The 57,671-nt window shown below is 43.2% G+C and carries 42 protein-coding genes (2 of these 42 cut by a window edge); 9 read left to right on the forward strand and 33 right to left on the reverse strand.

The window, feature by feature from the left end; all coding sequences use genetic code 11:
* The 11 genes from A3CY_RS0116865 to A3CY_RS0116915 form a co-directional block, all read right to left on the reverse strand.
* Window positions 1-404 carry the 5' portion of a TlpA family protein disulfide reductase gene (locus tag A3CY_RS0116865; protein WP_018339119.1) on the reverse strand. The gene continues 109 nt to the left of window position 1, outside the view, so the window shows 404 of its 513 coding nt (coding positions 1-404); the start codon lies at window positions 402-404; its stop codon lies off the left edge, out of view.
* A gap of 155 nt (window positions 405-559) precedes the next feature.
* The gene (locus A3CY_RS22280) at window positions 560-1,648 is read right to left on the reverse strand and encodes a thioredoxin family protein (RefSeq protein WP_051082754.1); all 1,089 of its coding nucleotides are present in this window, start codon (window positions 1,646-1,648) and stop codon (window positions 560-562) included.
* A 170-nt stretch (window positions 1,649-1,818) separates the two neighbouring features.
* The gene (locus A3CY_RS0116875) at window positions 1,819-2,388 is read right to left on the reverse strand and encodes a hypothetical protein (RefSeq protein WP_018339121.1); all 570 of its coding nucleotides are present in this window, start codon (window positions 2,386-2,388) and stop codon (window positions 1,819-1,821) included.
* A gap of 8 nt (window positions 2,389-2,396) precedes the next feature.
* Window positions 2,397-3,875, reverse strand: a complete 1,479-nt coding sequence (locus A3CY_RS0116880) for a RagB/SusD family nutrient uptake outer membrane protein (RefSeq protein ID WP_081619496.1) — start codon at window positions 3,873-3,875, stop codon at window positions 2,397-2,399.
* Window positions 3,876-3,885: 10 nt separating this feature from the next.
* Window positions 3,886-7,245: a SusC/RagA family TonB-linked outer membrane protein gene (locus tag A3CY_RS0116885; RefSeq protein WP_169503698.1), complete on the reverse strand. Its 3,360-nt coding sequence runs from the start codon at window positions 7,243-7,245 to the stop codon at window positions 3,886-3,888.
* A gap of 105 nt (window positions 7,246-7,350) precedes the next feature.
* Window positions 7,351-8,520: a FecR family protein gene (locus A3CY_RS22285; protein WP_018339124.1), complete on the reverse strand. Its 1,170-nt coding sequence runs from the start codon at window positions 8,518-8,520 to the stop codon at window positions 7,351-7,353.
* Between the two features lie 71 nt (window positions 8,521-8,591).
* On the reverse strand, window positions 8,592-9,134 hold the full coding sequence (locus tag A3CY_RS0116895; RefSeq protein ID WP_018339125.1) for an RNA polymerase sigma factor: 543 nt from the start codon (window positions 9,132-9,134) through the stop codon (window positions 8,592-8,594).
* Between the two features lie 22 nt (window positions 9,135-9,156).
* Window positions 9,157-10,737, reverse strand: coding sequence for a lytic transglycosylase domain-containing protein (locus A3CY_RS0116900; protein WP_018339126.1), 1,581 nt, complete (start codon window positions 10,735-10,737; stop codon window positions 9,157-9,159).
* 10 nt (window positions 10,738-10,747) lie between these two features.
* Window positions 10,748-11,461 carry a DUF5683 domain-containing protein gene (locus A3CY_RS0116905; RefSeq protein ID WP_231932446.1) on the reverse strand — a complete coding sequence of 238 codons (714 nt, stop codon included), beginning with the start codon at window positions 11,459-11,461 and terminating at the stop codon, window positions 10,748-10,750.
* A gap of 8 nt (window positions 11,462-11,469) precedes the next feature.
* Window positions 11,470-12,363 carry a ParB/RepB/Spo0J family partition protein gene (locus tag A3CY_RS0116910; RefSeq protein ID WP_018339128.1) on the reverse strand — a complete coding sequence of 298 codons (894 nt, stop codon included), beginning with the start codon at window positions 12,361-12,363 and terminating at the stop codon, window positions 11,470-11,472.
* Window positions 12,364-12,461: 98 nt separating this feature from the next.
* On the reverse strand, window positions 12,462-13,232 hold the full coding sequence (locus A3CY_RS0116915; protein ID WP_018339129.1) for a ParA family protein: 771 nt from the start codon (window positions 13,230-13,232) through the stop codon (window positions 12,462-12,464).
* A 144-nt stretch (window positions 13,233-13,376) separates the two neighbouring features.
* Between A3CY_RS0116915 and A3CY_RS0116920 the strand changes: the two genes are divergently transcribed.
* Window positions 13,377-14,090: a DNA alkylation repair protein gene (locus tag A3CY_RS0116920; protein ID WP_018339130.1), complete on the forward strand. Its 714-nt coding sequence runs from the start codon at window positions 13,377-13,379 to the stop codon at window positions 14,088-14,090.
* A gap of 56 nt (window positions 14,091-14,146) precedes the next feature.
* Window positions 14,147-16,015: an ABC transporter ATP-binding protein gene (locus tag A3CY_RS0116925; RefSeq protein ID WP_018339131.1), complete on the forward strand. Its 1,869-nt coding sequence runs from the start codon at window positions 14,147-14,149 to the stop codon at window positions 16,013-16,015.
* A gap of 69 nt (window positions 16,016-16,084) precedes the next feature.
* Here the strand turns inward: A3CY_RS0116925 and A3CY_RS0116930 are convergent, their stop codons facing one another.
* The 9 genes from A3CY_RS0116930 to A3CY_RS0116970 form a co-directional block, all read right to left on the reverse strand.
* A complete protein-coding gene (locus A3CY_RS0116930; RefSeq protein ID WP_018339132.1) occupies window positions 16,085-16,327 on the reverse strand; it encodes a hypothetical protein in 243 nt (80 codons plus the stop codon).
* Window positions 16,328-16,386: 59 nt separating this feature from the next.
* Complete coding sequence (locus A3CY_RS0116935) at window positions 16,387-17,547, reverse strand: 6-bladed beta-propeller (protein WP_040371991.1); 1,161 nt, start codon at window positions 17,545-17,547, stop codon at window positions 16,387-16,389.
* 227 nt (window positions 17,548-17,774) lie between these two features.
* Window positions 17,775-20,438 (reverse strand): zinc-dependent metalloprotease, encoded by a 2,664-nt coding sequence (locus A3CY_RS0116940; protein ID WP_040372007.1) that lies wholly within the window; start codon window positions 20,436-20,438, stop codon window positions 17,775-17,777.
* A 60-nt stretch (window positions 20,439-20,498) separates the two neighbouring features.
* Window positions 20,499-21,617 (reverse strand): TlpA disulfide reductase family protein, encoded by a 1,119-nt coding sequence (locus tag A3CY_RS0116945; protein WP_040371992.1) that lies wholly within the window; start codon window positions 21,615-21,617, stop codon window positions 20,499-20,501.
* A gap of 1 nt (window position 21,618) precedes the next feature.
* Window positions 21,619-22,548, reverse strand: a complete 930-nt coding sequence (locus A3CY_RS0116950; protein WP_155828440.1) for a hypothetical protein — start codon at window positions 22,546-22,548, stop codon at window positions 21,619-21,621.
* A 24-nt stretch (window positions 22,549-22,572) separates the two neighbouring features.
* Window positions 22,573-24,063: a RagB/SusD family nutrient uptake outer membrane protein gene (locus tag A3CY_RS0116955; protein ID WP_018339137.1), complete on the reverse strand. Its 1,491-nt coding sequence runs from the start codon at window positions 24,061-24,063 to the stop codon at window positions 22,573-22,575.
* A gap of 10 nt (window positions 24,064-24,073) precedes the next feature.
* Window positions 24,074-27,793, reverse strand: coding sequence for a SusC/RagA family TonB-linked outer membrane protein (locus A3CY_RS0116960; protein WP_026207798.1), 3,720 nt, complete (start codon window positions 27,791-27,793; stop codon window positions 24,074-24,076).
* 106 nt (window positions 27,794-27,899) lie between these two features.
* Window positions 27,900-29,066, reverse strand: coding sequence for a FecR family protein (locus A3CY_RS21495; RefSeq protein ID WP_018339139.1), 1,167 nt, complete (start codon window positions 29,064-29,066; stop codon window positions 27,900-27,902).
* Between the two features lie 119 nt (window positions 29,067-29,185).
* Window positions 29,186-29,749, reverse strand: coding sequence for an RNA polymerase sigma-70 factor (locus A3CY_RS0116970; protein ID WP_018339140.1), 564 nt, complete (start codon window positions 29,747-29,749; stop codon window positions 29,186-29,188).
* A gap of 201 nt (window positions 29,750-29,950) precedes the next feature.
* Here A3CY_RS0116970 and A3CY_RS0116975 point away from each other — a divergent pair, with 201 nt between their 5' ends.
* Window positions 29,951-30,355: a type II toxin-antitoxin system HicB family antitoxin gene (locus A3CY_RS0116975; RefSeq protein WP_018339141.1), complete on the forward strand. Its 405-nt coding sequence runs from the start codon at window positions 29,951-29,953 to the stop codon at window positions 30,353-30,355.
* Between the two features lie 92 nt (window positions 30,356-30,447).
* Here A3CY_RS0116975 and A3CY_RS0116980 read toward each other — a convergent pair whose 3' ends face one another.
* From A3CY_RS0116980 to A3CY_RS0117005, 6 genes are all read right to left on the reverse strand, one after another.
* Entirely contained in the window at window positions 30,448-32,745 is a 2,298-nt protein-coding gene (locus tag A3CY_RS0116980) for a Gldg family protein (RefSeq protein ID WP_018339142.1), read from the reverse strand.
* 26 nt (window positions 32,746-32,771) lie between these two features.
* A complete protein-coding gene (locus A3CY_RS0116985) occupies window positions 32,772-33,695 on the reverse strand; it encodes an ABC transporter ATP-binding protein (RefSeq protein ID WP_026207799.1) in 924 nt (307 codons plus the stop codon).
* Window positions 33,696-33,857: 162 nt separating this feature from the next.
* Window positions 33,858-34,757, reverse strand: coding sequence for a zinc-binding metallopeptidase (locus A3CY_RS0116990; protein WP_018339144.1), 900 nt, complete (start codon window positions 34,755-34,757; stop codon window positions 33,858-33,860).
* Between the two features lie 20 nt (window positions 34,758-34,777).
* Window positions 34,778-36,202, reverse strand: a complete 1,425-nt coding sequence (locus A3CY_RS0116995; protein ID WP_018339145.1) for a RagB/SusD family nutrient uptake outer membrane protein — start codon at window positions 36,200-36,202, stop codon at window positions 34,778-34,780.
* A gap of 26 nt (window positions 36,203-36,228) precedes the next feature.
* Window positions 36,229-39,825, reverse strand: coding sequence for a SusC/RagA family TonB-linked outer membrane protein (locus tag A3CY_RS0117000; RefSeq protein ID WP_018339146.1), 3,597 nt, complete (start codon window positions 39,823-39,825; stop codon window positions 36,229-36,231).
* Window positions 39,826-39,904: 79 nt separating this feature from the next.
* A complete protein-coding gene (locus A3CY_RS0117005; RefSeq protein WP_018339147.1) occupies window positions 39,905-41,131 on the reverse strand; it encodes a FecR family protein in 1,227 nt (408 codons plus the stop codon).
* A gap of 133 nt (window positions 41,132-41,264) precedes the next feature.
* Between A3CY_RS0117005 and A3CY_RS0117010 the strand changes: the two genes are divergently transcribed.
* On the forward strand, window positions 41,265-41,762 hold the full coding sequence (locus tag A3CY_RS0117010; protein ID WP_018339148.1) for an RNA polymerase sigma factor: 498 nt from the start codon (window positions 41,265-41,267) through the stop codon (window positions 41,760-41,762).
* Here A3CY_RS0117010 and A3CY_RS0117015 read toward each other — a convergent pair.
* Genes A3CY_RS0117015 through A3CY_RS0117025 form a run of 3 tightly spaced genes read right to left on the reverse strand, consistent with a single transcriptional unit; the run spans window position 41,759 to window position 45,659 of the window.
* On the reverse strand, window positions 41,759-43,030 hold the full coding sequence (locus A3CY_RS0117015; RefSeq protein ID WP_018339149.1) for a TlpA disulfide reductase family protein: 1,272 nt from the start codon (window positions 43,028-43,030) through the stop codon (window positions 41,759-41,761). The two genes, A3CY_RS0117010 and A3CY_RS0117015, sit on opposite strands and share 4 nt — an antisense overlap.
* A 46-nt stretch (window positions 43,031-43,076) precedes the next feature.
* Window positions 43,077-43,466 (reverse strand): hypothetical protein, encoded by a 390-nt coding sequence (locus A3CY_RS0117020; protein WP_018339150.1) that lies wholly within the window; start codon window positions 43,464-43,466, stop codon window positions 43,077-43,079.
* Window positions 43,467-43,517: 51 nt separating this feature from the next.
* Entirely contained in the window at window positions 43,518-45,659 is a 2,142-nt protein-coding gene (locus A3CY_RS0117025; protein WP_018339151.1) for a Tex family protein, read from the reverse strand.
* A gap of 394 nt (window positions 45,660-46,053) precedes the next feature.
* Here A3CY_RS0117025 and A3CY_RS0117030 point away from each other — a divergent pair, with 394 nt between their 5' ends.
* From A3CY_RS0117030 to A3CY_RS0117045, 4 genes are all read left to right on the forward strand, one after another.
* Window positions 46,054-46,701 (forward strand): ABC transporter ATP-binding protein, encoded by a 648-nt coding sequence (locus A3CY_RS0117030; protein ID WP_018339152.1) that lies wholly within the window; start codon window positions 46,054-46,056, stop codon window positions 46,699-46,701.
* A 69-nt stretch (window positions 46,702-46,770) separates the two neighbouring features.
* Window positions 46,771-47,373 (forward strand): FKBP-type peptidyl-prolyl cis-trans isomerase, encoded by a 603-nt coding sequence (locus A3CY_RS0117035; RefSeq protein WP_018339153.1) that lies wholly within the window; start codon window positions 46,771-46,773, stop codon window positions 47,371-47,373.
* A gap of 17 nt (window positions 47,374-47,390) precedes the next feature.
* Window positions 47,391-48,092 carry an FKBP-type peptidyl-prolyl cis-trans isomerase gene (locus A3CY_RS0117040; RefSeq protein ID WP_026207801.1) on the forward strand — a complete coding sequence of 234 codons (702 nt, stop codon included), beginning with the start codon at window positions 47,391-47,393 and terminating at the stop codon, window positions 48,090-48,092.
* Between the two features lie 69 nt (window positions 48,093-48,161).
* Window positions 48,162-48,539, forward strand: coding sequence for a DUF3127 domain-containing protein (locus tag A3CY_RS0117045; protein ID WP_018339155.1), 378 nt, complete (start codon window positions 48,162-48,164; stop codon window positions 48,537-48,539).
* Between the two features lie 58 nt (window positions 48,540-48,597).
* Here A3CY_RS0117045 and A3CY_RS0117050 read toward each other — a convergent pair whose 3' ends face one another.
* The 4 genes from A3CY_RS0117050 to A3CY_RS0117070 form a co-directional block, all read right to left on the reverse strand.
* The gene (locus A3CY_RS0117050; RefSeq protein WP_155828441.1) at window positions 48,598-48,933 is read right to left on the reverse strand and encodes a hypothetical protein; all 336 of its coding nucleotides are present in this window, start codon (window positions 48,931-48,933) and stop codon (window positions 48,598-48,600) included.
* Between the two features lie 357 nt (window positions 48,934-49,290).
* Window positions 49,291-49,749, reverse strand: coding sequence for a hypothetical protein (locus A3CY_RS0117060; protein WP_018339157.1), 459 nt, complete (start codon window positions 49,747-49,749; stop codon window positions 49,291-49,293).
* A 3-nt stretch (window positions 49,750-49,752) separates the two neighbouring features.
* Complete coding sequence (locus A3CY_RS21500; protein WP_018339158.1) at window positions 49,753-52,962, reverse strand: DUF6443 domain-containing protein; 3,210 nt, start codon at window positions 52,960-52,962, stop codon at window positions 49,753-49,755.
* A gap of 39 nt (window positions 52,963-53,001) precedes the next feature.
* Window positions 53,002-57,042, reverse strand: a complete 4,041-nt coding sequence (locus A3CY_RS0117070; protein ID WP_018339159.1) for a hypothetical protein — start codon at window positions 57,040-57,042, stop codon at window positions 53,002-53,004.
* 377 nt (window positions 57,043-57,419) lie between these two features.
* Between A3CY_RS0117070 and A3CY_RS0117075 the strand changes: the two genes are divergently transcribed.
* Window positions 57,420-57,671 carry the 5' portion of a response regulator transcription factor gene (locus tag A3CY_RS0117075; RefSeq protein WP_018339160.1) on the forward strand. Its footprint extends 456 nt past the window's final position, so the window shows 252 of its 708 coding nt (coding positions 1-252); it begins with the start codon at window positions 57,420-57,422; its stop codon lies off the right edge, out of view.

A 57,671-nucleotide genomic window follows, 5' to 3' on the forward strand; every position in this document is an offset into this window, starting at 1 on the left:
ATCGCCACAACTTGAAACGCTTTCATGAAATCGCCATTCCCCGCCCACCATTGTTTGACAAGTTTCGTCTGCAAGAAACCAAGTTCATTTTGCCATCTCCTTTCCGATTGGTCACAGGATACACTCACGAATACAATATCCTTTCCCTCGTATTTTTTCTCCAACTTCTTCAAATTCGGGAATTCCCGCTTGCATGGATAACACCACGAAGCCCACACGTCCACGACCACATACTTCCCTTTGAACTGTTCCAAAGTCACCTCTCGCCCCTCCACATCCTTAAAAACAAAGGCAGGGCACCGGTCACCTTTTTTCAAAACCTTTGTATCGTCCACCTCCTGGCTCCATCCCCCGAAAGGGAGCAACAACCCTACTCCAAGTATTAATAACAATCTCTTTAACATACTACATCTCTTATCATTAAAATTTCAAATTCCGATTTGGAATCACACAGCTTGCGGTCTCGATTATTTTCAACCATCGTCACGTTCCCTTCCCTCGCGATAAATTAGAGGAGCCCACGAACTTACATTTCATGGACTCCACGAAACTCATAAAACTATAAATTCGGAATCATGGCATTGGCAAAATTCACCAACCCGTCCTTCAATACTACATTCTTTACCCGCTTAGACAAATCTCTCGACATTTTATCCAATTCCTTCTTGTGCGCATCACTCCATTTCCCCTTCAACGTCAATATCGGGTGAAAATACAGATACGCCAACTTCTCGTCAGACATCGAGGTAAACAATTTTTTACACACGGGTAAAGCCTGTCCGGCATCCTTCGTGATCATAGCTTTCGCCAAAGTCACGTAATCCGACAAATCCTCCCGTCCCGGCAAGTTACACGCCTCCAACCGTTGTTTAAGCTTCTCCACATCAGCCAATGAGGCATTTTTATTCCGCCCGCGAAGAATATCTTCCAATTGCGTTTCCAACAATGCGGCCAACTTGGCATTCACGTTTTTTTCTCCCACTCCTTTCCGGAAATTATCCGCATGATCCAACAAATAATTCACGTTCTCCGAACCGATCGGCGAAATATTAATATCCTCGTAAATAAACCAATAGGTACCAAAAGACTTTTGACTATCATTCATTGTTTTCAACAACTCGCTTGAAACTGCCCGAGCTTTGTCAAATTGCTCCGTAGCCTGCAACGCCTTCAAATACGACAACACGAAGCGGGTCATTCGATGACCGTTAGCGTATAACGAATCCATCTTCACCGTCGAAATATCTCCCAAAGCTAATTTCACCTTGTAAACGAACTCCTCGCCCGTCGTGGTCATTCCGACAAGCGGCTGAATCAAAGTCCCATCCGCTTTTAACAACAAAAATGTAGGATAAGCCTCCACGCCATACTTTTTCGCGATTTCAGGACCTTCGCCTTTTTCCATGTCATATTTCACACACACGAATCGCTCGTTCAAGAAATCTCCCACTTCCTTCAACGGCAATATTTTTGAAGCCATCATTTTACACGGACCACACCACGAGGTGTAACAATCTACCAGCACCATTTTACCCTCACCTTTTGCTTTCTCCAAAGCTCCGGCTAAATCCAATTCTTGAAAATTCGTCTGGGCAAACAAGAACGACATTAAAAACATACAGAAAAATAACAATACTAACTTTTTCATATCACCATTTTTTTATCATAATACACTTTACCAAGACCCATATATCACACCTTATGGATCTCAGATATTTATAAACTTTATTAAAGAATTTCTTGTTTCAAAAACATCCCTTACAAGGGAGTTCTATTCAAGTTTCAGGGTTAGTAAAATTAACCCTGAAACTTTCTATCTTACCAACTCCATTGAGTAAACGTCAATTTCGCTCTATAAAAACGAGGATCTAAAATTTTCAATTCATCCGTAGGCACAATCTCAAAATGCAAGCAATATTGCATCGAGAACTTAGAACTTCCAACAAAAGCTTCCGGATCCCGCATCATAATCACCGGAACATCCACATAAGAAACAGCAGGAGGAATCACGTAATATTTCTGCATCTCAGGATCGTCAAACGCTATATAATTCACTCCCGGAACAGCCACTTTTACTCCTCCCGTGTAATACGAAGAAGAATCTATTGCCGAAAGCGTACTCTGCTTCAATGAAAAACTACGTTCTTTATCACTTAGGTTTCCCATCACCAGAATCCTAAACCATAATGTATCTCTCGGGCTTGAATTTGACAAGGAACCCGACTGAACGGAACTTCCTCCCGGGTACGGATCCGCATCGTAAGGCCCAACCTGGTCATAATAGAAATTAATTCCATCCGGTCCCGTGTAAATAGAAGGCACCACTTCTTCCGTGCAAGCACTCCACAAGCACACGCTGCACAATATCGTAATCCATGCGTTTTTCATCTCATTCACTATTTTTCTGTTATAAATTCAGCTTCCGGTATAGGTACAATATATTGTTCCTCGGTACAATCCGTTATTGCCCCCACCATACGTCTCACGTTATTCCGTTTATACATCCCAAAATTCTGCCCTTCTCCCACGTATTCACGTACGCTTTCCAAAATCACCCGATCTTGTCTGTCATTCTCTGTCAGAGGTATATAAGAAATATTTCGGGCAGCACAATACTCCTCGTAAACCGCATTGGCTTCCTCCAGCGTACCACATTCCATGATAATAAAATACATCTCGGGCAAACGTACTATCGGCGAATTCATCTTGGCCCCGGAAGTCGTACTACTGGAAAAGTCGCTATATTTCCCGATTGTAATGGAAAGGACCCTATACTCCGGCAACATATTTCCCTCGTCATCATACCATGATCCCGCTCCGGTTCGCCAAAAATGCTGATAACGCAAATCATCCTTATAATCCGCACCATACAGCACTTCACCAAATTCAGGAACATTAGAAAGCGAAAGCCTCCGGTAACTCCAAGATGACTCATCAAAATAGAACTTGTCACACTTTACCCCGCATATATGCTCCGTGTAATGTGTTTTATCCGTCGTATAATAATTTGTCACGTCATCCGACGGTGTTGTCAAACGAAAATGATTCTGCATCGTACCATAATTATCATAACTCGCATCCTTTACCAACTTGGCATACCGTAATGCTTTCGTCTTATCCCCCCTCCACAAAGCAGCACGGGCTTGTAATCCCAACACGCCATAATAATTCAAACGGCTTTTACGATAAGGCCACTCTGCACTCGTGTACTCCGTATTTGAAAATGATGTAGTCAAAACCGGCTCGTATTGCGCTAACAAAAATTCCGCACTATCCAAATCCGCCTGTACATAATCCATAAATTGATCAAAAGTATGATACTCATAGTTTTCATTACTATTCACACGCACGTAAGGCAAATAAGTTTTTGCCGGATCGGTCTTCGATGGAACCGGACCATACACGCGCAATAAATCAAGATGAGCACAGGCTCTCAAAGCAAAAGCCTCCCCTCGCACGATAGCGTACACTTCCGAGGTAATATCATCCCGATTTTTCACCATTTCATTAATCAACGAATTTAAATTAGCAATAAGATTATAAGATTGCATAAACGCTGACTTGTTTACGTTTTCCTGGCTATCCGTCTGTCCATACGTGTGGTTGGACCACAAATAACCATCTGTTCCCGATGCAAAAGAATAAGTATTTGCCATCTCCTCGACAATTCCCCCTCCCACCATAGCACTTGTCGGTCCATAAATATATTGGGCTATATAATAGGCTCCATTCAAACCTTGTTGTACGCCATCATCCGTTGCGAATAAGGTTTCGGCAGTCATGGAAGTTTCCGGTTGTATTGTCAACCAATCCGTGCAGGCCTCACACATCAATACGCCCCACACTCCTAATATATACATAATTTTTCTCTTCATAGTTCAAAATTTAGAATGTACAAGAAATAGAGAAATTCGGATTTCTAGAGAACGGATAATCAGTACCTCTCTCGCGTTTTATTGTTGAAAAATAGAATATATCCGATAGACTTGTTGAAACAGCAATACTTTCCACCCCTATTCTTTTTAACCATTTTTTGGGGAAAGAGTAATCAATATTGATATTATTACAGCTAAACACGTTATCCTTATGTACAAACGCATCGCAAGTGAACGTACTTATATCACTGAAATCTCCGTACTGGCTTTTATAACGTGCCTGGTCACCTGGTTTACTCCAGCCGTACTTCAATAAGCGTCGATCCAAATTCGAGGAAATAAATATGTTTTCTCCTTTATTCAGTTCTGTCATATTAATTTGTTTTCCTCCCCATTTCACACCAAAACCAACCGTGATTCGCAAACCACTCCAGGCAAATGAAGTGCTGATATTTCCATTCAACTTAGGCTGACGGTTTCCCAGGTACACCAAATCATCGGCCGTTTGCTCCAACGTGGTGGTCACGCCATCTTTCTTCAAAAATATACGCTGTCCGGAAGTAGGATCAACTCCCACGGTACGCAAGCCGTAAATCGCATCCAAGGATTTCCCTTCCTGATATTTCACCAGATCAGCTGCCGTAGACATACTACGTTGATGAGACGCAATTAATGTTTTGAATCCTTCCGACAATTTCACCACGGTATTCCTATTATTACTAAATCTCACGTTCACATACCAATTTAATTTCTTCGCTTCATTCCTGTAAAGATTACAACTGACACCCCACTCCAATCCTTCGTTACGTATCTTTCCAATGTTTCCTTTTATCGCATCAAAACCGTGTGAAATGGCAAGATACATATCCGTCAACGTATTATTTGTCAATTTATTATAATAATTAAAGTCGAAAGAAATACGCTCGCCAAAAAGCTTCAACTCACCCCCGACATTATGTTGAAGAGTATTCTGTTGTTTCAAATCAGGATTGGCAAACGAACTTAAAGTCCAACAAAGCCCACCCAGATAAGTGTATGAAGAATTTCTATTGAATACTTCCATGGATACGGAAGGTTCAACAAACATATTTCCGGAAATCCCGACCGAATAACGTAACCGAAAATGACTGATAAAAGGAAGATTATCCTTCATAAAAGATTCATTACTAATCAACCAACCGGTCCCGAAAGAATAATAAGGAGAGAAACGGCTATTCGCACCGAACGAAGATCCCCCGTTATACGTGAAAGAAGCATCCACAAAGTAACGTTGATCATAATAATAATTAGCCGCAACACTTAATGATGCCCTGCGTGATTTACTCTTATCTCCCGAAGCACCTCCAGTCGTAGGATATCCCATTGACATTCCCGGATGACTCACGTTAGAAGCGATAAAACCTTTAGCCGTCCAATGAACACTTTCGGATACCGATTCTGATAATTCCCCATTGGCTCCTAAAGTTACCATGTGTTTGTCATTAAATACCTTTGCATAATCCAATCTCAAACTCAATTGCCAATCAGACATATCTTGATCACCACGGGCAAAAGATCCTTTTTGTTCCACTTCAGTTATAGATGCAAAATTTTTATGATTAGGGGGATAATAGGTATCCATTCTTGTACTCTTACGGGTTAAACCTAAGCTAAGCATAGAACTAAATCCTTCCATGATATCAAAACGCACCTGAGTACTGCTTCTCACGTTAAAATATTTCGATTTATTCCATACTCCCACTTCTTTATCATATACTGGATTATCAATACCACCATACGTTGATTTTGGATGATAAAAATAATCAATAGGCTTACCGTCTTCATCATAGGGTTTCCAATAACGATTCATTGCCGCATAGGAAGAAAATTCTCCATAAGGAGAGTCCTGATTATTATTTATACCTATGGATAAACCTTGAGAAATATTCCATTTATTTTTACGGTACCCCAAGGATATCGTGCCATTAAAATTTTTACGGTCGGATTCTTTCATTACTCCTTTCGTATCCTGGTATGATAAATCAAGCGAGTATCTCCAAGCCTCTTGGCTTCCCATAAAACTCAATATATGAGTTTGCCCCACACCAGTACGAGTCGGCACCTTCAACCAATCATAATTTATCCCGTCAGCAATCGCATTTTCAATCTCGTCATACGCATCTTGCACGGATTGTCCATTAGGTAAATACGAATTCAAGTTATCCCACACGCCATAAACTTTTTCCATCTCGAACTTTTCCTTGGCTGTCATCAGATTATCATAGGTTCCCAAATCCGGTAATTGAATGTTAACCCGCCCTTCATACCTCACGGTTAATGCCCCGGCATTAAGCCGTGTTGTAGTAATCACCACGACACCATTCGCCCCGCGTGCACCATAAAGAGAGGTCGCACTTGCATCTTTCAATATCGTGATACTTTCAATTTCATTCTCGTTCATATCCATCACACGCTCCAACTCGACCTCGAAACCATCCATAATAAATAAGGGCTGATTATATTCCGGGCGAGATTTTTGATTTTGAAGATCCGTTAAATCCAACATTGTCGAAGCTCCTCGCAATTGAATCTCCGGCATCACGTTCGGATTCGAACCGGCCTCATTATTTTGAATAATCCGAAAACTCGGATCAATATTCGCCAATGTCTGAAGCACATTTCGAGAATAATTTACCTTTAAGTCCTCTTTAGTAACCACAGACACCGCCCCCGTAAAGCTCTCTTTCGGCTTATTGAAAATTCCTGTCACAACGACCTCTTCCACCTGCTGCAAATCCTCCTCCAACACGATCTTCAACGTGTCCGTTTTTTCCGTGAAATCTATCTGTTTCTTTTTATATCCCACGAAAGAAAATTCCAATTTTCCACTCTTCATGGGCAGCTCGATAGCAAACCATCCTTTCGTGTTAGTTGAGGTTCCTAACGGAATCCCAACCACTTTCACGGTCACTCCCGGAAGAGGTTGTTTCTGGGTGTCATACACAAACCCTTTCACCCGCACGCTTTTTTGTACCGATTCCACGTTATCCTTCCGAGGCACGATCAAAATAATTTCCCCTTGTGCAATTGCAACCAAACGAGTTCCTTGCAACACGGTTTCCACCGCCTTGATCACTTGAACGTTTTCCAAATTCAAAGAAACTTGTTTGTTCGCCTTTTCAAGCTCTTCCCGTTTGTAACTGACCGAATTTCCACTCAAACGATTGATTTCCTTCATCGCGTCAAGGAGAGTTACCTTGTCCAATTTCAACGAAATTAATTTACCACTCTGCTGCCCGAATAGCAAGGGCGAGGTAAGCATCATCCAAATCAGCATACTGATCACCGATAATCGCCTACACGAAGCAGAAAACATCTTCGGATGTTTCATTTCATGATTTTTTTGCATAGATTTGTAAAATATTAGTTTTATAATTTCTTGGTTTCCCAAGAGGTTGAATGACCGGGGCATCTTCCACATGCCGCCGGTTATTTTTTAGTATATATACACTGTCGTTCCCACGATCTCGAAACGAGGTCCTCCCAATAAGGTCAACGTACTCAACACGCTTCCCAAATCCTCGTTCCGGTTAATCTTACCCGTGAAGGTATGCCTAGCGTTTCGGTCGCCTTTCCACTCGTAAGTCACGTTGTACCAGCGAGCCAACATTCGCATCACGCTCTCCAGTCTGTCGTCGTCCAGCATGATTATTCCATCCCGCCAAAGCGACTGTATATCCATGTTTACCTTCTTCACACCAATATTATCGGAACCGATTTCCCAGCTTGCTTGCATCCCCGGCAGCAACACCTCTTTCAACGGGGTATCATTCACTGATACCTCTACCCGCCCGGTAAATAAGGTTGTTCGTATAGCGGGTTCGTCCGCATACGCCAAGATATTAAAAGAGGTCCCAAGAACACGAGTCTGCATCTCTCTAGCGTTCACGATAAACGGTCGTAGCGAATCGGGAGTCACTTCAAAGAAAGCCTCTCCCTTCAAATAAACGTTCCTATTCCCTCCTGCAAACTTTGCCGGATACCGCAATTCCGATTCGGAATTCAAAAATACCTTTGTCCCGTCGCTTAACACCAACGAATAAATCCCCCCCCGGGGTACAACGATCGTGTTATATTCAACAACGGTCTCTTGTACATCGTCCTTCATTTCATAGACGACTTGCCCCATCTGAATATTAATATTCGAGGAAGCCGTGGTCACTAACGTATCACGCTCCTGCAAGGCAATTTTCCTGCCATCATCCAAAAGCAATAACGCCCGCATTTTCCCCGATTCTATCACCGCCATCCGCACAACATTCTTGTCCTCTTTCATTTGTTTTAAACCGAACCACAATCCCAAAGACAGTAACAAAGCCACCCCGGCAACATAAGCCAACCACCTTCTCCATCCGATTGATTTCTTTTCTCTCGTGAGTCGATCCAATCGCTGCCACTGATCTCCCGGATCAGACAATCTAATGATCTCCCGGAACTCGGCAAGGCTTTGTCCACCCACAACCTGCTGAAACAATTCCTCATGTTCCCTGGATTCCTCTAACCATCTTCGCAATTGTTGTTCTTCCTCTTCACTCAATTCATTCTCCTTCAACAACTTCTTCGCCACGATGTCCGCAATCTCTATTTCATCCCTTATATTATCCATATGCTTTTCTATAAATTACACCCTATAATTGCGTAACTCAAAAAAGCGGGTGAATAGAATGGTGATTTTTTTTACAAAAAGAATAAAAACATCCGCAAATGCTTCAATTTTTCCCTCAAAACCTGATAACCTGCTTTTTTCAATGTCTTCACCGTATTGGGAGAAATCTGCATCTCTTCTGCAATCTTCTCCACGGTCATTTCCTGCATACTCAACTCAATGACTCGACGGGTCTGCGTGGGAAGTTCCCGAATAGCCTGTTGCACCTGTCCACATATTTCGGCTGAAATCAAGATGTTATCCTCTGTCGTACTTTCCTCCCACTCGATACTTTCCAAGATGCGTTTCCGGTTAGCAGTATCACGAATAAGTGCCAATACCTTGTTTTTAACAACCGTGTATAAATAAGTCTTTACCGCTAACAAGTTATTGAAATTACTCCGATTACCCCAAAACAAGACAAAGGTATCCTGAATAATATCCTCGGCCTGTTCCTTATCGTGTAATATCTTGTACACGTAATAAAACATCCGCTGATACAGCTCCTCGTGCAACTTTTTAAAAGCAACCCGGTCACCTTTTGCAACTCGTTCTATGTGTGAGTTATCAAGCATTTATGAATCTCACTTCCTCTCGTTAAATCTTTATCTTTAACTTCTGTCCCGGCTTCAAGTTCTTCGCCGTCTTGTCAGAAAGACCATTCCATTTCATAATATCCCGGTTAGAAACTCCCGGGTATTTTTGGGCTATTGACCACAAATTATCCCCCCGTCTGATCGTGTAATAGAAAAATTCACCTTCAGCTAACGACTCGGCTTCCACCTCGGCATTCGCCGCCACCCCGGCATATTTAGCGTTAATCTTGGACTGGTAATATGCCACTTTATCTTTGGGCACGTACACCGTTAATTTCTGCCCGATATTAATACGATCTTTCGTCATCCCGTTCCAATATTTCAAATCGGACAGGCGCACGTTGAACTTCGTCGCAATTCTCCCGATCACGTCCCCACTCTTCACCGTGTATATCAGTTTCGCCTTATTGCTCGGAGCCGCATGAGCGTGAGCATATTTTTTGAAACGAACTTTCGGGTCGGCAGTGCGGTCACTGTCATTAAAATAAGAATTCCGGTTATAAGCGAATATCGTATCCTGCTTGTCGATGAAATCCCCCACGTGATTATAAGGCATCCGCAAAGCGTAACACTTCCCGAACCCGGCAGGCACAATGTCCGAACGGTATTGCGGATTCAAATCCCGTATCTGCTCGACTGAAATATCCATCAGCTTGGCAATCTGTTCGAAATGCAAGGCATCCGAAATCATGATCGTGTCACACATCGTCGGCAACTCGTTTTCCAGCGGGTATATATTATGTTCCTTGTGATAATTAAAAGTGTACATCGCCGCGATAAAAGCCGGCACGTACCCACGGGTTTCTTTCGGCAGGTGGAAATAAATATCCCAGTAATTCTTCTTGCTTCCGGAACGGCGGATGGCTTTATTCACGTTCCCCGGTCCGCAATTGTACGCGGCAATCACCAGAATCCAGTCCTCGTATATCTTGTACAAATCCTTCAAAAAACAAACTGCAGCCTCGGTAGACTTCACCGGATCACGGCGCTCGTCAAGAAAAGAATTAATTTCCAGCTTGTACATTTTTCCCGTCCCATACATAAATTGCCAAAGCCCGCAAGCTCCCGCCCGGGAAAAAGCTCTCGGGTTCAAGGCACTTTCAATCACGGGCAAGTATTTCAACTCGTGAGGCAAACCTTCCCGGTCTAAAACCTCCTCGAACATGGGGAAATAATAAGAACTCAACCCCAGCATCGCCCCCACCTGGGCACGACGCCGCACGGTGTAAAGTTCAATATAATTGCGTACAATATCATTGTACGATAGTTTGATAGCCGAATTTAAGGCATCCAAACGATTCAGATAAACCGAATCGGGTACTGCCGGACCGCTATCATATTCCATGAGATAAACGGAATCCACGTAATTACCTTCCTGTAAACGATTCACGTACCATTTACTATACAAATCATCCAACCGTTCGACAATCGCACCCGGGATAGAATCCACGAGTAAAGCCGGCTCCGGTAAATTCAACCGTGATGGCGGCTCAAGCCGCACTTTCAGCGAATCGCGATCACTTTCGCCGAATACCGTGTTACAACATAAAATAGCACATAACCATACAAATAAACAACGCATGTTTTTCCCTTTAAAAATTAAAAGTTAGTGTTAATCCCACTGTTCCCCCGCTGACAGGAGAGAATCCGGTAGAAGGTCGGACATTCAAAGATATATCATCATTTATCTCGAAATCGTAGAAATGCGCAAACACCGTGGCGTCAATAATCTGAAGCACGTATATTCCTCCCGAAACAATGTACAACAAATCCCGATTTCGTTTATAATTATCCTTTTTAGTCTTCAACTGTTCCTGCAAACGCTTCCGCTGGCTCGAATTGAAATTACTCGCGTTCCTGCCGGGCATCATCAATTTATCCCAGCTGGGATTCTCCGGGTAAGGCATATCCGGATTCTCTTCCAGCTTATTTATGTAATCCGTGTAATCCACGAAAGCGGTCCGGTACTTTTTAAAATACTTCATATTCCAAGACAAACCGTACACCGTAGCCCCGATACCGGCATACAAAATCGGCACCTTCCACCACTGCCCGTTATATACCTGTGCTGACCCCGGAAGTACCATCGCCATGATAGTAGCCTTTTTGGGTGAATGCGGCCCACGGTCTTTCTTTATCGAGGCTTTCAATGCCTCTTCCTTTCCCTCGAATAATAAAGAATCCGTGTCCACGATCGTGTCCCGTGAAGTCACGGGGAACTCCATGCGGCATTCCGATGCTTTCATTCCCGTACCTATCAACAAAACCGGGATGATCAAAATTATTTTCTTTAAAATCCTTCTCACCGTAAATTCTATTTCTTGTCCATCTTATCCAGTAACTCCACAATACGTTCCAGTTCGCTGTCGGACTTAAAAGATATAACAATTTTTCCCCGCCCTTTTTCGTTACGTTTCAAATCCACTTTCGTGTCAAAATAACGTGCCAAATGGGATTGCAATTCTATATAATCACCAATAGGTTCCCGTTTCTTCTCTGCTTTTTTCTCTTTCGTCTCTTCCGGCTGCATCAATTCCCGAACAATTTCCTCCACCTTGCGAACAGAGAAATCATACTTCAGTATCTGCTCGAAAATCATATTCTGCGTATCCGGGTCTTCTATATTAATAATAGCTCGGGCATGCCCCATGCTGATCTCACGATTTTTGATCGCCAGCTGGATAGGAGCCGGGAGCCTCAATAAACGCAGGTAATTGGAAATCGTCGTTCTCTTTTTACCCACGCGTTCGCTTAGAGCATCTTGAGTTAAATTGCACTCGTCGATCAAACGCTGGTACGAGATAGCGATCTCGATGGCATTCAAATCCTCACGCTGAATATTCTCGATCAATGCCAATTCCAGCATCGACTCCTCCTCCACCTTCCGAATATACGCTGGGATCGTTTCCAATCCCGCTAATTTAGACGCCCGGAAACGGCGTTCCCCGGCAACAATTTCATATTTTCCTCCCTCAACTTCTCTTACGGTGATCGGTTGCACGATACCGATAGATTTTATCGAAGCGGCAAGCTCCTGCAACGCCTCTTCATCAAAAATAGTTCTCGGCTGGTTCGGGTTTGGACGAATATCACTCAATTTCAGTTCCTCCTGCAAAGCGGAAGAAGTTCCCCCTCTTGGTTTCACTTCCTCTGCCGCATCCTGCAACAACGCACTTAACCCCTTACCTAATGCACTCTTTTTCGCCATAATCTTAATATAATTTCAGATTTTAGATTTATGATTTCAGATTCATTCAGCATCTCGCATATCCAATCATAAATCGTAAATCATAAATCGTAATTTTTTTAGCTTTTTTTATTCTTTTCCAGTAACTCGTTTGCTAAACTCAAGTAATTCACGGAACCGCGACACTCCGCATCGTACAGGATGACAGGCTGCCCATAACTCGGGGCTTCGGCAAGCTTCACGTTCTGTTGTATCAACGTGTCAAAAACCATCTCTTCAAAATGCTTTCTCACCTCTGCCACCACTTGGTTAGACAAACGTACCCGACCGTCATACATGGTCAGCACAAATCCCTCTATTTCCAAAGCCATGTTCAGACGCTTCTGGATAATCTTGATCGTATTCAACAATTTTCCCAGACCTTCCAACGCGAAATACTGGCATTGAACCGGGATCATCACAGAATTAGCCGCAGCTAAAGAATTAACCGTCAACAAACCCAAAGAAGGCGAACAGTCAATCAAAATATAATCATACTCATCTTTTATCCCGGCAAGCATCTTCGCCATGACACTTTCTTTCTCATCGAAATTCAGCATCTCCAACTCCGCTCCGACCAAATCGATATTTGACGGCAGTAAAAATAAATTCTCGATATCTGTCTTTAAAATGGCTTCCTTCGGATCCAATCCATCGACCAAACACTCGTATATAGTTGCTTTCAATTCTTTCAAATCATACCCCACACCCGTTGTCGCGTTTCCTTGAGGGTCTGCATCTACCAACAAAACTTTCTGCTCCAACACGGCTAAACTAGCTGCCAGATTCACAGAAGTTGTTGTCTTTCCTACCCCTCCTTTTTGATTCGCGATAGCTATTATTTTGGACATAAAATTCACGTTTTACGATTATGTGGTAAAAATACAATTAAAAAAGATACGTCCCCCTTTTTTCGTCAATTTTTTAATAACAACAGGCACTTTTTTACTAACAATAATTACCTTTACACCGGGAATTAAAGAACGAGAGGGAATATGAGAAATACCACGAAAGAAATTATAAATGAATTGAATAAATACCGGAATGAAGAAAAGGCGGCTTTCTTGCCACGTTTCTTCAAAACGGGAAAAGGACAATACGGGGAAGGCGACCAATTTATCGGGATCGTTGTTCCCGACATACGCATCGTGGCAAAACAATATATCGATGCCGATCAAGATACCTTACGGGAATTATTGGCATCCCCGGTACACGAGTATCGCATGACGGCACTCTTGATATTGACGTATTATTATGCCAAACATAAAGACAACGCCGAAAGGAAAGCTTGTGTCGATTTCTATTTAAGCCAGGTGGACGCCATCAACAACTGGGATCTCGTGGACCTGAGTTGTTACAAAATACTGGGCCACTGGTTGCACGACAAAGACAAGCAAATCCTGTACGATTGGGCTCACGCCGATCATCTTTGGAAACAACGCATCGCCATGATATCATGCATGCATTTCGTGAAACACGGTGAATTCCAAGACGCCCTGGCGATAGCGGACATCCTGCAACACCACCCCCACGACCTCATGCACAAGGCTGTCGGGTGGATATTACGGGAAACAGGCAAGAAGAACGAACAAGTACTAACGGACTATCTCCTGCCCCGTTACAAGCAAATGCCCCGCACGATGTTGCGATACGCCATCGAACGCTTTGAAGAACCCAAACGCAAAGCTTTCCTTCTCGGGGAATATTAAAATGACAGCGTCATTTCAAATCTAAAATCTAATATCATTAAATCTAAAATTGATACATGGTTAGTTTTCTACAAGTCGATAGTCTGAGTAAACGTTTCGGAGAGCACTTATTATTCGAAAATATCACGTTCAGCATAGCTCAAAACCAAAAAGTAGCCTTAATCGCCAAAAACGGAATGGGTAAATCCACCTTGCTACGCATCATTGCCAACAAGGAAACCCCAGACACCGGTACGGTCATTTTCAGAAATGACATCACCATCGGAATCCTCGACCAAGACCCGGAACTAAACCCGGAAAACTATGTTTTCGAGGAAGTATTCAACACGGAGAATCCCACGTTAAAACTAATCAAAGCATACGAACAAGCCGTGCAAGACAATGACACGGCAGCATTGGAAGAGTTAATTCCCCAAATGGATGCCCTGGCGGCATGGGATTACGAAACTCAGATCAAGCAAATATTATCGGAACTAAAAGTAGACAAGTATAGCCAACGCATCCGGGAACTTTCCGGGGGACAAAAGAAAAGAGTCGGGCTGGCAAAAGTATTGATTAGTAACCCGGATTTCTTGATCCTGGACGAGCCGACCAACCACCTGGATGTGGAAATGACCGAGTGGCTGGAAGATTATCTAGATAAAACCAAAGCCACCCTCCTCATGGTAACACATGACCGCTATTTTCTGGACAGAGTATGCGACAAAATCGTTGAAATAGACGATTTCGGCATTTTCTCCTACGACGGCAATTATTCGTATTACCTAGAAAAAAGAGATGAACGCATCGACGCCCGCAATGCGTCAATCGACAAAGCCAAAAACCTTCTCCGTACCGAACAAGAATGGATGCGCCGGATGCCGCAAGCCCGGAGCCACAAGGCAAAATACCGTATCGACAACTTCTACAAGATCAAGGAAGTCGCCTCACAGAACACGACAGAACAACAACTGGAACTGGATATAAAAGGACAGCGGTTAGGCAAAAAAATCCTTGAACTGGAACACGTCAACAAAAGCTTCGGGGACTTGTGTGTATTAAAGGATTTCTCGTACAAATTCGTGCGAGGCGAAAAGATCGGGATCATCGGTAGAAACGGTATCGGCAAATCCACATTCCTCGACATCATCACCCGACAGATCGAACCGGACAGCGGAACAATCGAGATCGGCGAAACCGTCGTTTACGGGTATTACAAACAAGCGGGCATCACTTTCAAGGAAGACGACCGCCCCATAGATATAGTCAAAAACATATCCGAGAAAATAGACCTCGGGAACGGGCGCATCATGTCCGCCTCCCAATTCCTGGAATATTTCCTGTTCCCAGACAAACTGCAATATTCTCTGGTAGCCAAACTCAGCGGGGGTGAACGCAGGCGGCTCTACCTATTGACCGTCCTTATGAGCAACCCGAATTTCCTGATTCTGGACGAGCCAACCAACGACCTCGACATCATGACTCTGAACGTGCTGGAAGAATACTTGAAATCTTTCCAGGGATGCCTTATCATCGTGTCGCACGACCGTTTCTTTACCGACAAAATAGTCGACCGGGTATTCGCTTTCGAGGGCGACGGAGTCATCAAAGATTTCCCCGGCAACTATACTCAATACAAGAATAAAAAGGAGGAAGAAGAACTCCAGCGCAAACAAGCGGAAAAGAAAACTGCCCCTACCCCTAAACCTATGCGGGAAAAGGAAAAAGTACGCAAACTCACGTTCAAAGAGCGACAAGAAATGCAACAGTTGGAATCCGACATGGAAAACCTAAACGCCGAAAAATCCGAATTAGAAAACATCTTAAACTCCGGTACTCCGGAAGCTGACAAATTGGTAAAATCCGCCCAACGCATTGCCGAAATCATAAACCTCTTGGACGAGAAGGAAATGCGCTGGCTAGAATTAAGCGAGATCGAATCATAGATTATTTTTCCCATAACAGACTCATTCTTCATGGATAGAGAATGAGTCTGTTACTTTTTAACAGTATCCTCACTTCTCCTCTTCCTCCAAATCATCCTCCGGTTCTGTCCCGAGAGCCTCGGATTCTTCTTTCACTTCATCCATATAATTTGCCAGATTATCCCGGGCATCCTCATCGTCATTTTCCAAAATCTCACCAAAAGCGTTTACATACGCCTCATGCAACTTTTCTTCATCCTCCGGCGTCAGGTGTTTCTTGACATCCACATTTTCCTTACCGGACATATCTTTTCTATTTTCTTTCTTTTCCATAACATCTCAATTTTATAGATAAAACGAAAGAAAAAGAAAAAAGTTAGATCCCCAATAAATCAATCATTCCCGGAAACTTTCAACTTCAACCGCACTATACATAGCGGATTAAACAACTTCAACCCGTCGATTTTCTTTTTCTCCCGTTCATCAAGCATTTCGTAAGGCACGAAATCTTCAATATATTCCCCGCCACAAAGATAGACAATCTCATTCCCGTTAAAATACGTGCGCAGGGGAAATTCCACGTCTTCCGTGAAAAACTCGAATTTACGACACGAGCCATCTTTTGTGTTACAAAGGACATAAAAAAACTTTTGAGGTAAAAAACCTTCCCGACCATCCTTGAAATCCGCCAATATCCAATTTCCCCACGCCCTAGCTTCCCCGATGATAACCGGGAAAGTCGCATTCAACCAATCCGCTCGCTTTTGCCGGTATTCCTCCATTAAATCACGATTATTCTTTCCCTTACCCGTCGGTTTTTTAAAAGGCGGACTCTTCACCTGTGACAACCGATACGGGGAACGTCCCGTCGTGAAATGATAAGCGGGAATAATTTTATCCGCCTCTATCCGGTAATACGTGTTCAAAAAATGGAAAGCACCATAATTCACGCCATCTTTCATGTAACCGTACAAGTCAAACGCCATACCGAACGCATCCGGAAGAGAAAACGCACTAGCAACGTACGCCTCCTTTTTCCTAGAAAAATAATGTATTTTCTTTTCAGGAGCCATACGTAAACAGGCAAACACGTCCTTATTCATGGGAAATATCCGGTAAATTGACCCCTCGGGACGATATGTCCCGAGATATTTTCCGTCCAAAGTGTACTCCAACACCCCCCGCCACTGGGATAAAAGCAATAACGTTTCGTTAAAAGGATCGATCACCACGTCCGCCACCTTGTCATACTGCCCCTCTCCTTTTTCCCCGGAACTGATCTTATTGACAAACACTCCAGCCCGGTCAAAGATGAAGACTTCCTGGCTATTTTGCACGTAATAACGATCTTTATATGATTTAACCATATCTGCCCATCCGCGAAAGGACGGCAAAGATACGATTTCAATACTGTCACAAATCTCCCGCAATGACACGGGATCATCCTGTGACATCTTAAACTTATAAACAGGAACATCATTCTCCCAAGTCATTTTCTTGTCTTTACATCCTCCAAAAACAAAAAATATACAAATTATTGGTAACCATTTCATAATCATCTATTTTTAATACATGAAACACGCCACCTCCACATTTCATCAACGTATTGTAAGTTACATCTTTTTTTTATATTTTCAAATTAAATTCCCCCCAAAAAAACTCTAACGCCGGAGAAATAAGGAAGTGTTTCCCGTGAAAATATTAAAGTATTCATCCCCCGACTAAAAAAAAAGAACTGTCTAAAACTTATTAGACAGTCCCTTTGTTTCCATGATTAAAACTATTTAGCAACTTGCTTGACGGATTCATACATAGATATCAAACTTTCATAATGTACTCTATCGTCACGATTAGCAGACGCCACTTTACCCTTTAATAAAGTAACCACCCGCTTCAACATTGCTTGATTATACCCGAAAGTTTCATCAATCACACCTATTTCCACCTCGCCTTGGAAAGGACTTGCAGCTTGACCGAACTGAACAGGCAACAATTCCCGGGCTACAGCTCCCGCTCCACGTTCCTGCTCCATTTCCTGCAAATAACTATACATTTCATCCATGAAGCCTTTAGAGAACAAATTATATACCCGAATCTCGTCCAAAGAAGGACACAAGTTACTGATTGCCCGCGTATTCTTAATATAATCGGTACAAGTAATCCCCATTCGATTAAAAATATTCTTCTGCAACAATTTTTCCTCTTGATTCAACTTCTTTCCTTGTATGGTTGGAGCAAAAACACCGGCATACAAATCATCATAATAATCGCCAATCGTGTAAAGATTCTTATCTCGTGAAACATGAGAAGAGAGAATAACCATTGCTCTTTTACTTTCAATCGCCTTGCTCACGGCAGCAATGATCTTTGCAGACGGATACACGGCTAACCCTGTTTGATTAATCAACTCCGGACGATCAATCCACGAACAGTTGCGCAACTCTTTCAACACCCATGCCAACGCTTCTTTTTGCTTTGCACATGCTACCGATTTCACGGCTTCCCCGGCAGTCCCGTCTTTCACCTGCGATAAATAAATACCACCGACCTGATACAAAACATTCAACAAATAACGTGTATATTGCATCTGAATATTCTCGTAAAGTTGCTTCCGGTGAGAGAAATCCGCATCATCTGAAATCCACTCGTTCAAGTGGTTCAAAATATACTTCAAATTCTTTATACCGTAGGTTCCTGCCTTTACCGGATCATCCCCCAAATCTTCTTCCAATGCGCTAGGATCTATACGGAAACTCAATTGCTGGCGACCGTAACGATAAAGAGGATCTCCCGCCTTCTCGTCAATCCATTTCTCGGCGATTTTAGATTCCTCCCACATATCCTTGGCTTCCGGGATAGGAGAATACAACCATTTAATCACGTAATAATCATACACGCCAAGCTCGGGAGGTGTCAACTTCACCCCTTTGTCTCCCGGTTGCGCCACGTAATTGAATCGGGCATAATCCATGATAGAAGGAGTTGTCCCGTATTTTTGAGTGAAAGAAGCGGAACGTAACGAATCCACCGGAATAGAAGCCGAGGCCGACATATTGTGCAACATTCCCAAAGTATGACCGATCTCGTGAGTGATAACATACGTAAGCGATTCATCAAAAACATCCTTTGGCATTTTAGTGGCACGCACACGAGGATCCACCTGTGCGGTCTGAACAAAACGCCAGTTATTAATCAACTGAACAACATTATTGTAAACAATCACGGAAGCGTTAATAATCTCCCCAGTAGTCGGATCCACCCAAGACGGTCCCATCGCATTTGCCTCCGCGTTCGGGCAATAACGAATACAAGAATATTTCAAGTTATCGGGATCAAAATTAGGGTCATCCTTCGGAAAATCTCTCGCCACCATCACGTTCTTGAAACCAATTTTCTCGAAAGCCTTATTCCAATTCAAAACAGCCGCTTTAATCGGTCCCCTCCACTCGTCCGGGAACGCATCATCCACGTACCATACAATCGGTTTCACGGGTTCTACAAGCTCTCCTCGCTTCCATGCTTCCATGTCTTTCGGTTCCACTCTCCAGCGATTAGCCAGAACATACGTCTCGAATCCATCTTTCTCTTGAGATATTTTCCGGATCGGGAACTGCATTCTTGCGCTCGCCGAATTCAACGTGTAAAAAATTCCGACACGGGAATCCTGTACACGAGGCCGCATCTTAGATTCCGGCAACAAAAGAAAAGTAATTACGGAACGCGTAGACACCTGTCCCAAGGGTATAGACCCCAACAACGTCATATATTGAGCCTCCACGGGCTGAGCCACTTCCACCGATGCGTTATCTTCAAACGCCTTCACTCCTTCAAACGTGAATTTATTGGCAACCGGAGAAGAAGTGAGCAAACCTCCACTGACTTTCGGTGCAAGCCCCTTGTTATCTTTTATAAATGAAGTCACTTCGATCACCACAGCCGAACTGTCTGCGTTATATGAATGAATAGAGAACGATCTTGATGGAATATCGATATAACTCTTCTCCATGGCTTTCCTCACCCATTCCTTATCCTCTCCCATCGTGGCAGCCAAATTAGGTTTGTTGAACACAATAGACGAATCTTTCTTTACCACACGATAAAGCACGGGATTATTGTATTTATACCCCACGTTAAGCATAAAAGGCTCTGAGGTGGCAGATAAAGTTCCCCCCACCAATATATCACGCCCCATATATTTCAACGGATATTCCAAATAAATCTTCTGATCTATTTTATGAATGGTCAAGAAATCCCCCTTTGCGGTAACGATACCCGGACTTTTCATCAACGTTTCGTACTTACTTTTCTTCTTTTTAACAGGCTCTTTCACCTCTTCGGCTATCGCTATTTTCTTCTTTTTCTTGAACAATTCCCCCGCATAGCTCTCCCCGGTAGCGGGAACGAGCAGGGATAACAGCACCAAGAATGCAAACAAATCTCTCATTTTCAATGATTTAAAATTAAACATTATGATTATATAAAATACGAACTTTCATAAAAACAATCAACGCACCTGTTCACGTTGGGAATTCAACAGATCTTGCACCTTCTTACGCAACACGTTTCGATGCAATTCCTTGGCCACAAACCTACCCTCTCTATCTAAAACCACCAAATAAGGGATACCCTCGATTCCCAAATCTGCACGGATACCATCTCTTTTATAGCCAAACGGATTCCGGTAACTCTTCCATGGAAGTTGCTCTTCTTGACAAGCTTTCAGCCATTTTTCCCTGGAATCATCCAAAGAAATACTCATCACGCGCAATCCTTTGTGTTCGAAATCTTTATACAAGCGCCGCAAACTTTTCATCTCACTCCGGCAAGGTCCGCACCACGACGCCCAACAATCAATAACCGTGATATATCCTTTCAAAGAATCCAAACGAACGGAATCACCCGCTTCATTCTCCAAAATATAATCCGGGAAAGCCTGCCCGATAGCACTCACGAACACTTTTTCCAACTTATCACTTAAAGCCTGCCCGGCTCTCGATTGTTGTATTTCAGGCGACAACAAATCATACATCTCTCGTCCCCACTCGTAATGCGACTTCATCTCCGCACTCGCCAAATAAGCGGCATACACGTTATCAGAATACTTCCTCACCAAATCTCGGGCGATAGAAAAACGTAAATCATCAAACCACAACCTTTCAGACATCAAACTATCAAACAACACCTGATCGTTCCTCGTTGAAGCCTGAAAAATACTTAACCCGGAAATGTTCTTCTCTACCACTTTATCGTAAAGTTCATGAAATGCTTCCGAACATGCCTTTCTTATTTCGTTAGCTCTCGATCCCCTTAAACTATCCTCACGAATTCCCTGTCGTGAAGAAACGGTTATACTCATCTCCTCCCCATCCAAAAACAAATCAGCTTGCTGCTCATTAATTCTCAGACGATATACCCCCGGGTCCCGGAGAATTCCTTTAAAAACATATTGCCCGTCAACCAATTTTCCGGAATACAATTCCTCCGGCTCCTCACCTGTCGTAAACAAAGCAATTTGCCCCGTGTCCGCATCCACCACATTTACCTTCAACCGGAAAGATTGTCCATCTTGCGATGAACAATTAATCATTCCGGCCAAGAACATGAATAAAAGCAGTATTCTCATTTTACTTTGCTGTCAAATCTTTTTTAACCGAATCGACGAGCTTTTTCATATACTCATACTTACTCAATATAATCGAATGATTGGCATGAGTAGCTTTAAAATTAGCTTCATCGTCTTTCAACACCTCTATGACAAAATCAAGAACATCCGCGGATTCTGTCGGGCAAACATAAGAACTTGGTGAATAATGTGTAGAAGGCGTAGAACTTAAAAATCCATATTCTTCTTTAGGCTTCCAAACAAATACCCCTCCGAAAAAACTATTTTGAATATCTTGTTGATGCATAGCTTTTAGCTCTCCTTTCGCATTGAAATTATCCGAAAGCCGGTAAAAATCTTCCAACTCCCCTGAATAATTATTCACTAAAGCATGTGCCCATTCTGATCCCCGAACTCTCAAACCAAACGCTTCTTTATCTTCCCGGGTCATCTCTTTCAATTCCGCGAGACGAGAAACAATAGCCCCAGACATTCCATAATAAACATCTAACGAATTATCACTAAGTATCAGTTCTTCAACAAGTAAAAAACATTTAGGCTTCATACCTGCCTGCTGAAAAGGAATAACATATTCTTCCAAAAACTTCACCCCCTCCAGAATATCTTCACGTTGTTTCGAGAGAGAATACTTCATACTCGTCACGTTCTCCTCTATCGAATAGCCTAACATCAATGTCTTATAATAAATAATGGAATCCCCGTTCGCATCCATTCCCCTATACTCCATTCCAATCGTATCATTATAATAAACAGACATTTTATATTCACTATAAATCTCATAAATCAAATGATCCAACTCGTCATCGGGATTATCCTTTATCACATACCAATCCACGTCCACGTATGATGGAGCCAACTCACCGTTCTCGTCATCTTGACAACTTGCCAAAGCAAACAATGACACTAATAATATTCCAACTAAATTTTTCATCATCAATCACTTTTTCAATTACCATTAATATTCCACATACACGGGATCAGGTCTTTCATTATTTACCATATTACCATCCGTAAACTGTAATTCATAAGTAGGAATTGGCAAAACCCATCCACCGTTAGGATAAGCTTGCAACTCGTAATACCCGTACGCAATTCCACTATCTTTCACACGCATCTCGTGCTTTAACGGCTTTGCATCCGGATATTTAGAACTCACGGAATACCGGCGCAAATCAAACCAACGATGTCCCTCGAAACACAATTCCAAACGACGCTCATTCCGAATAAAATCCACTAAATCTTTCCCCGTTTTCGATTGAATATCCGGTGCGCTTCCCGCACTATAACGAGTGGCAAGAAAAGAATTCATGACCTCCCTCGCTCCCTCCTCCTCGTCGGACATCGCCAATGCCTCCGCCTTATTCAAATACACCTCGGCATATCGGATCAAATTACAATCCGACACGCCTCCATCCGACCATCTTTTAAATTTCGAAGGATAATTCCCATAAGAACTCAACTCAACCCCCAAACTATATCGCTGATCACTTGATTTATCCAAAAAAGCAGCTTCCAAATCATTCGACAACGCGTAAGTAACCTTTGATTTAAAACCCACCATCGCATTCAAACGATATTCTCCTTGAGAAAAAATCGTTTCAGGTGACTTAGAGGAAAGTATACTGGAATTAGACGACAAAGTATTCAAGTCCTGTAAACGATAAGTCGCCTGCATAATCGTATCACACTGTTTATCACACCCTTTCCATTCTCCCTTATACAGATACACCCGGCTCAACAAAGCTCGTGCCGCCGACTCGTTAGCCCGGTAAACTGAAGGCTGCACGATACCCTTCAATTCCACGATCGAATTCAGCAAATCTGTCTCGATCAAATCATACACATCCGCCACCGGATCTCGAACAAAATCCTTATCTTCAACCTCTGAACTCACTTTAATCGGAACCCCCAAATCCATGGTCGCAGTTCCTGATGCATAAGGTTTAGCATACAAATTTACTAACCAAAAATAGTAAGTAGCTCTCAAAAACAATGCCTCCCCCTTAACCCGATGGTAATCCGAACCGGCATCCTGAAACGCTTCTACTTCATCCAGTATCACATTCAAAGAAGCAATATGCTCGTACAATCCACTCCACACGTAATCGTTCTCGATACTACCGTTCTCACTCGTACCGGGCAACTTCAGCCACTCGTAATACCCCAAGTAAAGCGCATTCCCCAACGATTCCCAATAAACAGGTTTCGATGACAACTGCACATCATCATCCATCAAATGAATCCATGAAGCTATCGTGGTTTCTCCCTTATCCTCATCTTCTCCTATTTCCCGAGAGATCATGTAACCGTCCCCCACCAACAATTCGCTTAAATCCGAGATCGAGTTCACGTATAACAAATCCCTGGGATACTCCTCCAGAAAATCCCCACAAGACACCAACAACACACTCCACAGGACACCAAATATATTTACTATCTTTTTCATATGCTATAATTTAGAATGTTACATTTAAATTCATTGAAAAAGTCGGGCAAAGAGACATGTTAATAGATGGAGCTGATCCCGATTGAACAGCCGGATCCTGTCCCTTCAACTTTTTATCACAAATCATGAATAAGTTCGTGCACGAGAAACCGATATACGCTGACTTCATATACAGTTTTCTCGCGAAAGCATCCGGTACATTATAACGCAACGACAAAGATTGCATCTTCAAGTAATTACCGCTGACTACCCGAATATTGGAATTATCCCACATATTCCAAAGATTCTTCCCGAAATTATAAGGTTCTTCCACGCACCACATTCCCATCGTCTGTCCAAACCTCCCACCGGAAACAATACCCGGAATCGTTGTTTTACGTTCATCACCGGGATATCTCCAACGATTTATAAACTCTTTCCTCGCGTTCGCCGCCGGCTGCGGAGCGATAGTCCCGTACGTGCTTTCCAAATCCGGATACATCTTCAACAGACGCACCTTAGAACCCAAACTATAAGCCAAATTAAACGACAGCGTTAATCGACGATAGGTAAAACTATTAGTCAACCCTCCCTGGATAACAGGCACACGAGTTCCGGAATGTTCCAATACCGTGGTAAACACATCATCACGCTCCATGGAATCATACAAAGCCTTTCTATCCAGAACAACATTTCCCTCCTCGTCATAATCATACTGGTCCACATCGTAAAACATCGGGCATCCGTCAGTCGGATCCAATCCTTTAAATTTATACGAATAGAAAGTATTCAAGGGGCGTCCCACGATCTGTGCACTACCATTCAAATAATTTTCATAAGTGTACCGGTCATGCATAGATTTATCTTTCACCTTCCGGCCTTTCGTCAACTGATTCAACACCTGCCCCAATTGAGGGTCGAAAATCCACCGGAAACCATTCGGATTCTCTGCCGAAATCGTGTTCACGGGAATGACTCTCAATGAAAACTCGAAACCCTTGTTTTCCAATGTTCCCTTATTCAACACGTAATCTTCTCGCCCGTTAACCCGTGATATGGTCTTCGTCAGGAAAGTATCATTTGTCTTTTTATAATAATAACTAACACTGGCAGATAACCTTCCCTTGAACAAATCGAAATCCAACTGCACGTTCGTGGAAGCCGTTTTCTCCCATTTCAACCCGGGATTCGGGAAAGTGTACACGTAAGAGGCATATTCACCCAAAGTTGAATTCATATCTCCCTTGCGTATAACCAACTTCGAACTTTCAGTCTCCAGCATATTCCCTTGATAACCAAAAGAAGCCCGTAAAGATAAACTTCCCAACCAATCAATTCCCTCGAACAAATCCTCCTTGATATTCCAACGTCCCGACACGGACCATATAGGAGTAATTTTATCATTCGCTTTCGTTCCAAACTTATTAGAAGTATCAAAACGCATATTCGCGTTAAACATATACAACCCCTTGTAATCATACGATAACGAAGCGTAACCGGAAATCAAATTAGTCTTGGAATCCGAAAATATACCTCTCGCCTCGCTAGACTGAGTCCACCGGCGAAAAGCCTGATAATAAGCTAAATCAATTTCAGAAACCATCAAACCCCGATCCGGAGTATATCCCCGGTACGTTTTACGCGAACCCGTGTAATGGCTGGAAGAAGCCTCCGCACCGACGGTCGCCACGATTTGATGATTATTCTCCATATCCAAATACTTGTTGAAATCCAGTTGGGCACGCAACGTCCAAGATTCGTTATCCGTATTTTCCTTCTTCAACTCGCCTCCCACGGGACACTCGTTCACCCGATCCTCATCCTTATCGGGATCCTTTAACAAACTATCCGTACGCCTCAATTTTCTCACGTAAAAAGACTCCTGTCCATACCAAGTATCTACGTCTGTTGAAGAAGTCGAATAAGCAAAAGTCACCCCCAACTTCAAAGGCTCAATCACACGCCAATCAACCATAGCATTCACGCTCATACTTTTAGACTTCATATCATACGAACTATTATTCATTTCATTGATAATACTATACGGACACCAGTCTATCGAGCTCCCCGTACTATTGCCCCTACGTTTATAATACCATAAACTGCCATCCTCGTTAAAAGCCGGAAGAGCCCTGCTCGTGTTGTAAGCATATCCCAACACATCCACCTCCGAGGGAGTATAAGTTCGATCGGATACATTTCCGCTCATACCGAAACGCAACGTAACATTATTCAAATTAGCTGTCAAATTCACACTCGTCGTGTAATTCTTCATACCTTCGCCTTTCGTCGTTCCCTGGCTATCGTTGTATCCTAAAGAAGCGTAATACTTTAACGAAGAAGAGCCTCCCGAAATTCCCAGGGTATGCCTATGAGACCAGGAATTCTGTAATAACAAATCCAACCAATCCGTGTTCATCGACTCGTACCGTCCCACCTCACGCTGGAACTGATTAAAATCTATCCGGTCATTCCAATAGTCGCGTAGTGCACCCTCGTATCCGACCCAAGAATCAAGCGTGTTATACGTAATCCCCTTCTCGACCAATTCCCGGGATAAAGCGATTCGCTCCCTTGAATTCATCATATTCACGCTTTTATCCCCGTAATGCGGACGGCGCGTAAAAGTTCCAGCGACAGAATAACTAATCGAAGGAGGTCCTTCTTTCCCTTTTTTAGTCGTGATCACAATTACACCGTTTGCAGCACGCGCCCCGTAAATAGCTGTAGCCGAAGCGTCCTTCAACACATCAATCTGCTCAATATCCTCCGGATTCAAACCGGAAATAGCATTTCCCAACAAATTCACGAAATCCAAATCATTAATCTGCGCCGGGTCAATATCCACCGGATCCTGCTGAATAATTCCATCCACCACCCAAACAGGTTCTTGATTCCCCAAAATAGTAGAAGTTCCCCGGATTCTCAAACGAGGCACAGCCCCCACCTGACCTGAATTCTGCATAAAAATCATTCCCGGCACATGTCCCTCCAACATTTGGTCTATCGTATTTAATCCCGGCACGACAATCTCCTCGGCCTTGATCGACGTCACGGCACTTGTTAATTTTCGTTTATCAATCGTCTGGTATCCCGTACTTACGACAACCACCTCATCCAAAGCTACATCCGCTTCCTTCATCACCACGTCGATCGTATCCTTACCCGTGTAAGCGACCTCACGATTTTCCATGCCCACAAAAGAGAACAACAAAGTAAACTTTTCCATCATCGGCAAACTCAAAACATACCGTCCCTCAGCGTTTGTCACCGTCCCCAGGGTCAACCCCTTCACCAGCACCGTCACCCCCGGAAGAGGAAGTTTCTGTTCGTCCGTTACCCTTCCCACGATACGGATATTTTTCTTCTGTTCGTCATCCGCCACTTTCACCCCACGTTTCACCACGATAACATTCCCCCTGAAACTGTACACCAAATCCGTCCCTTCAAAAATACGCTTCAACACGCTCTCCACTGTTTCGCTCTCTGCCTTGACAGACAATCTCCCCAATTGGTTCGTCTGTTCCGTGTTAAAAAGAAAATGTAAATCAGTCTGTCGTTGAATCTCATCAAACAACATTTTCACCGTTACATTCTTCATGTCCAAACTCACTCTCTCTTGCTGGGCAAAACTACTCGCCGAAAGAGAAAACGTAAACCCGATCATTAAAACGAGAAACACTCTCATAATTTTCCCAAATTTGCGTCCACATTCCCACAAGAATGGAGGACAAGTTCCAATTTTTTCCATACATTTGTGATATAATAATTAACAATTATCAACAAGCCTCGCTCCAATAAGGCTCAATGATGATTAAAAACAAACGGGAGGTGCTTCCAACGCCTTCCGTTTTTTATTATCGTGAAACTATTACAGTACGTCCCTTCACCGAGAACAACACACCCGTTGCATCGGTAATAACATCAAAAATATTTTGTATTTCTTTATACCTTCCCAAGTATCCCGAAAAATGCAATTGCTTCACGGACTCCGTCTGGTAAAACACCTCCACGTCATACCACAAAGAAAGGGTATTCATTATATTCTCCAGCGTTTCCTCCTCGAAAGCAAAAATACCCTTCACCCAAGCCAGATACTGCCGGGGATCAACCTCTCGAATCGCCATAGCACCATCTTTCGGGTCAAAACAAGCAAGCTCTCCCGGCTTCAGGACACATTCATCACCGGAACGAATAGCCTTAATCCCTATTTTCCCGCTTTCCAAAACCGTTTGCACCCCTTCCGGTCGCCGCGTATTCACGTTAAACGAAGTACCATACACCCGCACCTGCACCTCGTCAGTCATCACGTAAAACGGGCGGGCAGAATCCGTCGCCACCTCGAAATAAGCCTCCCCAGAAAGAAAAACCCGACGTTCCCTCTCGTCAAATATCTCCGGGTATCTCAAATCCGTGGCTGAATTCAAAGTAACCCGGGTTCCATCTGACAGAGTTAAATGAAACTCTCCTCCCCGGGGAATTTGCAATACATTATACTTCAACTCAAATTTATTCCCGTTCCCGTTATTCTCGTAAACCAACCCGTCACCCGTCCTGTGCGCCACTCTCCCTGCGTCCAATCTTATCTCGCTTTTCTCGAACTCCTCCAAAGACACTTTCACCCCATCGGAAAGAATCAACGTCGCCTTATTCATCCCGGGATGGATCACCTCACTGACCCGTTCCGGTCCCGAAGCAGTATCTTCACCCGCAAGCCAAACAGCAATCCCGATCGCAACCGGAATAATCGCCGCCGCCACATACCTCAACACACGTGTGAATAACTTAGGCTTTCTCGCTTGAGTCCGACTCAAGAAACAACTCCACCCCTTTTCCATATCGATATCACGGAATTCCGAAAACTCCGAAGCAAAACGTTCATCCCGCAACATCTCTTGGAAAAAACGACGATTTTCTTCCCGTTCTTCCACCCACCGCTCCAACACGACTTTCTCCTCGTCGGAAATCGTACCCGCCAAGTAAAGGCGAATCAATCGAACAACATTTTCATTATACACATTCATACTATATCTCCATTTTAGACATAATACGACAAGGGTATAAAAAAGAGGTAAAAGAAAAATTACTTTTTCACGAAAAAATATCAACGACTTGATTACAAAAAAGAAAAAAATACAAGAAGCTAAATCAACTTAAATAATAAAGCCAAAAACAACACAGTCCCTAAACGCTCTTTCAAAAAACACATAGCGTTCCTCTTGTGCGCTTTCACGGTTTGAACAGACAAGGACAATAATACGGCAATCTCGCCATTCTTTTTGCCTTGCAAATGCAACTCGAACACCTCCCGGCAACGATCAGGCAACTCACTTACGGCTATATACAACTCCCTGTAAATTTCCTCCTTCATCAAACCATACTCCCCATCTTCTCCCTCGTTTTGGTTCTCCATCATGTAAATAACATAACGCTCCTCCACGGCCTTGTGTTTCAAATAATCCAGGCACTTATTATTCACTAAGTCATATAAATACGTACGAAATCCATGATAAGAATTAAACACTTTACTCCCCTCCCATATAGTGATAAAAACCTCCTGCACGATATCCTCGGCAACCTCCTTCTGTTGCACCCGACGCGTCGCGTACAACACCATATAACTATAAAATCGTTCAAACAACTCCCGGTAACCCGAAACCTGCTTCACGTTTATTTGCCGAATAAATTCACTATCAACATTACCCATACCAACAATTAAAATCGGTCATACATTGTACACTTACTCGTTTTATTCATGCACATTCACTTGTATTTCGTGCAAATATACGATTTCTTTTTTACATTCCCCATCAAAAGAACGAAAACGTTACTTTTTCATTCTCTAAAATTTGCATAATTGTAACGGAAACGTTATCTTTGTAGCGTCAATTAAATAAAACAAGCAAGTATGAAAACTATCAAGGCTATTATCGAAAAGGCGAACGACGGGGGAATATCCGTCTACTCGGAAGACGTAGACGGAGCTTACGGATTCGGTCTCACGGAGCAAGAAGCGAAAGACGATTTTATTTCCGTGCTTGAAGAACAAGCTGAATACTACAAAGAAAAACACGGGAAACTGCCTGCTTGGTTTCAATCCGGCTACTCCGTCAAGTACGTATACGATTTGAGCGGCTTCTTCGAAGCGTTCCCGTTTATCAACGCCAGCAAATTCGCTCGCGAGATAGGGATGAATGAATCCGTCATGCGAAAATACAAGGGAAAGATCGTGACCGCCTCGGAGAAACAAAAAGCGATCATCCAAGCTAAATATAACGCCATTATCGAAAGAATGACGGCCGTCAAATTCTGATATTACAGCCGGAGGCTCTGATATAAAACAAAGGACAATTGACAAGTGGCGCATCTGTGAGGATGCGCCACTCATTTTTCTTCATGTCACCTCTACCTTCCCCGTCTACGCAACCAAATCACGAGAGCCAAAACGATCATTAACGCCGGGATGATCCACCGCAGAATAATTGTCCACGTGGATGCCTCCCCTTCACTGAGATAAATCAAGTCATCAGGTGGGGTCGGGCGGCGCACGTCAATAGGTACCTCCCCGTCGGACAACCAAAAGAAACTACCCGGAATCAACGTGAAGTTACTAGCCTGAATACCCTTGTGACCGGAACTCAACTCGCCGTTACTGATACAGTCAGCATCCCCAAACACCAGCACTTTTTGCGTCCTTCCGTGCACCTCTCGAGTCAAAGCCAATATCGTAGTGTAGCGCTGCTGTACCTCGCCCGAAGCGGGATTCAAACGGACTGTGTCGTCCACGAAATCCGTGGTTTGCATCTCATTCCACACCAGCGAATCGGTCTCGAACAAAGGTATCGCCTTGTATCCCCTCTCCGGGTTAAATTCCAATCCGGACACACCGGGATTCACCACCACGTACCTTGACACGCTCATTTGATCGAAGTGGTAGATCAATTCCCGTCCCTCTTTCGTCGGTTCCACCACCACTAGGTCGGGAGCGTGATTATCCGAGATGCTCACCAATTGCCCGGGCACCAGCTTCACGCCAAACTCAGCCAGTAACGGGTTCATATACTCCCCGCGTTTCGGCTCGCTCAAGATCATCAAATTGCCCCCGCGAGCGATATATTGATCCAAGTTCGTTTTTTGTACAGGAGTCAACTCACTTCTCATCTCGGCAATCACCAGGATATTAATATCTCCCGGCATCTCGCCATCCAGATTCACCTCCACCACATCGAATCCTTGATTCAACAAAGCATAGCGGAACGGCTTGTCCCACGTGAAAGTATTGTAATCGCGGTCTCCAATCTTCTTCACGTCACGCTCACCGTGCCCCGTCAAGAAACCCACTTTCGGCAACTCCATCACCAACCGTTTAAAAGCAGCCGTGATCTCCGTCTCGAACGGGTGATGATACATATCGTTATACACGCGCAGGAAGGTCTTCTCCCCGCTCTCCCGTTCCAGCAAACGCACGAACTTATTGCCCTCCGGCCACAAATCAATCTGCTTCCGGATCTCTTCCGGCGTGAGGAACATCGTGGAATCCAAATGATAACCTTTCACCACCTCCCGGAACCGTTCTTTCGTGTTTTTACCCGGCCAACGCTCATCCTGTCGCGGGTCTGCAACCGTGTCGTAATAATACACGTATTTCATTTTGATCTCCGGTTTAAAGCGCACGTACTGGCGGAAACGTTCCTGATCCTGCTTGACCTGCCGGGGCATCCCCGTCCACAAATCATTCAAGTCCAATGCATTCACGTACGTTGTGATCGTCAATCCGCCTTCCATCTTCGCCACCACGCCTTGACTATTCTCTGTCAGTGTGTTCGATTTCGTCGCCGTGGTATCGTAATAAGTCATCAACACCGGACGGGAAGAAAAATACCCGATCACACTGGCAACCAACAATACGCCCGCGTACTTCCCGATCGTCATCGTCCACGGCGCTTTCTGGCGGTTTGCCTGCAAGCGAATTACCGTCAAGACCAAAAACAAGGCCGACACCGTGATGAAATAAATCACGTCCTCGCTACAAATCAAACCGCGGATGAACTCCCCGGAACGCCCCGAGATGGACAGCCAATAAGTAATCTCCCGTACCAACTCGAACTCCTGCCACAGATCTTTCACGTAGCTCAACAGACCGAGCACCACCAGCGTCATGATGGCTGCCACCACCTGGTATGACGTCAAGCTCGACATGAACAAACCCACCGCGGCATAAGCGCAAATCAAGAAATAGAGTCCCAACAAGCCCGACAACACCATCGGGAAATCGAAATCCTTAATCGTGAAAGCACCGAACAACGCGATCACCAGCAACACGAGAATCAACGCCAACCCGTAGATCATCATCGAGAGATATTTCCCGAGAATAATCTGCCAGTTCGTCACCGGCGACGAGTACAACAATTTAATCGAACCGCTACTCAATTCCCTACTCATCAACCCCATCGTCAAGAGCGGGATGTAGAGATAAAGGTAACCTTGCACGGTCGTGAATAACCCTCCCCAAGGATTAGCAAACAATCTGGAAGTGATCGACGACATCGGATACCCCAATTCTTGGGATTGTACATACGCTTCTATATTTCCCATGAAGTTCGTCACCGCTTGGAATGCAAAAATCACGAGAATCAACCAGGCTATCGGCGAATAAAAGAGCGTCTGCAGCTCCATCTTCGCTATCTTATATATCTTTTTCATGCTATAATCTTCTTTATCCGTTTACGCTATTTCTTTGATAATTCTGCAAATATGGCATCCAGCGAACTCTTCTCCAGGTTCAGCCCGTTCAAACGCCAACCACGGGCAGCACTCACCTCTGCCACCTTTTCCAATGCCTCCTGCGCATCGGTAAAATGAAGACGATACCTCGTCCCCCCTAACTCTTCCACCTGAAGCACGCCCGGAATACCAGATCGTAAATCCTCCACCGGCGGGCGGGCGATCAACGACACCTCCACCGTGCTAGGAACGATATAATTATCAAACTCGTCCACGCTTCCGGAAAATACCAGCGTTCCCTGCTCGATCATACGGATATATCCACAGGTAGCCTGCACCTCCGGCAAGATATGCGTGGAGAGAATCACGGTTCGATCTTCGGCAATATCCTTGATCAAGTGGCGCACTTCCACGATCTGATTAGGATCCAAGCCGTTCGTGGGTTCATCCAACACGACAATGGCAGGCTCGTGGATGATGGCTTGTGCGATTCCCACGCGTTGTTGGTATCCACCGGAAAGGTTATGAATCAACCGTTTCCGGAAATGGGTAATCCCGCAGCGATCCAACGCCTTGTCGATTGCCTTGTTCACCTCTTTGGTAGGAATATCCCGCATAAAGGAACAATACTCCAAATACTCTTCCACCGTCAAATCCATCTGCAACGGCGGTTGTTGTGGTAAGAAACCGATATGGCGCTTAGCCGCCACCGGATTCTCCCGCGTATTGATTCCCTTGATATAGACATTCCCCTCTGTTTGCTTGAGAACGCCACAGATGATGTTCATCATCGTTGACTTTCCTGCCCCGTTGGAACCCAACAGGCCATAAATACCGTTTTCACTAATCTCGAAACTGATGTCCCGCACCGCCCACTGCACACTATAGCGATGGGACAGTCTCTCTACCTTCAAGATCGACTCTTCCATAAACATCTAAATTAACTTGTTACAATGATTTATCCTATACTCTCAATAAATTTTAAAACACAACACACCCCTCAATCCATAAATCTAACCTTATGAACCTTATAAACTTTATAAACCTTACGAACCCAAGGAGAGGGGCGTGTCAAAACACGCCCACTCCGTCTAATACGTGGCTTCCCCTATCTTCTTTAAATCCACTTTATATTTAGTCAAAAACCAGTTACGCAATATATCGTATTTCCGTTTTATCAAAGGATACTTCGTGAGATAATCCCCCCACTCTTCGGCTGTCCTGGTAAGCATGGCATACATAAAATTTTGTAAATCATTTCCTGAATCAACTAACTTCGTTTGATAATGCACATAAAGACACCAGCTAAAACTATATCTATTCTGATAAGCATACCACTGCGGCATAAACCCTCGAGCCAAAGCAAAGTCCGGATCATCGGGATTCTCCGGATCATAATCCTTGGCAGCCCGAGTATAGTCGCTCACCTTGTAAAACTCCTCCGGGAACTCCAAAGTTCCGGCAGTACGCCAATAATTCCACAAGCATAACTGCAAATTATTCTTGTAAATTCGTTTCTCCTCCGCCGACAGATTTTTCAATTCTTCCGAACAATTATTCAAGTAAAGCGATTGACCATTATTACCCATAGTTGCAAAGTCACACGTACTATAAGTTGTACTTATAGATTTAGCAACCATAATCTTATAGGGCATATACTTCACGTGAAACTCCGTAGGATAGAGATCAAACCAAATATCTTCCAGGAGATCCAGCACAACATCCATACATTGAGGATCAACTTTTTCATAAATATAGCTATTATTGGTTTGCGATAAACCGTACAGAAAATCCGGCTGCGTATATTCGTACAAAATGTAACTTTTATACGAATTGTAATACTCCACGATCCGACTGTCTGCCGGAGATTTCCCTTGCGGCAACACGTAATCCTGCGACAACGTTCCCACGTTGTTCACCTTATCTTCGTCTGTGCAAGCCACGCACCCGAGCAGACATAAGACTATCAAATATAAATTTATTTTCTTCATCTCTATTACAGATTAAACGGTTATTTAAGTACACCTTCCCGCTCCGGAGCCTTGGCGGAAGCGTTTTGCACCAACTGAATATTTTTATTGACGACATCCAGCGGAAAGGGCAAAGTGTACATCGGATCCTTCTCTTTCAAGGTGTATATTCTGTATTGATCCTCCTTCCGCTGTTTGAACTCCCGGGTAATAGACGGCATTCCGTAGCGACGCAAATCGAACCAACGGTGAAACTCATAGCACAACTCCAGGCGACGCTCCTGACGTATTTTCTCCAGTAATCCCGTCGTACTCGTCTCGTCCGCATAGCCCATGATACGATGGCGGCGCAACTCGTTCAAATCTGCCAACGCCCCGCTCTCGTCCGTGTTTGTTGTCGACAACACCTTGGCTTCCGCTCTTGTCAGGTATGCTTCCGATATTCGGATAGCATTTGCCGGAGTCTTCGCTCCGCCACCTTGGCCAAGTTCTCCCGGGCAGAGTTGTTTATGTACCCAAGTGGCATCAGCCGGGAACCAAAAGTCCCTACGCTTGTCGCCTGCCGTAAATCCGGTCAACAGATCCTCGGTAGGGCACAACTGGGGTTCAATGTAAGTATATCCATACAACCACTCTACTTCGGAGAGATCATACCTAGCCAAGCTAAATTCTTTTTCCCCGTAACTCATCTTCGTGTAGTCACTCAACCCCTCGGCAGATTCTATGGCACGAGTAGCGGCAATGATGCTCTTGTCGTACTCCTCCATGTAGAGGTAAGCCCGAGCCAGCAGGATATCCACGGTTGTCCCGTTCATCCGGTAATTACCCCTCGTCTTCGGGTATTTAGCGAATAATTTGGAAGCCTCTTCCAGATCTGCCACGATCTGGTTATACACCTCTTCCACCGTGCTCCGGGCAATCCCGTTCTCCACCAAAGCAGCCGTCAGCTTCAAAGGCACACCTAAAGCCTTCTTGTTATAGTTATAAGGCTCCCCAAACATATTCACGATCCGAAAATACCCAAAAGCACGCAAACCCAACGCCTCAGCCCGAATCAGATCTCTATCCTGCTGCGATCCGACGGCATCCCCCACGCCGTCTAGTACAGCGTTGATTCCCATGATTTGCGTATAGGTGTATTCGTACCCATCGTCTATGGCATTCTCTTGTTCCCACATATCCGGTTGCCAAGTAAAGACACGAAGCTGAGATGCCGGTCCCCAGATATAATTACCCGTTGGTAAACTACTCTCGTTCAATTTCAAATCATCTCCCAAGTAAAAAAGAACATTATAATTATATCGATATAATTTATACATATACATCATCAACAACTCGCTGTAATCTGTCGTGGTGGTCGGGATCGTCTCGTCCTGCGAGGACTCCTCCAAAAAATCCGAGCAAGCTCCCAGCATCAGCGAGAAGATCAAGCTCAACGTGACATATATATTTCTATACTTTCTCATCTCTTTATCTATTTAATCGTTAATCACTAGAACATCACCTGAACGGAGAATGAAGTTACCCGCCGGGTTGGCCAGTTGCCCGTTTCCGGATCCAACCCGTCCCATTTCTTGTCGGATACCCACATGAACGGGTTCGTCATACTCAACTTCAATTGCAAATAACTCAACCCCATCGGGCGCAACGCCTTCTCGCCAAAATTATAAGCCAACGAAAGCGAGCGACAACGAATAAAGTCCGTGTTGGCTACCCGCAAATCGGATAGATTATACATCACGTAGGAACTTTCTCCCGATCTGTAATTCGCCGCCAAAACAGTATTGTCCGGGAAAGAGATAATATCATTGCGACTGCCAATGCCGGGAAGTGAAGGTATATTCGTGTTATCTCCCACTTTTTTCCACCGGTTCAATAATTTCTTGGAAGCATTTTGGTGCGGACGAGGGAGTCCGTCTCTGGTTGTGGTAGCCTCGTAAAGATTCGGCAGACGATCGTGTCCACCCCATTGCACGGCAAACAGGGCATAAAGGGTAATATTTTTATACTTGAACATCGTGTTCAATCCACCCGAGAAATCCGGGGTAAACTTACCCGACTTCACCATGAAATCCCTGATGTCCTCCACGGATTCCAAATCCATGTGCTTGAAGCGAGGACGTCCATACTCTTGCTCCAACTCGTCAAACACGTAAGAGTAAAACGTGGAAAAAGCATTGCCGTCCACGATACAATTGCCATCCAAGTAATCATCCAACAGGTTCGTCCGGCTATTCTTGGTCACCTTATTCTTGGTTACCGCCGTGTTCAACGACAATTGCCACGTGAAATCCTTCGTTCGCACGGGCACCACGTTAATCACGAAATCATACCCGGAATTCTCCATCGTGGAACCGGAAACAATCCCGTTGGACACCCCGTTCTCCAAAGCCACCCCCTTGGACGAAAGCACATCACTGATCTTTTTAAACCAGTTGAAATTGAAATTCACCCGACCATCCAGGAATGCGGCATCAATCCCCACGTTCCAAGTCTTCGTCTTTTCCCAACCGAGATCCGGGTAAGGCAAAGAAACGATCTCCAACCCGTAAGAGTTATATAAATTCTCGTACACGTCGGTAGCGATCAATTCCGGCGACACCGTGCTCACCGCATTTCCCTGGTACCCATAAGAGCCGTAAACATCCAAATTATTCAGCCACCAGTGTCCCCTCAGAAAGTGCTCGTTGCCCACCCGCCATTTCAATCCGGCTGACCAAGTCGGTTGAAAGCGCTTGTTCTTATCCTGACCGAAACGGTTGGAAGCATCGAAACGCCCGCTCAAGTTCAACACGTACCGGTCATCATAAGCGTAAACAACCATCGCGTACTCGCTCAATGTATTCTCGATGCGATTCAGTACGGTATGCCCTCCCGAAACTTTACTAATATTATCTCTACCGTACTGTGTATTGGCATATTGGTAATACACGGTCGGCGGTATGGCAAACGTTTCTCCCCGATCCGGCATATATCCCCAGCGCATGTTGGTCTCGCCCTTGGTTTTAGAAGAATTGGTCTCGATACCCGCTTGCAAGGTGATCCGGTGTTTAGCGTCAAATATCTTGTTATATACCAACGCGTTCCGAGTCACGATAGTCGACACGTTTGTCAAATCCGTCTCCAACAAACCTCCCATCGGCAGGGGAGTCGAAATCGTCTCCGCACTGTTTGGGGCCACGGTTCCATACTCGTATCCACGAATCTCTGAAATATAATAGGAACGCTCCGTGGCATATTTCTTCGTGTCGGAAGAAGAGGAAGAATAGGAAAACATCCCCTGGTACTCCAAATCCCCGAATATCTGCCACTTCAAATCGAACGAAGTTCCCCACGTGCGGGTGTTATTATTACTTCCCGTGTGCTCCTTTTCATTGAGAATGTTATAATTATACGTCATCTTATTCTGAATGGCATCACTACTCCGACCGGATTTCTCGTGATAAAAAAGAGAACCATCCTCGTTATAACAAGGAATCACCCGGGACGTGCCGTAAGCATACGAGAAAGGATCCACCCCGTAGGCAAAACCGTCCACTTTACGCATACTACCGTTCACCGTCATGTTCACAATTAATTGCTCCCAGAGCTGTACCGTGGTATTTGAAGCCACAGTAAACTGGGATAAATTATTTCCTTTCGCTTCACCCAATTGACGGCTGTAACCGAAAGAAGTGCGGTTCTGAATCTTCTCCGATCCCCCGCTGATACTCAACGAATGGTTATGATTGAATGAATTGCGGAACAGTATTTTAAACCAGTCCGTGTTCTGGCGAGACATCTTCTGGTACTCCGTCTCCATCTCCTCCATTGTGATCCTCTTGTCCAAGTAACTCTTCAACAACCCCTCGAAACCAATCGGCAACACGACGTCCGTTGCGTTGAAGCATCTACGCTCCATATAAATATCCCGCGAAAGATCCATCCGCTCCGCCGAATTCATCAAGTCGTACAAGCCATAGTGCGGGCGCTGACCAATAGAAAAATCTCCGGAATAATTTATTTGCAATTTTCCAGCAGTCGCTTTCTTCGTCGTGACCACGATCACACCATTCGCGGCTTTCGACCCGTAAATAGCCGTAGCCGAGGCATCTTTCAACACCGTGATACTCTCGATGTCGTTCGGGTTCAACCAAGAGATGGCATTTCCCGCCAGTTGCTTGATGTCATCGGCATCCACCGAGAATTTCGTGTTATCTTCCGAGTTGAACGGTTGCGGGTCCCGTTGGATCACTCCGTCCACCACCCATACCGGCTCTTGACTGCCCAACAACGTGGAAGTTCCGCGCACCCGTACTTTAGGAGTGGCACCCACCTGCCCCGTCGAGTTCCGCACCAGCATACCCGGCACCACGCCTTGTAACATCTGATCCACAGAGGTAGCCCCCGCCATCATAATATCCTTGGCTAACACCGTGGTGCTAGCCCCCGTGTAATTTCCCTTGGAAACACTACCGTAACCTGTCACTACCACTTCATTCATTTGCTTCACATCCTCCCGCATGACCACGTTTATGGTATCTTTCCCCGCGTACACGACCTCCCGGGTTTCCATTCCCACGAAAGAAAACAACAAAGTAAGTTTCTCCATCGTCGGCAAATTCAAAACATATCTTCCCTCCGCGTTTGTCACCGTCCCCAGGGTCAACCCCTTCACCAGCACCGTGACTCCCGGAAGCGGAGCCTTGCCATCCGTTACGAGTCCCGTGATCCTCAACGTTTTCACCCCCTCAACCGTGATGATAATCTTTCCATCCTTCTCCACGCATCCCAAAGCCGTCCCCTTCAGGCACGCTTTCACCACCTCCAACACGGACTTGTTTTTCACATCTAGTGTAACTCGTCCCTTCTCCTTCATAACCTCTTCGGAGCGGAACATCACCAAATTATCACACAAACGATTCACTTCATGTAATGCCTGCAAGACAGACACATCCGTCACTTTAAGAGAAATTCGCTTCGTCTTTTCTTGTCCATAGACTTCCGTATTCATAAAAGACAATATCCCCACGACATAAACGATAAAGGATAATCGCCTGAGACAACAGGAAAGCCTACAAAACATTTTCAGTTTCGCATTTTTTTTCATAGATTTGTAAATAATTTAATTAAACGATTTGCCTTGCTTCTAACAAGGTTTTTTCCGAAGCTGCCCCACAGCTTCGGTTTTATTTTTTCGTTATATACACGTTCTTACCTACAACGTTAAATACCGGTCCTCCCGCCAAAGTCAAATTCTCCAACACCGTCTCCAACTTCTCGTCCTTGTTGATCAGACCGTTAAACGTATACTTTTCCATCCGCGAGTCCTTACAAATAAAATTCACCCCGTACCAGCGGGACAACGTCCGCAAAACCACCTCCATATCCTCCTCCGTGAAAATAAATTTACCATCCTTCCAGGCTACAATATTAGCGGCATTCACCGGCTGCACGGAGATAGCCTTGCTACCTTCATGCCACATGGCTTGCATCCCCGGTTCAAGCACGATCCTGGAAGCAGGCACATTTCCACCATCAGCAACCTCCACGGCGACACTTCCCTTCACCAAAGTCGTGAAAACACTTCGCTCGTCATGATAAGCTTTCACGTTAAAAGAAGTACCCAACACCCGCATTCTCAAACCATTCGCCTCCACGATAAAAGGCTTGCGCACATCCTGTTTCACCTCGAAATAAGCCTCTCCCCGTAATTTCACGACCCGCTCGTTTCCCACGAAACTAACCGGGAACTCCAGCTCCGAATCGGCATTCAACCACACCCGGGTGCCATCACTTAGCGACAAAAAATAATCGCCCCCGACATAAGTAATCACCCGGTTGAAAGTCTCCTCCACAACCTCGTCGGTCAAAAGAGAATCCCGTTTCACCTCATACGAAAGTTTACCACTCTCTCCCCGGATAATCGCCTGCTCCTGCTCCACCACTCCCGGAATATCATTAACCAAATCAATTTGAGCCCCGTCCGCCAATATTAACATCGCCCGGGTATTCATCTCCGGCTTCGCCGCAACGATCACGTTCTCCTCCACCGGGGTAACCCGAGTTCCCTCATCCGGTTTATTATTCAGCATAAACAACACGGCACCCGCCAAACACGCGGCAGCCACACTCCCGCTCCCCCATCTCAATAATCTCCTTGTCTGCCGTTTTCTCACCAAACGCCGGGCAATACTATTCCGCACAAGTACAAAATCAACCGATTCGTTGATTTGATCCTCCTTCCTCAATCTTTTAGAGATACTCTCCCCCCGCACGATTCGTTTATACAGTTGACGATTGTCCTCGCTTTCCCCCAACCAATCAGCCAGCACAGCCCGTTCTTCAAACGTCGCGCTCCTCAACCTGATCTTGACGATAATCTCTGCTAACTGTTTTGCTTTTGAATAATCCATAATAATCTTCTATTCGTTTATATAAAGACGTCGTGAAATAAAAACGGGATGAATCAAAATCAATTTTTTTTGAAAAAAATATCTTTTACGAAAATTAATACTATACTTGCAATTGGAAATCACACGATAACGCATGGAAGATTATTCAGCTTTAGAGAAATTTATTCGCGACCATTACGCATCCCTATGCGCGGTGGCTAGTCGTTTTGTCGATAATGACACCGCCCAAGACATCACCCAAGACGTACTTTTCAAGTTCTGGGAAAAACGGGAGAAATACATGAATATCGACTCGATCGACAACTTCCTTTTCATCATGATTAGAAACGAGGCAATAAGTCATCTTCGTCAAATGAAGCACGAGAGAGAACGATACGCCAAACTTCCGCGAGAAGAAAGTGAAGAACCGGCAATACTACACATTCTAATCGAAGAAGAATCCAACCAGATTCTGGTCAACGCCATCAATCAACTTCCACCCCAGGCAGCCCTCATCATACGCCTCGTCCTCTCCGGCTACGACAACAAAGAAATAGCACGCTTGATCGATGTCTCAATCAACACCGTCAAAACACTGAAATATGGTGCCATCCGCAAACTACGGGAATACTTCAATCATCACAAATTCTAACCCCACCCCGGCATTGAGGTAACTTCGTCATTCAACATTTCTTCCAATATATTTTCAACCTCCTCCGCTGTCGGACAAACAGCCAATATCTTTCCGTCCCGATCCACAAGGAAAGTCCCTCCTCCTGCTCCTTCCACGCAATACCTGAACCAAATATTCCCGATATCATTAATTTCGACTAAATTCAACCACGGATAACCATCTTGAAGTATCGCATTCTTTGCGCTATCCACACTTTTCTCCCGCGCCACTCCAATAATTGTAAAACCTTTTGATTTGTACTTTTCATACACCGGAATCATACTCTTCGAATGCTTTCGACAAGGTCCGCACCACGACGCCCATAAATCAATCAAAGCCACTTTACCATCAATCTGTTGCGACAACGTCACCGGATGTCCGTCAAGATCAGGTGCCGTAAAATCAATGTATTTCCCTCCTACTTCAATCTTCCTCAATGACTCAAGCATCATCGCGCTCAATGACGTATACGAATGTTCCGGAAACATCAGTTTATAAACCGAATAATACATATCCTCCAATCGTTGCAAATCCTTAAACGACAGCATATCGAATTCCCCAGGGAAACCATGTACCCGATATTTCATCAAACACCTCAAATCATCCATTAACAAAAAATACGAAACCAAAGAAGGATTACGATCAATATAATCCTCTTTCCATTTTTGCTCCTGTACACGTAAACACTTATTTTTCTCGTTCAGAGCCATCACTTGAGCCGTGTACACCTTCTTTTCCTTTTCCAATCGCAAATAAACAGCATTCAAACTATCCAATTTCAATCGATCCTCCTGAAACTGAAACATCAACTGCTGCAATTCCTTCGCCAATGGCGTGAAATAAAGATCTTGACGAACTAAAGAATCATATTGCGCAGATAGCGCTTGGAAATGAAACCTTCCCTCTTTATCTTTCAAATACATTTGATACTCGCCATTGATACTACCACCATGAATTTTCGGGACAAAACCGCCATCTTCAAAACAAATTTCAATATCCACCACTCCCGGTTCCGCGAAAAAATGAATAGGTCGATAAGCACTCTTTGCCAATTCATCGGCAAATATCAACTGGTACATCTTACACTCGTCCACCTCATGAACATATGTAAACTCCCCATCCCGCACAGGAATTATCACCTTAGGTTCTTGAACTCGACTATCGGCATCGTATTCCATCAACACCAATCTATGACTCCAAGGACGGTCAACAACCTTTCCCTTGATCACGCAACTTTTCTCGTCCACATGCCGTTCTAAACCGACCTCTAAAAAAATTCCTTGGATAACCCAATCATCCTCGTGCCCCCCCTTCCACGTAATCTATTTTCTTTTCACGTGCGTCCAAAGGTTCAAAATAAAGTTGAAAAGTCATCACACCGGATTCCGGTAAAAAAACTTTTTGGTTCAAATCAATCCCTTCCGCACTTAACAACCTATATTCTCGCCCACTATCTCCTTTTATAACCGTCCGTCCCGAAATTCGAAACCATTCTCCGGGGAAAGAATTCACTTGCCCTGTTACGATCGTCGCATTTCTCGCCATCTCGATTTTCACGACATCAAACATATATGTATTCGTGCTCTCGTACCGGGGAACTTCAATTACCTTATTTTGTCCCCAGCCTGTCATCGTTACGCCTATCCACAAGAACAAGCAGAAAATCAAACGATCATATCTCATACCTTTCTTTTTAATAACACTATTTTTCTCCCCCCTCCCCGAAACACGCAGTCAATCCCGCGGACATTGCTTGATTGACAACCCGATCCGTTTCCGGGCTTTATCCACTTGAGTCACCTTCACCATCACGTGCTGATTCAGCGAAAGCACCTCTGCCGGATTGGAAACATACTTGTCGGCAATCTCCGAGATATGCACCAACCCGTCCTGCTTCACGCCGATATCCACGAACGCCCCGAAATTCGTCAGGTTCGTCACGATACCCGGCACCACCATTCCCAATTCCAGATCATCGATCGTGTGAATATTCTCGGCAAAACTGAACACCTTCGCCACCGAACGAGGATCACGCCCCGGCTTTTTCAACTCATCCACGATATCCTTCAAGGTCGGCAACCCGATCCGCTCGTCCACGTAACGGGACAAATCGATCTTATCACAAGCCGCCTCGTTACCGATCAACGAGGTCAACGGTAATCCCAAATCTCTCGCCATACGCTCCACCACGGCATACGACTCCGGATGCACGGACGAATTATCCAACGGGTTCACCGCCCCCTCTATCCGCAAGAACCCGGCGCATTGCTCGAATGCCTTTTCCCCCATTCGCTTCACTTTCTTCAACTCGTTGCGACTGCGAAACGCTCCGTTCTCCTTGATGTAAGCCACCACGTTCTCTGCCAGCGAGGGTCCCAACCCGGAAACATACGTCAGCAAATACTTGCTCGCCGTGTTAACATTCACGCCAACCCGGTTCACGCAAGACTCAACCACCCGGTCGAGACTTTCTTTCAATTTCACCTGGTCGACATCATGTTGGTACTGTCCCACCCCGATAGATTTCGGGTCAATCTTCACCAGCTCGGCAAGCGGGTCCATTAAGCGGCGCCCGATAGACACGGCACCCCGTACCGTCACGTCATATTGCGGGAACTCGTCACGGGCGATCTTTGAAGCGGAATAAATAGACGCCCCGCTCTCGCTAACCACGAAAACCTGTATATCCCGGTCGTAGCGCAGGTTTTGGATAAAACGTTCCGTCTCGCGTCCGGCAGTCCCGTTCCCGATAGCAATAGCCTCTATCCGGTAAGAATTTACCAGATTCGTGATTTTGTTCGCCGCCTGCTTCACCTCGTTCTGGGGCGGATGCGGGTAAATCGTTTCATTATGCACCAAATTCCCGGTTTCATCCAGGCAAACCACTTTACATCCCGTGCGGAATCCCGGGTCAATCCCCAGCACCCGTTTATTACCTAACGGCGGGGCCAACAACAACTGCCGCAGATTCTCGGCAAACACCTTGATTGCCTCCTCGTCGGCTTTCTGTTTCCCCGTTTGCAAATATTCCGTTTCTATCGACGACAACAACAAGCGTTTATAACCGTCTTTCACCGCCACGGCTACCTGCTCGGCACTATCATTACGCGCTTTCACGAAAATTCGCTCCAACGATTCCAACGCCTCGTCATCCGGAATTTCAATCGCGACCTTCAATATCCCTTCCGCCTCTCCCCGTCGAATAGCCAACATCCGGTGCGAGGGAACCCTGCGTAACGGCTCGGAATAATCGAAATAATCGGTAAACTTCTCGCCCTCCGCCTCCTTGCCTTTCACCACTTTTGCCTTCACGACGGCAACCCGGTCAAAGAAACGGCGGACCGAATTGCGGGCTCGTTCGTTCTCGCTCACCCACTCGGCAATAATATCCCTTGCCCCCTGCAAGGCATCTTCCTCGCCTTCCACGTCGCCCTTCACGAAACGGGCAGCCTTCGTCCACACGTCCCCGTGTTCCTGCCGCATCAAAATAGCCGCCAAAGGCTCCAACCCCTTCGCTTTTGCCTTCGATGCCCGGGTCTGCTTCTTCGGTTTATAGGGCAAATAAATATCCTCCAATACCCGCGCATCCGTGCATTTCTCGATTTGTCCTTTCAATTCGGGGGTCAATTTATCTTGTTGTTCGATACTTTCCAGTACCGTCTTTTTCCGTTTTTCCAGTTCCTTGAATTGCTCGTAGATTTCCCGTCCCAACCCGACCTGCACCTCATCCATGCTCCCGGTCATCTCTTTCCGGTAACGGGAAATGAAAGGAATCGTGGCTCCCTCGTCCAGCAACCCTAACAAATTTTTCACGTATCTACTCTCAAAACCACTCTTTTGCGCCACGAAAGCGATCGGATCTATATAATATTCCATACATCATTTATTTTAGATGGCTAAGATACACACTCTTTATTTTAATCGATGCGTTTCTTGGCAAAATTATAAAAACATCGATCGACATACCTCTCTCACGGTATATTTCCCCGTGTCTTCTCCGACACTTCCCTATCTACCAACCGCTTGTTATTCGATTGCTATTCGATTATCATACGAGTAAAATGGTATAATAATACTTTTATAAAGGTTGATAAAATTGATAATGTATAGAGAAGTGTCGGGGAAGAGTCGGAGAAGACACGGGGAAAACATAGGGAAAAGTCATATTTTTGATAATTAAAAAAGCAAGAATTATTCATCTCACTCTTTATTTTAATCACTATCTTTACCGACAAAATAATAAAAAACATCGGTTAAGGCGAACATTACCATGATTGAGATCAAAAATATAGTCAAGAGTTACGGGGAATTAAAAGTACTAAAAGGTATCGATCTCTCGATAAAAGAAAAAGAAATCGTCACCATTGTCGGGGCGAGCGGGGCGGGTAAAAGCACGCTGTTGCACATCTTGGGCACGCTGGACACCCCGGACGAGGGTGAGATTTTTTACGACTCGGTCAACGTGGCACGGCTTGCCCCGAACAAACTATCCGCATTTCGCAACAGCAACATCGGATTCGTCTTCCAGTTCCACCACCTGCTGCCGGAATTCACCGCACTAGAGAACGTGTGTATCCCGGCGTGGATAAAGGGTACAGGTAAAAAGGAAGCAGAGCAACAAGCCCTCGAGTTATTGAAAATGCTCGGGTTGGGCGACCGCACAACACACAAACCCAATCAACTCTCCGGGGGAGAACAACAGCGTGTATCCGTGGCACGAGCCCTTATCAATCATCCTCGCGTGATTCTTGCCGACGAGCCTTCCGGGAATCTCGATACCCGGACGAAAAACGAGTTGCACCAGCTTTTCTTCACCTTACGGAAAGAACTCGGACAAACTTTCGTCATCGTCACGCACGACACCGAATTGGCAACCATGTCGGACAGGCAGATAAAATTAAATGACGGTATGATTTGAGATTTCGCTCAATGTTCGTACATTTGCACCCTAATGAACAAAATATTTATTTATTAATTAAACCTTTCAATGAAATATACCGAAGAGTTAGACAAAGTGAGTTATTGTTTGGGACTAAGTTTCGCAAGTAATCTCCTTTCATCAGGTGTCAACACCATCAATCCGGAAGCCCTTCTAGATGCGCTGAAAACAGTTTACGCCGGTCAAATGCCGGAAATCACGCCGGAAGAAGCAAATAAAATCTTACAAGATTTCTTTACCAAATTGCAAGAAGACAGAGGTAGCGCCGCTAAAGAAGCCGGCGAGAAATTCTTGAACGAAAACAAAGGACAAGAAGGTGTAATCACTTTGCCTAGCGGATTGCAATACAAAGTAATCTCCAACGGCAACGGGGCTATCCCGAAAGCGAGCGATACGGTGAAATGCCACTACGAGGGACGTTTGATTAACGGAGCCGTGTTCGACTCTTCCTATCGCCGCGGAGAGCCTGCCGAATTCCCGGTAAACGGGGTGATTGCCGGATGGGTAGAAGCATTGCAATTGATGCCTGTCGGTTCAAAATGGCAACTATTCATTCCTTCCGACTTGGCTTACGGCGCTCACGGCGCAGGGCAAGCTATCGGTCCGAACGAAGCTTTGATTTTTGATATAGAATTACTAGATATAGTATAATTAAATTACGAAAAACTATGAACGCAAAAAATCTATTTTTAACTTTAGCGGTAGCCTCTTTAGGTTTGGCAAGCTGCTGCAATTCTAATACTCAAACCAGCGTTTCCATGAAGAACGAAAAAGATTCGGCAAGTTTCTACATGGGATGCTTCTACGGGAAAAACATGACACAAAGCGGTATGCAGGATCTGGATATGAATGCAGTGATCGCCGGTATGAATGCAGCCCTTCAGAATAAAGAAATTCCCAGTGACATGGAAATTCGCATGTTCCTGAACAAATACGCTCAAAAAGCCATGATGGCTAAAGCTGAACAAGCATTGAAAGACGGACAAAAATTCTTGGAAGAAAACGCTAAAAAAGACGGAGTGAAAACTACCGAGAGCGGTCTGCAATACAAAATCGAGAAAGAAGGTACAGGTGCAATGCCTGCTGACACGAGTGTAGTGAAAGTACATTACAAGGGTACTTTAATCAACGGAACTGAATTCGATTCTTCATACAAAAGAGGAGAGCCGACAGAATTCCCCGTTAACCGCGTAATCAAAGGTTGGACGGAAGCGTTGAAGATGATGCCCGTTGGTTCAAAATGGACTCTTTACATCCCGTCAAACTTGGCTTACGGACAAATGGGAACCCAAGGCGGACCTATCGGACCGAACGAGACTTTGATTTTCGAGGTTGAGTTATTAGACATCGTTACCCCGGAAGCTAAATAACGAAAAAACGTTAATATAAACAGCTATCAAGCCCAAGGATTCTTGGGCTTGTTTCTAATAAAAAAAGAGATGAATTACGAAGTTACCGGAAAATTAATTTACAAAGAAGCCACTCAAAAGATCAGCGATCGTTTCCAGAAGAGAGAATTCGTGATAGAAGTTGAAAACGAGAAGAACCCACAATGGAACGACTTCGTGAAGGTTCAATTAATCCAGGACAGGTGTGATCTATTGGAGAATATTCAATTGAACGAAAATATTAAAGTATATTTCAACCTTCGCGGAAGAAAATGGGAAAATAACGGACAAGTTTCCTATTTCACGAACCTCGAAGGATGGAGAATCGAAAAAATGCAGGAACAAGCTCCCGCGGCTGGTGCCCCGGTTCCGGAATACCGGGTAGAGGACATCCCTCCCATGCCGGAAGCAGACGATCTACCATTCTAAAAGATATTTTTATCTTGTGTTTGAGGGGAATTTTTACAGTTCCCCTCAAATAATATTATTATTCTTGATTCAAATACTTATATCCTGCACGCCCTTCTTTAAGGAAATTTAAAAATGAAATTGTATCACGACCAAAATGAGCGTTATTATGATATGTGGTCAACTTTCTCATACTAGGATCTATCATTACAATAAAAGAGCATAAATCATCAAAATAATAATCACATATCCAAGTACTTAATTTACCTTCTGTCTTAAAAATAGTATCATTGGGTAGTAATGATCTCATTACCGCATTCTCAATTTTTCGAGGACCTAATTTTATATCAACAAATAATCTACAACAAGATAGAGAATCTGCTATATAATTCCTTGTTAATCTACTTGTTTTCAATTGTTTAATTAAAAAAAACATCTATAGGAGATGAAAAGTTCGAAACCCATAGCAATATCGGTTTGTTCTCTCTTAAAGATTTTTCAATTGCGATATCTAAAGGATACCTACCCTTTTCCCAAGCTTTGTAAGTTTCACTAGATTGATATCCTTCAAAAAAGGAATGTCCTATTAGAAGTTACTCTCTTCCCCATGCAACTGGCAAAACAAATAAACATAGAACTTATTATTATCCATTTCATAACACAATCTTTATTTAGAATAAAAATAATAACTTGACTGACAAACTTCGCAAGAACACTTTGATTCATTGGCATAAACCTATATACCTTTACATTTAGTAGAGTAATACAATTTTTATTCCCGTGAAGAATAGTTATTTTCTATTTCTTTTGAGTTATATTTTTTTTGATAGAAATTAGAATAGCACAGTATTTTAATTCCAAAATAAGCACCAAATATTAACCAATAAAGATAACTAACAATTCTTGGTATTTCATTTTCATATATATAAAAATAGAAAACAATCAGCATAATTATTATGTACAAGTTTCTAATTGTTTTTCCCATATCTTTTGTTATAAACAATAGCCATTTCATTCTAGGCATTAGAACTAATTTATTATCTTCCTTTCTCTTCTCACGATGCGAAAAAATATAAGGGACAATATCAAAAGCTAGGCTTAAAAATAAGAAAACAAAAGAAATTGCCGTAATAATAACATACAATACTAAAGGAAAAATTTCTCTAGCAAAAAATATTAACGAGATACAAACACAAACTCCATTTATAATTATACTTTTAAAAATTTTCATTATTTATTTTTTTTGTTGTTTATTTTTTTCATTGTCATCTTCACCAAACCAAATTGTTTTTAATGCTTCCCAAAAACTATATTTCTTTTTCTGCTGAGAAGTTTTATTTGTATTTAAATTATCCAAAGAGTCTTCACACGATTTGTGCAAAAGTATCGCTAACATTATTCCTGTTGTAATTCGCATTCCTATACCTAATTTCTTATCACCGTTAGGATCTAAATTTCCTGTTGGGTCAGGTGAAGGGTAATTTGCATTAATACTATTCTGCATATTAACTATTGTTTGATTCAAGCGATCTTTTGCCTCTCTATCCTTCTTGTCTTGCCATTCTTTTCCCTCGTTTCGCATGTATTCTTCTGAGTATAACACACTCAAAGATTGTAACGTACTAGTCCAATAATCAACCAAATCTTCCGTGAGTTCAACACCATGCCTTTCAAAAGCCCTGTGTAGCGTATTTTCAACCGTAACTAAACCTAATCCTATTGAAACCATTTCCATCACACCTATTATGACTGTTGCAGCCCCAACAGGAATCGCTATTACAGGGAGTGGAAATTCACCATTTGGATCAATCCAGTGCAATGGATTATTAAATACATAACTATAAGGACTTATGAAATAAAATTTCTCTGCCCGTGGATCCACTCCAAACCATCTCCCCAAGCCACTATCATACATCCTCGCTCCGTAATCCAAGTAGTCCAAATCCCCCGTAATCTGCTCCTCCTTACTATTATAGTTATAACGATTTGCCGCTAGTTGTTGGAAATCACTTCTTACATGCTTTGCCCCGAAAGGATAGTAATCATTCCGCTCCTTCACCGTTCCGCTACCATCAACGATCACTCTCACACTACCCAAGTGATCTGTCAAGAAGTAATTTACCTCTGTTCCACCACCACTTGAAGCATTCGCTCGAATAACCCCACAACCAAAATTAGCTAATTCTAGCTGCAAGCCTGCGCTGCTATTCTTGTATGTCAAAGAACCAAGATAATCAAAACCGTTCGTTCCACCATCACGTACTCGTAACTTCGTCCCATCTGCGAGATAACTGTATTTCGCCTTCACCGTGCTACCGGTTTTGACTTCACTCAACAAATTTAATACATTATACGATAAATTCAAAGCTCGACGGCTATCATTTATCATGTTACCGTTCTTGTCATAAATGTAACTTCCAGCAGCAGTACTCCCCCTAGTATAAATATCACCTACCGGAGTTCCACTAACACTCTCTGTCAAAGTAGTCAACTGGTTGCCCGTGTATGTGTAAGAAAGATTATCCACCACTGTGGCACTTCCCGCCGTGCGTTGCAAAGTCTTGATGTTGCCATTACGATCATAAGTGATACCACGTTCCAAGTAACCGGCAGTCAATGCTACCCACGATGTGCCGCTTTTCTGTTTGCGAGTGCTAGCTGTCAATCGGTTCACCCCGTCATACGTGAACCCGTACATTGTTGCAGCACCCGTGCCGTGCTGCCACTCCCACTCGCTGATATTCCCATTCCAACGAGCGACGTTTCCCCCTACCGGGCTCTCGTAATATAATTTCATTTTGAATGGGGTACTTTCCTTGCTTGTCAACCACCCACGAGTATTATACGCCATAGTCACCTCCACGTTACCATGTTTCTGCTTGACAAGGCGTCCAACCGCATCATACGTGTAATTCTCGGTAGCAGGACTACCATTATTCAATTTCGCCGTGGAAGACAACAACCGTCCCCGATCGTCATACACGTTCACCTTCTCCAACACATCTGTCTGGCTCGCCGTGATCGAGTGACACTCTCGCTGTTGTAACACGTTCCCCATGAAATCATATTTCATGTCTATGCGACTCAGCCGACCGTGAAGGTTATCACTAACCGATTGGATCACTCGCCCCCGATCATCGTAATACGTCGTGGTCGTCAACCATGTACTCGTACCCAACACCCGAGTCTTCACGCTCGTCACCAGTCCTGTAACTCGTGTCCTGTAACTCGTTGAATAACCTGCCGTTGCCGAGAATGCTTTCACGGGCACATTCGCAGTAGCTTTATATGTATCATATAACGTGTACTGCAAAGCAGTTCTTGTCCCCGAAGGTATGTAGTTCTGACTTGCCGACACCGTCATCTGCAAGCTAGCATGAGTCATCGCACTTCCAAGTATCACCTCGCCCGTCTCTATCACTCGGTTTAGGTTATCGTACAGAGAGTAACTCCATTTATTTGCATTCACTGCTCGTTGTTTTCCATCCTGACTCATCACAAGTCGGTCTCGCTTATCGTAAACCATATAGATAGGATCACATCCGGGTAGACGTTTGATAATCATCCGTTTGAAATCATCATACTCGTAATAATACGCCAGTTGCTTCAACACGGTTTCACTCGTAGTGGTGCCTAATTGCAAGCTCGCCTCGGGAGAAAGTACATACCGGAGCAATCCTTGATCATCGTACACACTATACGTTTCCAGGCGATTGGTTCCTTCTATTTCTACCACGAGAATAACTTCTGCATCCCGATTAGTAAACATTTCCGATTTATTCCCATCCTCGTCTATTCGAGTCTCTTTTTGCAAAGTTCCAGCAGCATAATAAGTATTAGTAAATTGCAGAGCTCCCGAAGTAGTTACCTGGTAAATTTTGACCTCACTTCCAGTATTCATTCCATAAGTAATTGTAACCCCTTTCTCGTTCACATGCCAATTTTTGCCAGCTCCGGTTTGTTTCAATTTTCGATTTAAGGCACTATTATCATAATCCGTTTTAGTAAAAGCATAAGCAGCCTCACCTGTTCCATAAATATTCCAATTTGAAACACTCGTGGCATTTTCGTCGTAAGCACCATCATTTCCGGTTTTACTGTAAGGTAGATATTCTTTTTCTACCCGCCCTTGTACCCCGTACACATAAGGCAAAATAATATCAGCAGTTCCCCCGGGGGAACCGTTCACTTGGATATCTTGAAGTTTTCTCCCTAAACCATCAACATAAGTAATATCGGAAATCACTCGAGGGGCTACACTCATACCACTCGAATCAAGATAAGTTTTCTTCACCACAAAATTCTTAGTCACGGTAAAATTCTGTGTCAAAACAGACAACGCGGCATTGTTCATCCTTGGTAATAGGCTATCCCTCGTTTGCGTGGCTCTCGCCAAGTTCAATAAGAACAAAGTCAAAAACACGGATAAGTATAATATTTTCATTGTACTAGAATTAAATTAGTATTTCTATTTTGCATATTATCAATTCACGATAGTTAGATCGTTATACTCGTTCTCCTGCAAAAGATTACCAGATTGATCATAAATCTTAATAATCCTTCCTAACGAATCATATTCATACCGTTCCATTTGTCCTTGATGATTGAATTTACAAAAAAGCATTCCCATGGAATCATAAGAACAAGCTTCATACTCTACACCCACGGGAGCAAGTACGATGGTCGCATACTTGTTATCCGTAACATCAGGGACACGTACCTCTATTCGTACCACATTTTGATGATTATCAACCTGTGTCAAATCAATATCAACACTCACAAGTTTCCATACGTTGGGTGGTATCGGATAGCTCACGCTATAAGTACGTTTCTGTCCATCACGAAACACTAGATCATAATTCAATGTACATGTAGACATCCACATCCTGCTGTTGTTCTGAACGATACTCAATTGATAATTTCTATTTTCATTCACATTAATCACCAAATTCTGCGAATAGGTTAACCCGGCAATATCCTGTTTACCGTATAGCAATAGTGAAGACACGCTATTTTCATCCAAAACAGCACTTTCCGTGTTATACATCACATATTCAACCCATTCAATATAATTCGAAAAGTCAAGATCTAAATCGAGAGCCTCCATTCGATCAACAAAATCTTGATATTGTGCAAGGATATCCCAAATATCCTCCCCGTAAAGTATATTTTGTAACTCTAGAATTCTTGAATAATCCTTCCCGTTTAAAAGTAATCTTGCAAATTCATCGATATTTTGATAAAGAGAGCCTTTGAAAAACTCATCTCGTTTAACCTGACTTCTTCTACTATACATATCATTTCTCGCAACAAAATCAGAAAGAAAACTTATCAAATTAGTGTAACCCGACGGATAATACCCAATATCACCTGTAATCCCTGCTTTTTGTGCATACATTAATTGAGAAGCCCTATATTTGTCAATCGCATCAATATTACCAGATTCTACATTTGTAGCTTCTAAAATAACTCTGTCATTTCCTTTGTCAAAAACGACGGTATTCACCTCATTGGGTTTCTCTTTACTAACTAATCTCATCCACTTCCCGCATTGTTGGTAGGAACAAACCTGCTCTTGCCTATACAGACTCCTCGATTGACTGAATAAACTTGTCTCTTTTCCCGTTAAAAGAGGATTCCGAGCCACAGGAGATTTCATACTTATTGATAATTCTTCGAATGGAACATAAATTCTTCCAGAATTCGATGAAAGAGATTTATAAGTATTTACCGTTTCAGAAATCAAACAATTATTTGCATTTTTCTTGAGAAAATTCTGTTGTATGATCACCGGGGCAAATATATTATTTGCTTTCATTTCATCAATTACAGGATCGACATTATCCTGTATATCCAAAACACTTTTCACGATCTGCATTTTCTCGCTTCCATCACTACTTAAAGATACTATCCCTATCGGATTGCAGTGATTTGTTCCATACAAATAGGTCTCCTTATTCGTAAGAAAAGCATTTGCAGGTAGGGGATCATATAAATCATCTATCCGAGGCGTTCTCGTCGCTTGAGAAACTGATTCAAAATGATACTCTTGATGTTCCTTAGGTACTACCTTCCCCCCATAATATAATAAATATTTTTGATCCGGAATTCGAATATTAGTTCTCGGTTCCAGATTAGGAAGATAAATATCATTGTAAGGAATTATACCTCCTCGTATTCCATTATCCTTATACAGCTCAACTAAGTTTTTACTAAACTCAAGTCCTATTTTTTCGGCATCTATATAATACTCGTAAGGTTGCAATTGCCGGAAAAAATTTGAAAAAGAGAATGGACCATTTTGATCTATAAAACTAAGACTCTGATAAAAAGCGTAAGCATCGTTTATCATATTCGTATAATAAACATTTTTCTCCATCCAGACCATTTGTCCGTAAGTATCATAAATAATCTTTCCAATGGGCAATCCATACAACCAATAAGGATAATGCGTCGGAAACCTGTCATTATCAAGAATAGGTACAAAAAAATAACGCCCTATATTACCATTTCCTTCAAATTCCTCTCTCACGTAATGATAAAACAAGCCATTGTTTCCATCATTAATAATATTTACACCATTTTTTTGTATATCACTTCGCAATACATAATCTTGGAAATAACCATAATCCAACATAACACTTGAAGATAAACCGGTCCATGCAAGTATGCCTGTACCATTCCCGTACTCGTCCTGATAATAATATTTAATCTTATTTTGCTGCCCTAAGCCATTATCAATATTCAACGATTTAACCCGAATACCGGCATGTTTTTCTCCATACAACTCATTTGACTCGTAATCAATATTTATTTTAGCTCCGGAAGAAGTTTTAATCTGCTTTAAACTTAACGCTTTCACGTAAACAGAATCAATTGTTCTGTTCGAAAATGAATCTACTTCTACCCGTAACTGATTAAAATCTCCTCCAGGGAAAAGCACGTGAGAATAGGAACTAGCACTTAGAGAGAGCATTGTTCTAGTACGCATAGACCGTCCATTGTAATATCCCCAAATATCCTTACCACTCCTATCAACAGGTAAATCATAATAGTCAAATTCTTGAATTTGTGCCATCTGACTATCATTACCTGAAATTGTTATTTTGTTTAAAACCTCGTGTGAGTAGATTTTCGAAATATCAAAGCCGACCTTTGCAATCGTATCTCTTAAATATGACAAAAGAGTAATATCCTTTAAAATAGCATAACCAGAACGAGTTGTACCATCCATTACATGCGAATAATTTGTGTAATTAAATACCATGTCAAAATGATTTGAATAAACCCTTGACAAATATTTCATATATATTTTGTAACTTCCACTCATTGTAACAACTCTTGCTGGTACTATTTTTCGACCATTAAAAGCCAATATATAACACCTTTTTAACCATTCAAGTTCTGATACTAACAATTGAGCTGTAGCAGTATTTATATTTCTAGCTTTTCCTATAAGAGAATTGATTGCTTGAATTGCAGCATTACTTGACTCTCTTAAATACTGTAAATCAGTTGTCAACCCCATAATCTTACCCACTAAACTTGCTACATAAAGTCTTTCTTGATCAACCAGCTGATTTCTAAATTTATCCATCACATTCGCCTGTGCTTCAAGATTTAATTTTGCAGCATGTTCTCGAATAAGGGAAAGATTCAAATCAATCTCATCTTGATATTCCTCTAATGAAAAATTTAGATCTTCTTGAGAAATTCCGTACTCATATCCAGCCTTACTCATACCTCCATAAGAATTTCGATAATAAACTGGCGTATTAGACTCTGTTGTGTAACGGTCAATGTAAGAAAAATGAATGGTATCTGAATTCGGAATAATAATTTCATTTAAATACCAAGCGGAAATATAGCTTTGATTGACAATACTATTTCTAGAGACACCACTTTCCATCGTAATTTCTTGTGTTTCCTCTTTTTCCCCAAACACGTACTTTATTCCATTTTCATCCGTTATAATCCAACTGGAAATATTACCCTTATAATTATCCTCAATTTTAATATTTGTTTTTTCCAGTGGAACAGCTCTCACCTCACTCCTGTTTTTTTCTTCCAAAACAAAATTAATCCTTTGGTTTCCAAAAGTGGCAGTAAATATATCAGATTCTCCATCTTTTTTCCGAGTATTGACTAATTTCACCATAGTGTTGTCTATATCAGAAAACTGATTGTCAGCATATCCAATAAGAGTTACCTCATCTGCAAATCCACCTCGAATTGTTCTTGTCACAACTCCTCCACAAATTAAATTCCATCCCTCCCCACAAATACCAGACCAATCTTTCGATTTTATACCCATCGTCGAGTACGACAAGTATACCGGAACTTTATAAGCTCCAGAAGATAATTCCCATAAAGGTATCTTATAATTAAATATACCAGTACAATAATCTACACCGACATTTTTATTCTGAAGGTATCCTTGAGCCTGTTCACTCGGCGTTATTTCCTGAGCACACATTGCATTAATAATTAAAACAAACAAAATACTAAAAAACAATCTCTTCATATCAATTACTATTTATGTGATTCAAAAACTTATGCTATTTTTATAAACATCAAATAAAACTTTCCACACTACAATTATTAGTAACAAAACTAGAATTTATCAAAAATATTCCTTTAAAAGGAGATTTGCCATAGTGAATTATTCCAAAGTAATTACATTTTTTCACTATTTCATTTGGTTTAAATGAAAATAATTTCTTATAACATAGCGTCTTTAGATATTCTAATTTATTGTATATAAATCTTCAACATGTATCGCTTAAACAAATTATGCACATAAAATATTAATTCTTGTAGATTATTTTACATTGCAAAAAAAATTATTATCTTTAGCTAGATTAATTGAGTGTAGCGTTTGACTTTAAAAATTCATGGAATATGAAAAAAAGAATTGACATCTTATATGCTGAAAATAATAAAGAAATAGCAGAATCAACTAGAAGGAATTTATTCGATTATGGATTTCAGGTTAGGATAGCCTTCGATGGGAAGCAAACACAAAAGATGTTCTTCTCTCATATTCCGGATTTATTACTCCTTGAGATAGAGATTCCCGACATCAATGGATTAGAACTTGCACGAATCATCAGGAAAAAGGGATGCCAAACACCAATTATAATATATAGTTCA

It is taken from the genome of Butyricimonas synergistica DSM 23225 (assembly GCF_000379665.1).
GTDB classification, from domain to species: domain Bacteria; phylum Bacteroidota; class Bacteroidia; order Bacteroidales; family Marinifilaceae; genus Butyricimonas; species Butyricimonas synergistica.

Excerpts from the sequence above, each read along its gene's own strand:
- A3CY_RS22280 (WP_051082754.1), bottom strand. The coding sequence starts at position 1,648 with ATGAAAAAGTTAGTATTGTTATTTTTCTGTATGTTTTTAATGTCGTTC.
- A3CY_RS0116875 (WP_018339121.1), bottom strand. The coding sequence starts at position 2,388 with ATGAAAAACGCATGGATTACGATATTGTGCAGCGTGTGCTTGTGGAGT.
- A3CY_RS0116880 (WP_081619496.1), bottom strand. The coding sequence starts at position 3,875 with ATGAAGAGAAAAATTATGTATATATTAGGAGTGTGGGGCGTATTGATG.
- A3CY_RS0116885 (WP_169503698.1), bottom strand. The coding sequence starts at position 7,245 with ATGAAACATCCGAAGATGTTTTCTGCTTCGTGTAGGCGATTATCGGTG.
- A3CY_RS22285 (WP_018339124.1), bottom strand. The coding sequence starts at position 8,520 with ATGGATAATATAAGGGATGAAATAGAGATTGCGGACATCGTGGCGAAG.
- A3CY_RS0116895 (WP_018339125.1), bottom strand. The coding sequence starts at position 9,134 with ATGCTTGATAACTCACACATAGAACGAGTTGCAAAAGGTGACCGGGTT.
- A3CY_RS0116900 (WP_018339126.1), bottom strand. The coding sequence starts at position 10,737 with ATGCGTTGTTTATTTGTATGGTTATGTGCTATTTTATGTTGTAACACG.
- A3CY_RS0116910 (WP_018339128.1), bottom strand. The coding sequence starts at position 12,363 with ATGGCGAAAAAGAGTGCATTAGGTAAGGGGTTAAGTGCGTTGTTGCAG.
- A3CY_RS0116915 (WP_018339129.1), bottom strand. The coding sequence starts at position 13,232 with ATGTCCAAAATAATAGCTATCGCGAATCAAAAAGGAGGGGTAGGAAAG.
- A3CY_RS0116920 (WP_018339130.1), top strand. The coding sequence starts at position 13,377 with ATGAGAAATACCACGAAAGAAATTATAAATGAATTGAATAAATACCGG.
- A3CY_RS0116925 (WP_018339131.1), top strand. The coding sequence starts at position 14,147 with ATGGTTAGTTTTCTACAAGTCGATAGTCTGAGTAAACGTTTCGGAGAG.
- A3CY_RS0116930 (WP_018339132.1), bottom strand. The coding sequence starts at position 16,327 with ATGGAAAAGAAAGAAAATAGAAAAGATATGTCCGGTAAGGAAAATGTG.
- A3CY_RS0116935 (WP_040371991.1), bottom strand. The coding sequence starts at position 17,547 with ATGAAATGGTTACCAATAATTTGTATATTTTTTGTTTTTGGAGGATGT.
- A3CY_RS0116940 (WP_040372007.1), bottom strand. The coding sequence starts at position 20,438 with ATGAGAGATTTGTTTGCATTCTTGGTGCTGTTATCCCTGCTCGTTCCC.
- A3CY_RS0116945 (WP_040371992.1), bottom strand. The coding sequence starts at position 21,617 with ATGAGAATACTGCTTTTATTCATGTTCTTGGCCGGAATGATTAATTGT.
- A3CY_RS0116950 (WP_155828440.1), bottom strand. The coding sequence starts at position 22,548 with ATGAAAAATTTAGTTGGAATATTATTAGTGTCATTGTTTGCTTTGGCA.
- A3CY_RS0116955 (WP_018339137.1), bottom strand. The coding sequence starts at position 24,063 with ATGAAAAAGATAGTAAATATATTTGGTGTCCTGTGGAGTGTGTTGTTG.
- A3CY_RS0116960 (WP_026207798.1), bottom strand. The coding sequence starts at position 27,793 with ATGGAAAAAATTGGAACTTGTCCTCCATTCTTGTGGGAATGTGGACGC.
- A3CY_RS21495 (WP_018339139.1), bottom strand. The coding sequence starts at position 29,066 with ATGAATGTGTATAATGAAAATGTTGTTCGATTGATTCGCCTTTACTTG.
- A3CY_RS0116970 (WP_018339140.1), bottom strand. The coding sequence starts at position 29,749 with ATGGGTAATGTTGATAGTGAATTTATTCGGCAAATAAACGTGAAGCAG.
- A3CY_RS0116975 (WP_018339141.1), top strand. The coding sequence starts at position 29,951 with ATGAAAACTATCAAGGCTATTATCGAAAAGGCGAACGACGGGGGAATA.
- A3CY_RS0116980 (WP_018339142.1), bottom strand. The coding sequence starts at position 32,745 with ATGAAAAAGATATATAAGATAGCGAAGATGGAGCTGCAGACGCTCTTT.
- A3CY_RS0116985 (WP_026207799.1), bottom strand. The coding sequence starts at position 33,695 with ATGGAAGAGTCGATCTTGAAGGTAGAGAGACTGTCCCATCGCTATAGT.
- A3CY_RS0116990 (WP_018339144.1), bottom strand. The coding sequence starts at position 34,757 with ATGAAGAAAATAAATTTATATTTGATAGTCTTATGTCTGCTCGGGTGC.
- A3CY_RS0116995 (WP_018339145.1), bottom strand. The coding sequence starts at position 36,202 with ATGAGAAAGTATAGAAATATATATGTCACGTTGAGCTTGATCTTCTCG.
- A3CY_RS0117000 (WP_018339146.1), bottom strand. The coding sequence starts at position 39,825 with ATGAAAAAAAATGCGAAACTGAAAATGTTTTGTAGGCTTTCCTGTTGT.
- A3CY_RS0117005 (WP_018339147.1), bottom strand. The coding sequence starts at position 41,131 with ATGGATTATTCAAAAGCAAAACAGTTAGCAGAGATTATCGTCAAGATC.
- A3CY_RS0117010 (WP_018339148.1), top strand. The coding sequence starts at position 41,265 with ATGGAAGATTATTCAGCTTTAGAGAAATTTATTCGCGACCATTACGCA.
- A3CY_RS0117020 (WP_018339150.1), bottom strand. The coding sequence starts at position 43,466 with ATGAGATATGATCGTTTGATTTTCTGCTTGTTCTTGTGGATAGGCGTA.
- A3CY_RS0117025 (WP_018339151.1), bottom strand. The coding sequence starts at position 45,659 with ATGGAATATTATATAGATCCGATCGCTTTCGTGGCGCAAAAGAGTGGT.
- A3CY_RS0117030 (WP_018339152.1), top strand. The coding sequence starts at position 46,054 with ATGATTGAGATCAAAAATATAGTCAAGAGTTACGGGGAATTAAAAGTA.
- A3CY_RS0117035 (WP_018339153.1), top strand. The coding sequence starts at position 46,771 with ATGAAATATACCGAAGAGTTAGACAAAGTGAGTTATTGTTTGGGACTA.
- A3CY_RS0117040 (WP_026207801.1), top strand. The coding sequence starts at position 47,391 with ATGAACGCAAAAAATCTATTTTTAACTTTAGCGGTAGCCTCTTTAGGT.
- A3CY_RS0117045 (WP_018339155.1), top strand. The coding sequence starts at position 48,162 with ATGAATTACGAAGTTACCGGAAAATTAATTTACAAAGAAGCCACTCAA.
- A3CY_RS0117060 (WP_018339157.1), bottom strand. The coding sequence starts at position 49,749 with ATGAAAATTTTTAAAAGTATAATTATAAATGGAGTTTGTGTTTGTATC.
- A3CY_RS21500 (WP_018339158.1), bottom strand. The coding sequence starts at position 52,962 with ATGAAAATATTATACTTATCCGTGTTTTTGACTTTGTTCTTATTGAAC.
- A3CY_RS0117070 (WP_018339159.1), bottom strand. The coding sequence starts at position 57,042 with ATGAAGAGATTGTTTTTTAGTATTTTGTTTGTTTTAATTATTAATGCA.